Below are 43,140 nucleotides of genomic sequence, written 5' to 3'. Positions count from 1 at the left end.
GGCCCGGCCCCCCACCAGTCGGCCCCCCGCCAGTACAACTCGTTGTGCAGACACCGCCCGGCCCGGGACGTCGCCCAGTTCGACACCTCGTACCACTCGAACCCCGCCCCCGCCAGCACCTCGTCCGCGATCAGATACCGGTCCGCGTGGACGTCGTCGTCCGTCATCGGAACCTCACCCCGCCGGATCCGCCGCGCCAGCTGCGTCCCTTCCTCGACGATCAACGCGTACGCCGACACATGATCCGGCCCGGCGCCCAGAGCCGCCTCCAACGACGCCCGCCAGTCATCGTCCGACTCCCCGGGCGTGCCGTAGATCAGATCCAGGTTCACGTGCTCGAAGCCCGCCGCACGGGCCTCCGCGACGCACGCCTCGGGACGCCCCGGCGTATGCGTACGGTCGAGCACCTTCAGCACATGCTGCCGGGCACTCTGCATCCCGAACGAGATCCGGTTGAAGCCCCCGGCCCGCAGCGCGGCCAGATACGACGGATCCACCGACTCCGGATTCGCCTCCGTGGTGATCTCCGCGTCCTCCGCGAGCCCGAACTCCTCCCGGATCGCCCCCAGCATCCGTACGAGGTCATCGGCGGCCAGCAGAGTCGGCGTACCTCCACCGACGAAGACCGTGCGCACCGGACGCGGGTCGTCGCCCAGAACCTTGCGAGCCAGCCGCACCTCGTCGATCAGGGTCGACGCATAGTTGTCGCGGGAGGCGAGCACGCCCCCGCTCCCCCGCAGCTCGGTCGCGGTGTACGTGTTGAAGTCGCAGTAGCCGCAGCGCGTCGCGCAGTACGGCACGTGCAGATAGAACCCGAGGGGGCGGGCGGCGGCGCCCGCCAGGGCGTGCGCGGGCAGCGTCCCGTCGTCGGGGACGGGCTCACCGTCGGGAAGTGCGGAAGGCATGCCTTCCATTGTCCAGCACCGTCGCGACTCCCCGGGCCCCTGCCTACTCGGCCTGCAGTACCAGCAGCGCCAGATCGTCCTCCGGCGGCTTCGGCCCGAATTCGTGCACCAGTCGCCGGATCCGCTCCGCGATCAGCTCGGCGCTCAAACCCGCGCAGCCGCTGAGGACAGTGGCGAGCCCCTCGGAGTCGTCGAACTGCCGGGCCCCGCTGCGCCGCTCCGTCACCCCGTCCGTGACGCACAGGAGGCTGTCGCCGGGGCGCAGCTCGAAGCTCCCGTAGGTGTACGTGGCGTCCTCGAAGACGCCGAGCAGCGTCTGCGGCTGGGCCACCTCGGTGAGCACCGTGCCGCAGGGTTCCAGGACCAGCGGCAGCGGATGGCCGGCGGAGGCGATGGTGCAGTGCACACCGCCGTCGTGGGGGACCAGCTCGCCGTAGAGCAGGGAGAGGAACCGGTTCTGCGGGCCCTCGTCGGCGAGGCCGGGAGCGCCGGCCGCCACCAGGGAGCGGGCGGCGGCGTCCGCGGCCTCGGTCGCGTCGTCGAGGAGCAGCTGGTTGAGGCGGTCGAGTACGTCGGGGACCTCGTAGCCCTCGCGGGCGAGCAGCCGCAGCCAGGGGCGGGCGAGGCCGATGACGACGGCGGCCTCGGGTCCCTTGCCCTGGACGTCGCCGAGCGCGAAGCACCAGCGTCCGTCCCCGGCCGGGAAGAGGTCGTAGAAGTCACCGCTCGGCCCGCCCTTGTCGCACGGCTCGTAGACGAGGGCGCTGCGTACGCCCGGTATCTCGGCGACCGCGCCGGGCAGCAGGCCACGCTGCAGTACGCGGCTGATGGTGGCCTGGCGCGCGTACTGCCGGGCCGCCCCGATGGCGAGCGAGACCCGGCGGCTGAGGTCCTCGACGAGCCCGGTGATCTCGTCGGGGAAGCGGACGAGCCCGGCCCGTCCGATGACGAGCGTGCCGAGCGGCCGGCCGCCCGCGATCAGCCGGTACCCGAGTGCCGTCCCGCTGTCGGCGCGCCCGCCGAGCGCTTCGCCGGGCCAGGGCACGGGGACGGGTCCTGAGCCCGCCGAGTCGGGCACGCGCGGTGGGTCCTTCTCCAGGAGCAGGCGCAGCTCCTCGATGCGGTTCTCGCTGCCGTGCCAGACGCGGGCGAGCCGTGGCCCGCCGATCAGGCCACCGTCGAGCCGGCCCGGGGTCTCGTCCTCGAGCCACACCGCGCACCAGTCGGCGAGCCGCGGCACGAGCAGCTGCGCGGTGAGCGCGGCGACCAGGTCCTCGTCGAGCTGCCCGGCCAGCAGGTCGGAGGCTTCGGCGAGGAAGCAGAGGGCGCCGCGGTTGAGCCATTCCCGGTCGTGCAGCGGTACGCCGCGCCGGGGCGCGGGGGTGAGGATCTCGGCGGCCCGCACCCCGCGCAGCAGGGCGTGTTCACCGGCGTACGCCTCTGGCTCGGCCGTCTCCTCGACGGGTGCGACCCCGGCGACGGGCAGCCGGGCCCACACGATCTTGGTGCCGGTGCGGTAGGTGATGCCCCAGGACTCGGCGAGCGCGGAGACGAGCCGCAGACCGCGCCCGTACTCGGCGCTGTCGTGCGGCCGCTCGACACCGTCGCCGCGCACCACGCGCGCGGGGTGGTGGTCGGCGACCTCGATGACGAGCACACCGGCGGCTCCGGCATCGCTTTCGGCCTCCTCGGCGAACTCGGCGCTTTCGGCGAGCTTCGCGGGCTCGGCGAACACGGCGAACTCGGCGAGCCCGGCGTTCTCCGCGAACTCACCGTCCTCGGCGGGCTCGAGGCGTGTCCGGAGTTCTACGTCCGTGCCGGCGTGGACGACCGCGTTGGTGACGAGTTCGCTGACCACGACCACGGCCTCGTCGACCAGCTGGTCGGTGATGAACTCGACGCCGGGCAGGGCGAGTTCGGTCCACTCGGCGAGCGCGGTGCGGACGAAACGGCGGGCGGCTCCCGGCGCGAGAGGGTTGCCCGGCAGCGACGTACGCGCGGTCGGGCGCGGGCGCTCAGGTGTATCAGGAGCGCGGGACATGAACTCCCGTCGCGTTGGTGTGGCCCCCACTGTGCGGCTCCCTGAGCAGTTGGACGATTAGGCCTCAGGCGACATCGACAGAGTGACAGACTGGCCCGGCCCATAAGCGCCGAGTTACCGAAGTGGGCCCGCATGAGTGAGAACAGTGCTACGCAAGTGCTCGAAGACGGACAGATACGGGCATCAGATCTGCGTCCTCTGCTCGCCGCCATGACCGCTGCCCGGGACGGTGACTTCACGAAGGTGCCGGAGTCGGGGCAGGGGCTGGTGGCCGAGCTCAACGCCGTGTTCAACCAGATCATGGGCCGGGACGCGCACTTCAACTCCGAGGTGCAGCGCGTCCGCCGGGAGCTGGTGCGCCACGGCCGCCTTGACGAGCGGCTCTCCGCGAGCCCCGGTCAGGGCCAGTGGACGACCAGGGTCGACGACGTCAACCAGCTGCTCGACGCGTTGGTGGCCCCCGCCGCGAACGCGACACGCGTGCTGGACGCGGTGGCCGGCGGCGATCTGACGCAACGGGTCGACCTGCATGACGGGAACCGTCAACTCCGGGGCGACCTCCGCCGGTTGGGGCGAGCCGTCAACAAGATGGTCGATCAGCTGTCCCTGTTCACCGGAGAGGTGACCCGCGTCGCCCGCGAGGTCGGCACCGAGGGGCGGCTGGGCGGCCGGGCCAAAGTGACGGGCCTCTCGGGGAGTTGGCGGGATGTGACCGAGGCCGTCAACACGATGGCGTCCCGGCTGACGGCGCAGGTGCGGGACATCGCCCTGGTGACGACGGCGGTCGCCCGCGGCGATCTGACCCGCTCGGTGACGGTCGAGGCGACGGGCGAACTGCTCGAACTCAAGCTGACCGTGAACACGATGGTCGACCAGCTCTCCGCCTTCGCCGACGAGGTCACCCGCGTGGCCCGCGAGGTCGGCACCGAGGGCCAACTGGGCGGTCGCGCGCAGGTCCGCGGGGTGTCCGGGGTCTGGAAAGACCTCACCGACAACGTCAACTTCATGGCGTCCAACCTGACCAGTCAGGTCCGAAATATCGCCCAAGTCACCACGGCCGTGGCCAACGGCGACCTCAGCCAGAAGATCACGGTCGACGCACAGGGCGAGATCCTCGAACTCAAGTCGACCATCAACACGATGGTCGACCAGCTCTCCGCCTTCGCCGACGAGGTCACCCGCGTGGCCCGCGAGGTCGGCACCGAGGGCAACCTCGGAGGTCGCGCCCAGGTCCGCGGCGTATCGGGCGTCTGGAAAGACCTCACCGACAACGTCAACTTCATGGCCGACAACCTGACTTCACAGGTACGGAACATCGCCCTCGTCTCGACCGCCGTCGCCCAGGGCGACCTCGGCAAGAAGATCACGGTGGAGGCGAAGGGCGAGATCCTGGAGCTGAAGTCGACGATCAACACGATGGTCGACCAGCTCTCCGCCTTCGCGGATGAGGTGACCCGCGTGGCCCGCGAAGTCGGCACCGAGGGCAACCTGGGAGGTCAGGCCCAGGTCCGTGGCGTATCCGGGGTATGGAAGGACCTCACCGACAACGTCAACTTCATGGCGCTCAACCTGACTTCACAAGTGCGGAACATCGCCCAGGTGACCACCGCCGTCGCGAACGGCGACCTGTCCAAGAAGATCACCGTCGACGCCCGCGGCGAGATCCTCGAACTCAAGGACACCGTCAACACGATGGTGGAGCAGCTGCGCGCCTTCGCCGACGAGGTGACCCGGGTGGCCCGCGAGGTCGGCACGGACGGGCGGCTCGGCGGGCGTGCGCAGGTCCTCGGCGTCTCGGGCGTGTGGCGGGACCTGACCGACAACGTCAACTACATGGCGGACAACCTGACTTCGCAGGTACGGAACATCGCCCAGGTCGCCACCGCCGTGGCCCAGGGCGACCTCTCCAAGAAGATCGACGTGGACGCGCGCGGCGAGATCCTGGAGCTGAAGACCACGATCAACACGATGGTGGACACCCTGTCGTCGTTCTCGTCCGAGGTGACACGGGTGGCCCGCGAGGTGGGCTCGGAGGGCCAACTCGGCGGTCAGGCAAGGGTCGAGGGCGTGTACGGCACCTGGAAGCGCCTGACGACGAACGTGAACGAACTCGCCTCCAACCTGACCACCCAGGTCCGCGCGATCGCCGAGGTGGCGTCCGCGGTGGCCCAGGGCGACATGTCCCGCGCCATCACCGTGGAGACGCAGGGCGAGGTCACCGAGCTGAAAGACAACATCAACCTGATGGTGGCCAACCTCCGCGAGACGACCCGCGCGAAGGACTGGCTGGAGTCGAACCTCGCCCGGCTCGCCGCGCTGATGCAGGGTCACCGCGACCTGATGGAGGTCGCCGACCTGCTCCTGCGCGAGCTGACGCCGCTGGTGAACGCGCAGTACGGCGCGTTCTATCTGGCCGACCCCGACGAGGACAGCACGGCGCTGCGAACGGCAGTGCCGGGCAAGGGACTTGCCTTCATCGCCGGGTACGGCGCGGCGCAGGGCGCGACCGTGGAGACCGGCGGGCTCCCGGTGCACGGCCTTGTGGCGCAGGCGGCCCGCGAGAAGAAGCGGATCCTCGTCGAGGAGGCCCCGCCGGACTACATCAAGATCAACAGCGGTCTTGGTGAAGCGTCCCCGTCCAGCGTCGTCATCATCCCGATCCTCTTCGAGGACAAGCTCCTCGGCGTGATCGAACTGGCGTCCTTCTCCCGCTTCTCCGACGTCCACCTGGCGTTCTTCGACCAGTTCGTGAACACCATCGCCGTCGCGATCAACACCATCATCGCCAACTCCCGTACGGAGTCCCTGCTCGGCCAGTCCCAACGCCTTGCCACCCAGCTCCAGGAACGCTCCGACGAACTCCAGCGCCAGCAGGCCGAGTTGCAGCGCTCGAACGCCGAACTGGAGGAGAAGGCCGCACTCCTGGCGACGTCCTCGCAGTACAAGTCGGAGTTCCTGGCGAACATGTCGCACGAGCTGCGCACCCCGCTGAACTCGCTGCTGATCCTCGCCCGCCTGCTCTCCGACAACCAGGACGGCCATCTCTCCGACCAGGAAGTGCAGTTCGCGTCCACGATCCACCGCTCGGGCTCGGACCTGCTCCAGCTGATCAACGACATCCTCGACCTGTCGAAGATCGAGGCCGGCCGGATGGACGTACGCCCGAAGAAGCTGCCGCTGATCAAGCTGCTCGACTACGTCCACGCCACGTTCCGGCCGCTCACTCTGGACCGAGGGCTCGCCTTCGAGGTGGCGGTCGGCGAGGGCGTACCGCGCGAGATGTACTCGGACGAGCAGCGCCTCCAGCAGATCCTGCGCAATCTGCTGTCCAACGCGATCAAGTTCACCGCGAACGGCCGGGTCGAACTGCGCGTCAACCGCGTCAAGGACCCCGAGCACCGCTACACGCGCGGCGGCGACCACGACGAGGTGATCGCCTTCGCGGTCTCCGACACCGGCATCGGCATAGCGCCGGAGAAACTCCCGGTGATCTTCGAGGCGTTCCAGCAGGCCGACGGCACCACCAACCGCAAATACGGCGGCACGGGCCTCGGCCTGTCCATCAGCCGCGAGATCGCCGGACTGCTCGGCGGCCGCATCATCGCCGAGAGCCAGCCGGGCAAGGGCTCCACCTTCACGCTGTACGTCCCTGTCGCCAGCCCCGGCCACGCGGCGACCGGGCCCGTACCCGAGGAGCGCCCGGCGCCCGTACCCGAGCAGATGTCCACCACGGATGCCCGTGAGTCCACCGAGCCGTACACCGTCCACGACCCGGACGACACCTGGCCCACGCCCACCAAGCTGGAGGCGTGGAAGGCGGGCCGGGCGGGTCAACTGCTGCCGGGACGCCGGGTGTTGATCGTGGACGACGACATCCGCAACGTCTTCGCCCTCACCCATGTCCTGGGCCGGGTCGGGATGCCCGTGCTGTACGCGGAGAACGGCCGCGAGGGCATCGAGACGCTGGAGCGAAACCCCGACGTCGAACTGGTTCTGATGGACATCATGATGCCGGAGATGGACGGTTACGAGACCATCGCCGCCATCCGCCGCACCCCGCGCTGGGCCGGCCTTCCCATCGTCGCCCTCACCGCAAAGGCGATGCCGGGCGACCGCGAGGAGTCCATCGCCCGCGGCGCCAACGACTACGTACCCAAGCCGGTGGACGTCGATCAACTGCTGACCGTCGTCTGCGCCCTCCTGGACCCGGCCGGACAAGACGACGGACAAGACGACGATGCGGAGGCGGAGGGACGCGGCGAGGAGCCGGAAACCGTCGGCCCCACCCCCGTCCCGTCGCCGAACGACTGAGGCAGGCAGACCAACACCATGAGTACTGAGGCATCGACCGACGAGCGCGCGAACATACTCCTCGTGGACGACATGGAGGACAACCTGATCGCACTGGAAGCGGTCCTGGGCTCCCTCAACGAGCCGCTGGTACGGGCCCGTTCGGGCGAGGACGCGATGAAGGCGCTGCTGCGGCAGCGGTTCGCCGTAGTGCTGCTCGACATCCGCATGCCGGGCATGGACGGCTTCGAGACCGCCGCGAACATCAAGCGCCTCGACCAGACCAAGGACGTCCCCATCATCTTCCTGACGGGCACGGACGCCGACTCGGGCTACGCCTTCCGCGGCTACGCCACCGGCGCCGCCGACTACCTCACCAAGCCCTTCGACCCCTGGGTCCTACGAGCCAAGGTCACGGTCTTCCTGGACCTCCACCGCAAGAACCGCCAACTGGAACGAATGCTTGCGGAGCAGCGGACACATGGCGCACAAGTGAACTCGCGGTTGGACGCTCTGGAGAAGCAACTGGCGGAGGCTTCCCCGGACTTGGCGGAGTTGCGCGCGCAGGTCAGAGACCTACGGGCACTGGTAACGGGACACCGCGCCCCGTAAGGGGCGCGGGGCTGTATCAAATGTGCGGCTCCGCCGCGATGGGGGTCCCCCCGCTCGAGCGGAGCCGAGAGTGGGGGAGCGACCAGCGGCCCCTTTAGGGGCGCGGGGAACAGCCGAACCGCAATTCCCCACGCCTCCTGGAGGAAACGCCCGCTGGAACCGCCTACGCCTCGCGAGAGCCCTCGTACATCTCCTCGATCAGCCCCTTGTACTCCCGCTCGACAACCGGCCGCTTCAACTTCAGACTCGGCGTCAGCTCGCCGTGCTCAATGTCGAGGTCCCGCGGCAGAAGCCGGAACTTCTTGATGGTCTGCCACCGCTGAAGCCCTTCGTTGAGCTGCTTGACGTACCCGTCGATGAGCTCGACCGTCGCGGGTGCGGCGACGACCTCGGCGTACGACTTGCCCTCCATGCCGTTCTCCTTGGCCCAGCCCAGGATGGACGGCTCGTCGAGTGCGATGAGCGCGGTGCAGAAGTTCCGGTCGGCGCCGTGCACGAGGATGTTGGACACGTACGGGCACACCGCCTTGAACTGGCCCTCGACCTCGGCCGGCGCGATGTACTTTCCGCCGGAGGTCTTGATGAGGTCCTTCTTGCGGTCGGTGATCTTCAGATAGCCGTCGGGGGACAGCTCGCCGATGTCACCGGTGTGGAACCAGCCGTCGGGCTCCAGGACCTCGGCGGTCTTGTCGGGCAGCTTGTGGTAGCCCTCCATGATCCCGGGCCCGCGCAGCAGGATCTCGCCGTCGTCCGCGATACGCACCTCGCAGCCGGGCAGCGGCTTGCCCACGGTGCCCGTGCGGTACGCCTCCCCCGGGTTCACGAAAGACGCGGCGGACGACTCGGTCAGTCCGTAGCCCTCCAGGATGTGCACGCCGGCGCCGGCGAAGAAGTAGCCGATGTCGGGCGCGAGTGCGGCCGATCCGGAGACGCAGGCGCGCAGGTTGCCGCCGAAGGCCTCGCGGAGCTTGGAGTAGACGAGCGCGTCCGCGATCTTGTGCTTGGCGCCGAGGCCGAAGGGCACGGAGGCCGTACCGGTCCTGCGGAAGTTGTCCTGGCTGACCTTCGCGTACTCGCGCGCGACCTCCGCCGCCCACTGGAAGATCTTGTACTTGGCGCCGCCACCGGCGCGGGCCTTGGCCGCGACGCCGTTGTAGACCTTCTCGAAGATGCGGGGCACGGCCGCCATGTACGTCGGCTTCACCACCGGCAGATTCTCGATGATCTTGTCCACCCGGCCGTCGACGGCGGTGACGTGCCCGACGTCGATCTGCCCGGACGTGAGCACCTTGCCGAAGACGTGCGCGAGCGGCAGCCACAGGTACTGCACGTCCTCGGCGCTGATCAGGCCGGTCGCGGAGGTCGCCTTCGCCATGTACGACCAGTTGTCGTGCGGCAGCCGTACGCCCTTGGGGCGGCCGGTAGTGCCGGAGGTGTAGATCAGCGTGGCGAGCTGGTCGGAGGTGATCGCGCCGACCTTGTCCTTGACGAGGTCGGGGTTCTTCTCCAGGACGGCGGCGCCGCGCTTCTCCAGCTCGGCGAGGGTGAGTACCCAGTCACCCTCGTCCTGGGAGGAGTCCACGCCGGTGCCGTCGATGACGACGACATGGGTCAGTTCGGGGAGTTCGGCCCGCTTCTCGCGCGCCTTGGCGAGCTGTGCGGCGTCCTCCGCGATCAGGACCTTGCTCTCGGAGTCGGAGAGGATGAACGCCGATTCCTCGGCGTTGGTCTGCGGGTAGACGGTCGTCGTCGCCGCGCCCGCGCACAGGATGCCGAGGTCGGCGAGGATCCAATCGACCCGGGTGGCGGAGGAGAGCGCGACGCGCTGCTCGGGCTGGACGCCCAGTTCGATCAGGCCCGCGGCGATGGCGAAGACCCGCTCGGCGGCCTGCGCCCAGGTCAGCGACTTCCAGTCGTCCGGGCCTTCGCCCGACGCGGGGGGTACGGGGTAACGGTAGGCCTCGGCGTCCGGTGTGGCCGCCACGCGCTCCAGGAAGAGGGCCGCCACGGACGGCGGACGGTTCTCGATCAGGGTTTGTGTGTCGCTCACGACATCCTCCGGGCCCGCGACAGTGTGCGGCTGGCTCTTTGCGGCTGTTGTGTCACTCGCGGCCGCTGTTTAACTCGCGAGTAACCATCGAGTGGTGATCAGAGTAGAGCGCGACTCGCCAGTGCGTAAGGGGCGGCGAGCTGTCACTTCCTACGAGACTCCTACGCTGAGCGACCCTACGCATAGCATGGGGGTCCCCCCGCTCGAGCGAAGCCGAGAGTGGGGGAGGGCCCGTCGCGCGGAAAACGCGACGAGCCCGCATTCTTCCCCAGTTTCCAGGGGTAACAGTGGTCGGCTTACCCGGAACGACGCCTCCTACTTCTTGCCCCTGCCGGAGGTCGCGCTCTCGTCGCTGGACAGCACCGCGATGAAGGCCTCTTGCGGAACCTCCACAGAGCCCACCATCTTCATCCGCTTCTTGCCTTCCTTCTGCTTCTCCAGCAGCTTCCGCTTACGGGAGATGTCACCGCCGTAGCACTTGGCGAGGACGTCCTTGCGGATGGCGCGGATGGTCTCGCGGGCGATGACCCGGGAGCCGATGGCCGCCTGGACGGGCACCTCGAAGGCCTGCCGCGGGATGAGCTCGCGCAGCTTGGCGACCAGCCGCACGCCATATGCGTACGCCTGGTCCTTGTGGGTGATCGCGGAGAACGCGTCCACCTTGTCGCCGTGCAGCAGGATGTCGACCTTGACGAGTGAGCTGCTCTGCTCGCCCGTGGGCTCGTAGTCGAGCGAGGCGTATCCGCGGGTCTTGGACTTCAGCTGGTCGAAGAAGTCGAAGACGATCTCCGCGAGCGGCAGCGTGTAGCGGATCTCGACGCGGTCCTCGGAGAGGTAGTCCATGCCGAGCATGGTGCCGCGGCGGGTCTGGCACAGCTCCATGATCGAGCCGATGAACTCGCTCGGGGCGAGAATCGTGGCGCGTACGACCGGCTCGTACACCTCACTGATCTTCCCCTCGGGGAATTCGCTCGGGTTCGTCACCGTGTGCTCGACGCCGTCCTCCATGATCACGCGGTAGACCACGTTCGGCGCGGTGGCGATCAGGTCGAGCCCGAACTCGCGCTCCAGCCGCTCCCGGATCACATCCAGGTGCAGCAGCCCGAGGAAGCCGACGCGGAAACCGAAGCCGAGGGCGGCGGAGGTCTCCGGCTCGTAGACCAGCGCGGCGTCGTTGAGCTGGAGCTTGTCGAGGGCGTCGCGCAGCTCGGGGTAGTCGGAGCCGTCGAGGGGATAGAGGCCGGAGAACACCATCGGCTTGGGTTCCTTGTACCCGCCGAGGGCTTCGACGGCGCCCTTGTGCAGGCTGGTGATCGTGTCACCGACCTTGGACTGCCGGACGTCCTTCACACCGGTGATGATGTAGCCGACCTCGCCGACGCCGAGCCCGTCGGCGGAGAGCATCTCGGGCGAGTTCGTCCCGATCTCCAGCAGTTCGTGCGTGGCGCCGGTGGACATCATCCGGATCCGCTCGCGCTTGTTGAGCTGCCCGTCGATGACTCGCACGTACGTCACGACGCCGCGGTAGGAGTCGTACACCGAGTCGAAGATCATGGCGCGCGCCGGGGCGTCCTTGACGCCCACGGGGGCGGGAACCTGGGCGACGACCTTGTCGAGCAGTGCCTCGACGCCGAGTCCGGTCTTGGCGGAGACCTTGAGGACATCGCCGGGGTCGCATCCGATGAGGTGGGCGAGCTCCTCGGCGAACTTCTCGGGCTGCGCGGCGGGCAGATCGATCTTGTTCAGTACGGGGATGATCGTGAGGTCATTCTCCATCGCCAGGTAGAGGTTGGCGAGGGTCTGGGCCTCGATGCCCTGAGCGGCGTCGACGAGCAGGATCGTCCCCTCACACGCGGCGAGCGACCGGGACACCTCGTACGTGAAGTCCACGTGCCCCGGAGTGTCGATCATGTTGAGGATGTGGGTGTTCCCCGGGTCCTCGGTCGGAGCCCAGGGCAGCCGGACCGCCTGGGACTTGATCGTGATGCCGCGCTCGCGCTCGATGTCCATACGGTCGAGGTACTGAGCGCGCATCTGCCGCTGCTCGACCACACCGGTCAGCTGGAGCATCCGGTCGGCGAGCGTGGACTTGCCGTGGTCGATGTGCGCGATGATGCAGAAATTGCGGATCAGAGCCGGGTCGGTACGGCTCGGCTTCGGCACATTGTTAGGGGTCGCGGGCACGCAGGGTCCTGATTCTTGAGATATCCGCAGGGGTCAGCGGCTCGGGTTCGGATCGATACGTAGGTTCCATGGTCCCACGGGCGGGGACCGGCCACGGGTTTGGGCCGGTAGGACTACGGCTGCTAGTCTGAGCAGCTGTGTCTCATGCACTTTGGGGTGCCCCTTGAAGGGCTCTCTGCGGAGCCCTCCTGGGAGACACAGACGGTCCTACCGGGCTACCGGTGGGCCACTCGAAGATCAATCACCGGCGTGTGAGGCTGGCCCTCGCGCGCCTGAACCTGAAAAGGCTCATTCGTGGCGAACATCAAGTCCCAGATGAAGCGGATCAAGACCAACGAGAAGGCGCGGCTGCGCAACAAGGCCGTGAAGTCCTCGCTGAAGACCGCGATCCGCAAGGCCCGTGAGGCCGCTGCCGCGGGTGACGTCGAGAAGGCCACCGAGCTGCAGCGCGCTGCCGCGCGTCAGCTCGACAAGGCCGCCTCGAAGGGCGTCATCCACAAGAACCAGGCCGCCAACAAGAAGTCGGCGCTTGCTTCCCAGGTCGCTTCCCTCAAGGGCTGAACCTGTACCGGGTGACTCGGCTCCGCCGAGGGCCCACTTGATTCGATCGCCGGAAGGACCCTGAGCGGGCCCTCTCTCTTCCGCTCCCGACCGGCACCCCGACTCGTACGCGGCCTGCGTTCGCCACGCGGGTACGAGTCTTCAGCTTGAACCGAAGGCCCCGCATACCGCCCTTCCCCAGGGCGGAGGCGGGGCCTTCGGCATGGCGCCTCAGCGCCCCTTACGGGGCCCGCCCGCCCCTAACCCCGTCGGGACCGCGCCGCCCGGGCGATCGCAACGACCGCCTTCTCGAGGGCGTACTCGGGATCGTCGCCCCCGCCCTTGACGCCCGCGTCCGCTTCCGCCACCGCCCGGAGGGCGGCCGCGACGCCGTCCGGAGTCCAGCCCCTCATCTGCTGTCGCACCCGGTCGATCTTCCACGGCGGCATCCCGAGCTCACGAGCCAGGTCGGCCGGGCGCCCCCCACGCGCGGAGGACAGCTTGCCGATGGCCCGCACACCTTGCGCCAGCGCGCTGGTGATCAGCACCGGCGCGACCCCCGTCGACAAGGACCACCGCAGCGCCTCCAACGCCTCCGCCGCCCGCCCCTCGACGGCCCGGTCGGCGACGGTGAAGCTGGAGGCCTCGGCTCGCCCGGTGTAGTACCGCCCGACCACCGCATCGTCGATCGTCCCCTCGACATCCGCGACCAGCTGCGTCACGGCGGACGCCAACTCCCGCAGATCACTGCCGATCGCGTCGACGAGGGCCTGGCAGGCCTCGGGCGTGGCCGACCGCCCGAGCGTACGGAACTCACCGCGCACGAAGGCCAACCGGTCCGCCGGCTTGGTCATCTTGGGACAGGCGACCTCCCGCGCTCCCGCCTTCCGCGCGGCATCGAGCAGCCCTTTGCCCTTGGCCCCGCCGGCATGCAGCAACACCAGCGTGATCTCTTCGGCGGGCGCACCGAAATACGCCTTCACGTCCTTGATCGTGTCCGCCGACAGATCCTGCGCACCCCGCACGACCACGACCTTCCGCTCGGCGAAGAGCGAAGGACTCGTCAGCTCGGCAAGCGTCCCCGGCTGCAACTGGTCCGACGTGAGGTCCCGTACATCCGTGTCCGGATCGGTGGCGCGGGCTGCGGTCACCACCTCCCGCACGGCACGGTCGAGCAGCAGATCCTCCTGCCCCACGGCGATCGTGACGGGGGCGAGCACCTCTGCCGGGTCTGCGGTTTCAGTCTTCCTGGCCATCGCGCTCAAGCATCCCACGCACCACTGACAACGACCCTCGGCCGAGGGCCCGGCATCTCGGCCACGCGGCTACGGCTCCTCCCGCCAGCCGTCCCACTCGCCGGCGAACTCGTCCAACTCCCCGGCGTCCAGCCGTGCGTCGGCGTCCCTCAGGACCACCAGCCACTGCGCGTCTTCGGCATCGTCCTCACCGGCCAGGGCATCCCGTACGAGCCGCGGCTCCTCGTCGTCGATCCCGAACCGCTCCCCGAGCGCCTCCAACGCCTCCTCGGCGGCATCGCGATCGGGCAGCACCAGCACATGTCTCACATCGCTCACCCGGACATTTTCCGGTACGCGCCGAGCACCTCAGCTCTTGGGGACGACCTGTACGTCCAGGTCGATCTGGATGCTGGGCCCGACCACAGCGATGCCCCGGGCGAGCATCGTCTGCCAGCTCACCGTGAAGTCGTCGCGCCGCAGCTCGGTGGTGGCCCGGCACGCCGCCCGCACCTCGCCCTCCATGCCGTTGCCGATCCCGAGGTACTCGGTGTCGAGCGTGACGGTACGCGTCACGCCGTGCAGCGACAGCGCCCCGGTGACCGCCCAGCGGTTGCCGCCCTTGTGCACAAAGCGGTCGCTGTAGAACTCCAGCGTGGGGAAACGGTCGACGTCAAGGAAGTCCGCCGATCGCAGGTGGTCGTCGCGCATCTTCACATTGGTGTCGATGGAGGAGGCGTCGATCACCACGTGCATCGCCGTGTGCTCCACCGGGTCGGCGACGCGTATCACCCCGGCGAAGGTGTTGAACCGGCCATGAACCCGCGCCAGTCCGATGTGTCGCGCGGTGAACGCGATCGACGAATGCGTCGGCTCGATCTCCCAGTCCCCCCGCTCGGGCAGCGCGGGGGGCTGAGCGACCCGAAGCGCCATATCGCCGAGCGAGGTCACCGAGTTCTCCCGCACCGTGGCGCTCTCCCGGATCGGGGTGAACCCCTCCGCCGATACCCCGAGCCGGTACTCCCCCGCGGGAACCGTCGCCATGAACGACCCGAAGGGATCCACGCCCCCGCCGACCACTCTGCGCCCCCTGACGTCGCTGACCGTGAACTCGGCATGCGACACCGGCTGGTTGACCGGATCCAGCACCCGGCAGCTGAGCATCCCGGCACCCGTCGGCATCGGCAGGCCAGCGCGGAGACCCGCACCCGTTCCTTGCACTCGGTTCTTACGGCTTCCCAGCCACCGGCCGACCATCTACGACACACCTCGCGCAATATGAAACAAGACAAGATTCGTTGGCGATGCATTCGACCACTGGTGCGGCTTTCGAGGCAAGACTCGACCACATCGCGGGAATCCAGCAAGTGTGCTGGATATTGACACGATCAGCCCGAGTTGGCCGTTCCGCTTATGTTTCTTCCTTCAGGAATCCGCTCTCCCTACCGCCGGAACGCGCTCCAGCACGATTCCGAATCGTTCCCGGTACACCTCCAGCACCTCCTCGTCCGTGGCCAGATCCGATCCCACTTTCGTCCCGTCGGCGGCCGTGATCGTGAGCTTCCGTCCGCTGAGCGTGATCCGGCCACCGTCGTCGGTGAGTCGTGAACAGACGAGGGACCTCGTGAAGTGCGACACCGGCGAGGTGCTGTGCCACCATGCACCGCTCACGCAGTCCTCGAGCACCCGTGGCCGTAGCTCCAGCCGGTACTGAGGTGTGCCGTCCCGCAGAACGTCCAGGTCCAGGGCCAGGTCCCCAGAGCCCGCGGCGCCTCCTCGCACTCCGGCCGGATCCGCCCCTGCCTCTACCAGCCGGAACGTGCCGCCCGGATCCACCTGTTCGCCCCGCTCCCCGAAGGCCAGCGGATAGTGGCTGTTCGCCCCGAATCCGACATCGACCAGCCAGTCACCCCCGTCCGACGTCCCCACCCGCAGCGCGAGATGGTCGAAGGGAATGCCCAGCCGCCCCTCCTCCCCGTACACCCGTGCCGCGAGGAGCGTCACCTCGAAGCCCAGTTCCGCGAGCAGCGCCCCGAACGCCCCGTTCAGTTCGTAACAGAAACCGCCCCGCCGGGCTCCCACCAGCTTGTCCAGGAGCCGTTTCTCCTCCAGCAAGATCTCCTCTCCCAGATGGATCGACAGGTTCTCGAACGGCACGGTCAGCAGATGCCGCAGGTGCAGTTCCCGGAGAGCATCAGCGGTGGGCAGCGCGGGCCGCTCGGCCCCGATCCGCCGGAGATAGGCGTCTGCCTGTACGGATTCCATGCCTCCAGTGTCCCGGACGCCGGTCTCCGGGACCTGGCGTGCCGGTGTCCGGGAGCGGGGTTCCGGGACCTGGCCTCCCGGTATCCGGGAGGCGGACTCCGGGCTGGCCTCCCGGCCCTCGGCTCCGGCACTCGGCTCCTTGCTTCTTGCTCCTGGACGCCAGGCTCCAGAGGCTTCAGGCTCCCGCCACCCACAGGCGGTCCCCCTCTCCGGCGACGGCCATCGCCCCGTGCTCTTCCGTACTCAGTACCGTGGCGCCCCCGGCACGCAGTGCCGCCACCGTGCTCGGGGCCGGGTGCCCATACGGGTTGTCCGCGCCGGCTGAGATGAGCGCGAGGCGTGGCGCTGCCCGGCGTATGAGCTCGGGGTCCTGGTAGGCCGACCCATGATGGGCGACCTTGAGCACGTCCACGCCACCCAGTGCTGCGCCGGCCGGGGATCTCAACAGGGCCTGCTGGGCGGGCGGTTCGAGGTCGCCGAGCAGAAGCAGGGTCAGCCCGGCCGACCGTACGAACAGGGCGACGCTCGCGTCGTTCGGGCCCTCGGGAGTCGGGGCCGGGCGGGGCGGCGGCCACAGCACCCGCCAGTCGAGCGCGCCCGTACGCCGCCGCTCTCCCGCTACCGCACGGGTCACCGGGATACGCCGGGCCGCCGCCTGCCGGTGCACGAACTCCGCCTGGTCCAGCGGCTCTTCGAAGTCCGTCGTCTCGATCGCGCCCACCGAACGGCCGCGCAGCACACCCGGCAGCCCCGCGACATGGTCCGCGTGGAAGTGGGTGAGCACGACGAGGGGGATCCGGGTGATGCCTAGCGTGCGCAGGCACCGGTCGACGAGCACCGGATCGGGTCCCGCGTCGACCACCACACCGGCACCGTCCCCGGCCGCGAGCACCATCGCGTCGCCCTGTCCCACGTCGCACATCACGAACCGCCAGCCAGGTGGCGGCCACCCCGTGATCACCCGCGTGAGGGGCGTCGGCTGCACCAGTACCAGCAGGAGCAGCAGACCGCAGGCACCGCTCAGCCAGGGGTGCCACAGGAGCCTCCGGCCGACGAGTACGAGCACCACGGTTACGCAGGCGAGCAGCAGCGCGCCTGCCCAACTGTCCGGCCAGTCCACGCCCGCGCCGGGCACGGCGGCTCCGGTGCGGGCGATGTCCGCGATCCAGCCCGCGGGCCAACTCGCGCACCACGCCAGCGCCTTGGCGACCGGCATCGCCCATAAGGCCGTGGCCAGCGTCATGAAGCCCAGTACCGTGGCGGGCGCGACCGCGAACTCCGCGAGCAGATTGCACGGCACCGCCACCAGGCTCACCCGAGCCGAGAGGACGACGACAACGGGCGCGCACACGGCCTGCGCCGCGCCCGCCGCGGCCAACGCCTCGGCGAGCCGCGGCGGGACCCGCCGCCTCTGGAGCGCGACGCTCCACCTCGGGGCCAGGGTGAGCAGGGCACCGGTCGCGAGTACGGAGAGCAGGAAGCCGTAACTCCGGGACAGCCAGGGGTCGTACAGCACCAGGAGCAGAACCGCCGTGGCCAGTGCCGGAATCAGCGACCTGCGGCGGCCGGTGGCGATGGCCAGCAGCGCGATCGAACCGCAGGCCGCGGCCCGCAGCACACTCGGGTCCGGCCGGCACACGATGACGAAGCCGAGCGAGAGCGTGCCACCGAGTACGGCGGTCGCCCGCAGCGGGATGCCGAGTCTGAGGGCGAGGCCTCGGCGCTCGGCGCGCTGCGCAAGGCCCGGCGGTCCGATGAGCAGGGCGAGCAAGATCGTGAAGTTGGCGCCGCTGACGGCCAGCAGGTGAGTGAGATCAGTCGCCTTGAACGCCTCGTCCAGCTCCGGCGGGATCCGCGAGGTGTCCCCCACCACCAGTCCCGGCAGCAAGGCCCGCGCATCGGGCTCCAGCTCCTCGGTCGCCGCACGAAGCCCGGCGCGCAACTCCCCGGCGAACCGCTGCGCCCCCGACGGCTCCCCCACCACCCGCGGCGGCCCACTGCCCTGCACCCGCAACACGGCCGCGACCCGACCACCGTCCGCCAACTCGGGCACGACCCGCGCCGCCACGTGCACCTTCGTTGAGGGCAGGAGGGAGAGCCAGGGCGAGCGCTGCGTCTTCCCGGACGGGGCACCGGATTCCGATCCGGCTGCGGGGCTGCCGTGGGAGTCGGATGCGACTGCGGGACTGTCACCGGAGTCCGACCCGTCCGTGGCACCGTCGCCGGAGTCCGACCCCACCGTCACGATCACCAGGACCGGTGTCCGCGTCGCCGTCACCGTCCCGTCCGGCTGCTCGATGCGGCGGACCTCGGCGTTGAGCAGGACGGCGGTCGGGGCGGCGTGGGCTCCCCTGATCCGAGGTCGGGTGAGCCGAGGGTCCGAGGTGACCTCCACCTCGGCGGTCACCTCGGCGTACTGGCGTGCCAAGTCCGGGACGGGGCCACGGCGCAGGTCCGCCCCGTGCAGCCCGCCGGAGGCAGCCGCTGCCGCCACGCAGAGCAGCACAGCGGCGACGGAGGCCTTCGGCCAGGTACGCCACAGGAGGCGGCGCCGCGCGCGGCTGGGCTCCGGAGCGGCGCGGTTGCGCTCCGGCTCGCTGCGGTTGCGGCCCAGATCGCCGTGACGGCGTTCCGGCTCGGCCTGGCTGCGGCCCGATTCGCCGTGACTGCGTTCCGGATCAGCGCGGTTGCGGCCCGGATCGACTCGGTTGCGGCCCAAGTCGCCCCTGCCCCGGTCCGGCCCACCCCTGCCGCCATCCGATCCGCCGCTCCCGCAGCCTGGTTCACCGTGGCTGCGGTCCGGCTCGGCAGGCCTGCGGCCCGACCCGCCGTGACTGCGTTCCGATTCGTCGCGCACGCGGCCCGCCTCGCTACGGTCGCGGTGCGACACGAAACGCTCGCGGTTTCGGCCGGTGACCAGCAACCCTCCCGCCACGACCAGGCAGACGGCCACCACCCCGATGGTCCAGCCCGGTGACGCGCCCAGCGTCAGTGCCGCCGTAGCCCATGCCGCCAGTGCGGGCGGCACCAACCGCAGGTCGGTGGGCCCTTCTTGGCGAGGACGCGAGGAACCGAGCGGCTTCCCAGAGGTGGCGTGCACGGCCGGGCGGTCGCGCACGCCAGAGTTGGGCGCGCCGGGGCCGGGCTCGGCAGGGCCTGGCACCCCGGAGCCGCGCACACCGGGGCCGCGAACGGCGGGGCCGGCCACGGCGGAGCTGGACGCATGATCCTCCGGCCCGTTCATGGTCGTACGAGATTCTGCAGATCGGCGAAACGACGATCACCGATTCCGTTCACTTCCCGGAGTTCGTCGACCGAGCGGAAACCGCCGTGCTGCGTGCGATAGTCGATGATGTGCTGGGCCAGCACGGGGCCGACGCCCGGCAAGGTGTCGAGTTGCTCCAGTGTTGCCGTGTTGAGGGCGACCGGAGCGGCCGGAGCGGCGGCGGCTCCTCCGGGACCGGCAGCGCCTGCGGCACCAGCGCCGCCGCTGCCTCCGGCGGCGCCCGCTCCCATCCCGGCGGGAGGAGCCCCGACCACCACCTGCTCACCGTCCACCAGGAGCCGGGCGCGGTTCAGCCCCACGGTGTCCGTGCCTGGGCGCACTCCTCCGGCGGCCCGCAGCGCGTCGGCGACCCGGGAGCCGGCCGGCAGCCGGTGAATACCCGGTTCGCGCACCTTGCCGATGACGTCCACCACGACCGCCGCGCCCGCCGCGCCGACAGGGTCCCGTGCGGCTGTCGAGGATCCGGGTGCCACCGCCGCTTCCTCATACGGAGCCGGAGCCGAGGGTCCCGCCCGTACCACTTCCGGTGGACGCACCGGCTGGGTACGGCCCGACCAGAAGTGGTGACCGGCGAAGACGGCGGCCACCACCAGGAGCACCGAGAGCGCGATCACGCTCTTCCGCTCCAGCCCGCATCTCGACTGGAGCCACAACGGCATCCGCTCCCGCACGGCAAGCCCAACCCGCTCCCGCCACACGGTTTCAGACCTGGCCGCGGCTTCCGCCCCGGCCGCGTTGCCGCCCGTCTCGGCGCCGCGTGTCCCCACCACGTCGCCGCCAACTACACGGTCACGAGGGGGCACACGCGTCCTCGGGCCACCGTCGGGCGGCCAGTCCCCCAACCCTCGCCGCTCTCCTGCCCGTTCGGCGAAGATCGCCTCCGCACGCAGGCGGAGCGCCTCCGCCGAGGCCTGGTGGCGGCGGGCCCTGCCTCGGTAAGGGCGGCGGCGGTTCCGGATGCGGCCGTCGGAAACGGGGCCGCGGCCCGGGCCACTGGTTGCGGTCGTTGTCCGTGAAGGTGATCGAAGTGCCATGCGACGAGAATCAGGCACGACGGCACTCTCGCGATGATCTTGCTCAATTCCCGTGGATTACCACCCAGTTGTGGATAACTCCGTCACCCACACGAGGAGCCTGACAGGGCGCCCGACAGAGCGTCTGCTGGAGCACCCGCCGGGGCGCTCACGCACGCAGCACACGACTTCCCCACAGAAACCACACATCTTGCGAGATACATCACAGTGGGAAACCTCACCAACTCCCGTGAAAACTCACCGAGGTGAGACCACAGCACCCAACAACCCCGGCCCCGTATGTGCCCCGATGGCCGCCCCGACCTCGCTCACATGCAGATCGGCCAGGCCCGGCACCCGGGCCCGCAACCGCTCCGCCAGCGCCGACGCCCGTTCGTGCGCAGCGAGATGGTGGACCGCGATGTCAACCTGTGCGCTCCCGGCCCGGCCGGCCACGATCTCCTCGAGGCGGGCGATCGCCTTCGAAGCGGTGCGCACCTTCTCCAGCAGTTCGATCCGGCCGCCGTCGAGCTCCAGCAGTGGTTTCACGGCCAGCGCGGATCCGAACAGGGCCTGCGCCGCCCCGATCCGGCCGCCCCGGCGCAGGTAGTCGAGCGTGTCGACGTAGAAGTACGCGGACGTGCCGGCGGCCCGCTTCTCCGCCGCGGTCACCGCCTCGTCGATCGTGCCGTCCGCCTCCGCGGACTCGGCCGCGGCCAGGGCGCAGAAGCCGAGAGCCATGGCGACCATGCCGGTGTCCACGACCCGTACGGGTACCGGGGCCTCGCGCGAGGCGAGGACCGCCGCGTCGTACGTGCCCGAGAGCTCGGCGGACAGATGCAGCGAGACGATGCCGGTGGCGCCCGACTCGGCCACCTTGCGATAGGTCTCGGCGAAGACCGCGGGGCTGGGCCGGGACGTGGTGACGGGGCGTCGCTTCTGCAGTGCCTGGGCCAGCGAGCGGGCCGAGATCTCGGTGCCCTCTTCGAGCGCCTGGTCGCCGAGCACCACGGTCAGGGGCACCGCGGTGATGCCGTGGCGCTCCATCGTCCGCGGCGGCAGGTAGGCCGTTGAATCGGTGACGATAGCGACATGGCGGGACATGAGCTGGAGATTACCCGCAGGAACGCCCGGGCGGCAGCCCGGCAGATCGCGCCTGCCGCTGCCGAATCGGCCGGATCCCGCCGCGTTCCGGGATCAAGTCGTGCTCTCCGGGCGGGGCTTCTTCTCCCAGGGGTAGGTGGGCCGCGCTGCCGGCGGGGTGATGGCGGGCCGGGTGGGCGTGCGCTCCTTCTCGGCAGTGGGCTCCTTCGCGGCGGGGGGCGTGGGCTCCTCCTCGGCGGTGCGCGAGGGAGCCGTGTCCGGCCAGGTCTGCTGGTCCCCCGGGGCGGCGGGTGCCTCCGGCCACGGGGGCGGCGGCTGAGTCGGCGCCGGCTCCTTGGTCCAGTGCCGCAGCGCGCCCGCCTCCATGTCGATCTGCTGGCTCAGTGAGTCCAGGTCATCGCCCGCGAACCGCCGGGCCCGGTCACGCGCCGCCCACCGCAGGGCGTCGGCCGACTTCGTGATCTGCTCCGTGCGCTCCCGCAGCTGAGGCAGCTGCTCGACGAGGCGGGCTCTGTTCGGCTCGCGCTCCAGTCGCTTCATGTCGGCGTCCAGTTCGTGGCCGTGCGCGCTGAGTCGCTGGAAGAGGGCCAGGGACTCCTTCAGCGACTCGTCCTCGGACACGCCCGCGTGCAGGGCGTCCTGGGTGGCGCGCATCGACGTGCGCAAGGAGAGCCGCAGTTGGGCCAGCTCGCCGAACGCTCCCGGCTGCGCGAGGGTCTTCGCCTTGAGTGTGGAGTCCTCGACCGTGCGGCGGGCCTGCGCGACGGTGCGGTCCACTCCGCGCTTGGCGGCACCGACCACCTTGACCGTCGCATACGCCCCGAGGACCACGAACAACACGAAGATCAGCGCCACGATTACTGCCACGGCTTCCACGACGTCGTTCCTCTCGGGTCCTGCTTCTCGGTCTTCTGGGTCGTCTCGGTCTTTTAGATCTGCTCGATCCTGTTCCAGTGCCCGCCGACTCTTCCACGGTAAACGGAAAAGGCAGGCCGGAGGTTCCAGCGGAACCCCCAACCTGCCCGTAGGGGACTACCCCGACCCGCGTTACGCGGGAACGATGTTCACCAGCTTCGGCGCCCGCACGATCACCTTGCGGATCCCCGCGCCGTCCAGCGCCGCCACGACCTTGTCGTCCCCCAGGGCCGCCTTCTCCAGCTCCTCGTCGGAGATCGACGGGGACACCTCCAGGCGCGCCTTGACCTTGCCCTTGACCTGCACGACACAGGTCACGGTCTCGTCCACGACGTACGCCGGGTCGGCGACGGGGAAGTCCTGGTGGACGACCGAGTCGGTGTACCCCAGCTTGCGCCACAGCTCCTCGGCGATGTGCGGGGCCAGCGGCGCGACCAGCAGCACCAGGGGCTCGGCGACCGTGCGGGGCACCGGGCCCCCCGCCTTGGTCAGGTGGTTGTTCAGCTCGGTGACCTTGGCGATGGCGGTGTTGAAGCGCAGGCCTTCCAGGTCCTGGCGTACGCCGTCGATGGCCTTGTGCAGGGCGCGCAGCGTGTCCTCGTCGGGCTCGCTGTCCACGACCGTCACGGCGCCGGTGGCCTCGTCCACGACGTTGCGCCACAGCCGCTGCAGCAGCCGGAACTGGCCCACCACCGCGCGCGTGTCCCACGGCCGCGACACATCCAGGGGGCCCATCGCCATCTCGTACAGGCGCAGCGTGTCCGCCCCGTACTCGTCACAGATCTCGTCCGGAGTGACCGCGTTCTTCAGGGACTTGCCCATCTTGCCCAGCAGCTTGGTGACCTTCTCGCCCTGGTAGTAGAACGCGCCGTCGCGCTCCTCCACCTCGGCGGCGGGCACCGCGATGCCTCGGCTGTCGCGGTACACGAAGGCCTGGATCATGCCCTGGTTGTACAGCTTGTGGAACGGCTCGACCGACGAGACGTGCCCCAGGTCGTACAGGACCTTGGACCAGAAGCGCGCGTACAGCAGGTGCAGCACGGCGTGTTCCTGGCCGCCCACGTACAGGTCGACGCCGCCGTGCGGCATGCCTTCGCGCGGGCCCATCCAGTACTGCTCGACGGCCGGGTCGACCAGTTGCTCGGAGTTGTGCGGGTCCAGGTAGCGCAGCTCGTACCAGCAGGAACCGGCCCAGTTGGGCATGGTGTTGGTCTCACGGCGGTACGTGCGCGGGCCGCGGCCGTCGCCCAGGTCCAGGGTGACGTTCACCCAGTCCTCGTTGCGCGACAGCGGGGTCTCCGGCACGGTGTTCGCGTCGTCCGGGTCGAAGGTGCGCGGCGAGTAGTCCTCGACCTCCGGCAGCTCCAGGGGCAGCATCGACTCGGGCAGCGGGTGGGCGATGCCTTCCTCGTCGTAGACGATCGGGAAGGGCTCGCCCCAGTAGCGTTGGCGGCTGAACAGCCAGTCGCGCAGGCGGAAGTTGACGGTGCCCTCGCCGATGCCCTTGCTCTCCAGCCACTCGGTGATACGGGCTTTGGCGTCGGCGACGCCCAGGCCGTCCAGGGAGATGTCTTCACCGGAGGAGTTCACGATCTTCGCGTCGTACGAGACGAACGCGTCGTCCCAGGTCGACGGGTCCGTGCCCCGGTCGTCGTTGGGCTCGACCACGCAGCGGATCGGCAGCTCGAAGGCGCGCGCGAAGGCGAAGTCCCGTGTGTCGTGCGCCGGGACGGCCATGATCGCGCCGGTGCCGTAGCCCATCAGTACGTAGTCGGCGATGAAGACCGGGATCTGCTCGCCGTTGACCGGGTTAGTGGCGTACGCGCCCATGAAGACGCCGGTCTTGTCCTTGGCCTCGGCCTGCCGCTCGACATCCGACTTCGAGGCGGCCTGCGCGCGGTAGGCGGCGACGGCTTCGGCGGGGGTCGCGTGGCCGCCGGTCCACACCTGGTGCGTGCCCTCAGGCCATTCCTGGGGCGTGAACTTCTCGACCAGCGGATGCTCAGGCGCCAGCACCATGTAGGTCGCGCCGAACAGGGTGTCCTGGCGCGTGGTGAAGATGGTGATGTTCTCGCCGTCGATCGGGAAGTCGACGCGGGCACCCTCGGAACGGCCGATCCAGTTGCGCTGCTGCAGCTTGATGGCCTCGGGCCAGTCCAGCCCCTCCAGGTCGTCCAGCAGCCGGTCGGCGTACGCGGTGATGCGCATGTTCCACTGGCGCAGCTTGGCCTTGAAGACGGGGAAGTTGCCGCGCTCGGAGCGGCCGTCCGCGGTCACCTCCTCGTTCGCCAGTACGGTGCCCAGGCCGGGGCACCAGTTGACGGGCGCGTCGGAGGCGTACGCCAGGCGGAAGCCGCTCAGGACGTCGGCGCGCTCGGCGGCGCTCAGGTCATGCCACGCCCGCCCGCCGGGAACGGCCTTCTCGCCGCTCTCGAACCGGGCGGTCAGCTCGGCGATCGGGCGGGCCTGCTTCGCCTCGTCGTCATACCAGGAGTTGAAGATCTGCAGGAAGATCCACTGGGTCCACTGGTAGTAGTCCGGGTCGATCGTCGCGAACGACCGGCGCTTGTCGTGGCCCAGGCCCAGCCGGCGCAGCTGGGACTTCATGTTGGCGATGGCGGCCTCGGTGGTGATCCGGGGGTGCTCGCCGGTGGCCACGGCATGCTGCTCGGCGGGCAGGCCGAAGGCGTCGAAGCCCAGGGTGTGCAGGACGTTGTGGCCGGTCATCCGCTGATAGCGGGCGAAGACGTCGGTGGCGATGTAGCCCAGCGGGTGGCCGACGTGCAGGCCCGTTCCGGAGGGGTACGGGAACATGTCCATGATGAACTTCTTGGGCCGGGCGACCAGTTCGGGGTCACCCGCCAGGTCGCCCTTGGGGTTCGGTGCCGCGTACGTACCCTCGGCGTCCCAGAAGTCCTGCCAGCGTGCCTCGATCTCGGCCGCGGTAGTGGCCGTGTAGCGGTGCGGCGCGGCATCCACCGACATGCCAGTGGCAGCGGGGTTCGTCTCGCTCATGATCCTCAAAGCTCCATCGATCGTCTCTGCCAGCGTTCGGAAATGAAAAAGCCCCTCGCACAGGAGGGGACGCCGCGCTGATTCCGGCCACGGAATCGTCGATGGCCGGGACTGGTCAGCGCGGCTCGCTAAGCAGAAGGCGTACGGCACGCATGGCGTCAGGGTACAGCAGCCGTCGAGTGGGCCGCGACGGAGATTTCAGGGGCACATGACACGGCGTGCCACACTCTTGTTGCGGCACCAAAAGCTGAACAAAGGTCAAGGGTTACTCCGCGTAAGGGAATCTAAGGGACATCGCAACTCCCTCACGACCCTTTGATAACAGCGCAATAACTCAAACCTCGTACCCCTCGGTATGTACTCGGCCTAGAGTGCGGCAGCGGGACCGCTTCCCCGAACTGTTTGGGAGACACCCCCCATGAACACTCGACGCAGTAACAGCCCGGTTCCCCGACCGGGCTGCTCAGCCCGCGGTGGGATCACCGCGGGCGCGTTGTCGCTCATACCCTTCGTCGTGATGTTGGGAGGTATGTCGTGACCTCAGACAGCCAGCCCTTGGCGGCGGACTGCCCAGGGTGCGACCTGAACAGCACGGTGGACGACGCGTTCGCGGAGTTCCTCAACTTCGGTACAGGCGTCCTGTCCCTCGTCTGCCTCAGCGCCTCTGTGATCTGGGGACTCGTCGCCCAGGACAGGATCTTCCTTGACGCCCGCCAGCGGATGCTGGCGCAGGCGGTGCACCGGATCACCGCGGTCGCCGCAGTCGTGTTCATGTTGGTGCACATCGGGACCAAGCTGGCGCTGGCCCACACCTCGTGGATCGCCGCGATCATCCCGTTCGGACTCGTCGGCTCGAACGACGAGATGCTGGGCCGGGCCATCTTCATCGGCCTGGGCACCCTGGCCAGCCTGATGATGATCTTCGTGGCCGTGACCGGCATCCTGCGCAATCGCTTCGCGACCTCGGCACCCGTCGCCTCCCGCTGGCGCATGATGCACAGCCTGGCCTACCCGGCCTGGTGCTTCGCGCTGGTCCACGGCCTGTTCACCGGCCGCGAGGCGAAGCCGGTCTTCACGATCCTGTACTGCCTGAGCCTCGCGGCGGTCGGCGGGGCGCTGGCCCTGCGGGCATCTCCGCCGCCGTTCCGGCGCAAGGTCGCCCAGCGCCTCCGGGAAATGATCGGCAACAACAACGGCGCGCTACGCGCGGAGCCCCCGGGACGTCGTACCGCCGCCGAGTCCCGGCTGCAGGGCGCCGGTTCACGTCCGGGCTTCCCGGAGGGGAAGGTGCCCAGGCAGCGGACGGGTTCCCCGTCGAGCGCCTCGCTGTACGACACCGGCCAGCGCGCCGCCCTCACGGACACGGGGGCAGGCGCCTCGCTGTACGACACCGGCCAGCGCGCCGCGTTCACGGACACCGGGTCCAACCCGCTCACCGACACCGGCGGCTTCTCGGCCGCCTACCGGGCCGTGTCCAACACCGGCAGCATCCCGCGCATCCAGGCCCCCATCGGCCAGCCCGACCCGACCCAGCGCATGCAGGGCCTCCCGACGGACATGCAGCCCACGGAGGTGCTCCCGCCCGTCGACGACAACGCCCCCCGCTGGCCGGCCCCGTCCCCGCAGCTGTACGAGGCCCCGCCGCCCCCCTCCGAGGCGCCGGCCCCGTACAACAGCCCGTTCTACGACACGGGCAACATGCCCTACGTGACTCCCGACACCCCCTCGCCGTACGGATCCAATGATTTCTACGACACCGGTGAGTCGAACGACCCCCTTGGTACGTACAACACGAATGACACGTACGACAGCGGTCCCGCCACTGAAACGCTGCCCGGTGCGTTCGACGCACCCAGCTCCGGCGAACCCTGGAACGCGCCTTCCGGAGGCTCTTGGTGAACGCCGCTCTGCCTGATGTCCCCGAGGTCCGTGTGGTCGGACTTCCCCAGCTCACCTCGGGTTTCGACCTGGTCGAAAGACTCGACCTGGACATGCACCTCAAGGTGCACGGTCCGCTCGAGCCGATGGGCGGAGAACAGCTCGCGCAGCTCGCCGAGCGGATATCCCTGAAGGGCCGCGGCGGCGCGGGCTTCCCCTTCCACAAGAAGCTGCGGTCGGTCGCCGAGTCGGCGATCAAGCGCGGCGTGCGGCCCGTGGTCGTCGTCAACGGCAGTGAGGACGAGCCGGCCTGCCGCAAGGACACGGTGCTGATCAATCGCGCTCCGCACCTCATCCTGGACGGCGCCCTGCTGGTCGCGGAGGCACTCGGTGCCCGCACCCTCGTGGTCGGTGTGACCCGGGAGTCCACCCAGAAGTCCATGGAGGCCGCGCTCGCCGAGCGGGGCCTGAACAACCGGCGCGGCTCGGTCCTCCGGGCCCGTGTGCAGCGCAACCCGGTGCGCATGGTGACCGGCGCCGCCGCATCGCTGATCCGCTCCATCGACGGCGGGCCGGCGATCCCGCCCGGCCGCAAGATCAGCGCCTCGCAGAGCGGCGTCGGCGGCGCCCCCACACTGCTGTCCAACGCCGAGACGTTCGCGCAGCTGGCGATCGCCGCCCGCATCGGCTCCGAGCGCTACGGCAACACCGGCCTGTACGACGAGCCCGGCACCGTCATGGTCACCGTCTCCGGCGCCGTCGCCCGCCCCATGGTGATCGAGATGCCCACCGGTGTGCCGCTGCGGTACGTCCTCCAGCTCGCCGGCGCCCCGCCGGTCCCGCAGGGCGTGCTGACCGGCGGCTACCACGGCAAGTGGATCGACGCGGCCACGGTCAACGAGGCGGTCGTCTCGCGTGACTCCCTTGCGGCGGTGGGCGGTTCGCTCGGCGCGGGCGCGATTCTCCCGATCAGCCAGGAGACCTGCCCACTGGGCGAGTCGCTGCGCGTGGCGCAGTGGCTGGCCGAGGAGAGCGCGGGACAGTGCGGTCCCTGCTATCTCGGTCTGCCCGCCGCGGCCCGCGGCATGGAGGACATCCTCAACGGCGGCGGCCCCGCCGCCCTGGAAGCGGTCAAGCAGGTCGCCCATGCGGTGAAGCGGCGCGGTGCGTGCTCGCACCCGGACGGCTCCGCGATGTTCCTCGAGTCGACCCTCAAGGCGTTCACCGACGACCTGGCCGCGCACGTCCTCGGCAACGGCTGCGGCAGGCCCGTGGAGGGCGTACTGCCGCTCTTCGATGTCGGCGGCGTCCCCACCGGTATCCCGGGCGGCCAGGGGCAGTTGGAGTCCGGCCCCAGCCGCCAGAAGATCCACGTCGACTGGACGCTGTGCCGAGGGCACGGCCTGTGCGCCGACATCCTCCCGGAGGTCTTCGAGCTGGGCGCCGACGGGTTCCCGACCGTCGCCCAGGCGCAGGTGCCGCGCTACGCCGAGCAGAAGGCCATGCGCGCCGTACGCCGCTGCCCGGCGCTCGCGCTGCGCATCGAGGAGGACAACTCCGGGGGCCCGGCCCGCAACAACCTGCCCGTCCTGTCGCAGCGCGGCCAGGGACGCGGTCGCCGCGCGCTCGGCAGCGGCCGCTGAACGCGACGTAACGACGACGCGCGAGGCAGTACATACAGAAGGCGGGCCATCCGATCGGATGGCCCGCCTTCTGTATGACTCTTCATCTGCTGTGGAGCTAAGGAGATTTGAACTCCTGACCCCCTGCATGCCATGCAGGTGCTCTACCAACTGAGCTATAGCCCCTTGCGTGTCCTGCGTGTCCGTCCGGTTGACCCGGCGGCGACGCCAACATTACACGGTCCTCCCGGTGCACCACCAAATCGTTTACGGGGGCCCCGGGTCAGGACGTGGCGAACGAATAGAAGCGTTTGAGCGTGCAGTGTTCGTCGAGGAGCCGGCCGTAGATCGGCTCGCCCTCCAGCTCGCGGTACGTCTCGATCGGGTCGCCTTTTATGATCAGCGCCCGCGCGCATTCCTCGCACCAGTACTGGTAGTCGTGGTTGACCGGTTCCATGTCGCGGACGATGGGCGTACCACTGCCGCACCAATCGCATTTCCGCCTGTGTGCACCCATCGCTCAGCTCCAACTGTGGCCGCAGGCCGTGCACACGTAGGAGATCCCGCCGTTGTCGCCGAGAACCTGGGCGACGTGGGCCGATCCGCAGGAAGGGCAGCCGAGGCGGGTGATCCGGTCGCGTATCACCTCAGCCTCGAGGCGGTCGTCGACCTCCCCGAGGATGCTCGCAGGCATCGCCAACTCCCTCCCGTCGGGCCGCGCCCCCTTCCGGCCGTTTGATTCTGCCACGGCCGGACCAATACGGTCAGCGACGCCTGCGTACCAGTCCGGACACGGCGGCCGCGACACCTGTCACAGCCAGCGCGAACGTACAACGAGGGGCGCCTCCCAAGAGGTATACGCCTCCCGGGCCCAAGTGACTCAAGCGATTCAAGAAGAGTGTGCCGACCAGCACGAAAAATCCCGCTCCCCCTGTGGGGAACGGGATCCTCACGCCGTAGCGCCTGTGTGGAGCTAAGGAGATTTGAACTCCTGACCCCCTGCATGCCATGCAGGTGCTCTACCAACTGAGCTATAGCCCCTTGTGTCCTCCCGCCCGGCGGGGCGAACAAGAGGAACTTTAGCGTCTCTGATCGGCTTAGGGAAACTGAGTGTTGCTCAGCAGCTTGAGCCAATCGCCTGCGTGCCCTGGCGCCGGGCGACCGAAGTCGCCAGCCCGCGTGACACGTCCCTCCGGACGCTGGTCGGCCAGGCCGCAAGGCCAAGCCGAGGAGGGTGCCCGACGTCGCCTGGGCGCCGGGCGTGCGCGTCACACTCTGCCACAGGATCACTACGTTTCGCTAATCCGATTGGTGAGCCTCGTACACCGTCAGTCGTCGTCTCCCAGGACCGGCTCCGGCAGCGTGCCCGCGTTGTGTTCCAGCAGGCGCCAGCCGCGGGCGCCCTCGCCCAGGACGGACCAGCAGCAGTTGGAGAGGCCGCCGAGGCTTTCCCAGTGGTGGGAGTCCAGGCCGAGGAGGCGGCCGATGGTGGTGCGGATGGTGCCGCCGTGGCTGACCACCACGAGCGTGCCGTCGTCGGGGAGCTTCTCGACGTGCCGGAGCACCACGGGAGCGGCGCGGTCGGCGACCTCGGTCTCCAGTTCGCCACCGCCACGGCGCACCGGCTGACCGCGCTTCCACGCCGCGTACTCGTCGCCGTAGCGCGCGATTATCTCCTCGTGCGTCAGGCCCTGCCAGACGCCCGCGTACGTCTCGCGCAGGCCCTCGTCGTGGGTCACGTCGAGGGTGGTGAGGGCGGCCAGCTCGGCGGCCGTGTCGGCGGCTCGCTTCAGGTCCGAGGCGACGATCGCGTCGGGCCTGAGCGAGGCGAGCAGCCGGGCGGCGCGGCGGGCCTGATCGAGGCCGGCCTCGGTGAGCTCGACGTCGGTCGTGCCCTGGAAGCGGCGCTCCACGTTCCACGAGGTCTGCCCGTGGCGCCACAGGATGACACGGCGGCCCCGGCCGGCCTTGCCGGTCTCGGACAGCGGCCTGCCGTCCGAGGCCCCCGTTCCCGCGCTCAACGCAGCTCACCGCCCAGTCCGGCGTCCTGAGCCTCCTGCAGCTTGGCGTGCTCGGCGGCCTTGCCGCGGGTGGCCTTGGCCTCGGCGGGCAGGTCGAGCTCCGGGCAGTCCTTCCAGAGCCGCTCCAGGGCGTAGAAGACGCGCTCCTCGCTGTGCTGGACGTGCACCACGATGTCGACGTAGTCGAGCAGCACCCAGCGGGCCTCGCGGTCGCCCTCGCGGCGCACCGGCTTGGCGTCGAGTTCCTTGTTCAGCCGCTCCTCGATCTCGTCGACGATCGACTTGACCTGGCGGTCGTTGGGCGCGGAGGCCAGCAGGAAGGCGTCCGTGATCGACAGCACGTCGCTGACGTCGTACGCGATGATGTCGTGCGCGAGCTTGTCGGCGGCCGCCTGCGCGGCGGTGTTGATGAGCTCGAGAGAGCGGTCAGTGGCGGTCACTACCAAGGCTTTCCGTCGGCGGTCAGTTGTCCCCAAGGGGTTACCCCAAGGGTCTCACGGACCGCCGACACCACCCACGCCGTTACCTGTCCGGCGGATCAGGCCCTAGCCCGCCGAGCCGCCCACCTCGTAGTCCTGGCCGAGGACCACCGACACATCCGCGTTCGAGGCGCCCTTGGCCTTCTTCACGGAACTGGTCGGCAGGCCCAGGGTCTTGGCGACCTCCACGGCGTCCGCCTTCTTCGCGGCGTCGGCGTACGTGATCCGGGACGCCGTCTGGGCGGCATCGGTGCCGGCGTCCACGAAGGCGTAGCCGCCGTTCAGCAGGACGACGCGGGCCTGCTCGGTGGCGTCCTTCTTGCCGGTGGCGTTCCTGATGCCGACCTGGACGGCCGCGTCCTTCTCGGGGCTCTTCGCGGCCCCGCCGAGTACGTCCTTGACCACGCTGTCGCTCGCCTTCGTGCTCAGCCTGCCGTCCGACTGGACCGGCAGCAGCACGGACTTGTAGTCGCCGCCCTTGGCGTGGTCCGCGAGCTTGGCGAGGAAGGTGCCCAGGTCCTTGTCGGTCAAGGGGGGCTCGATGATCTGCGCGAGCGTCTGCACGGTGGTCGTCGCGGCCTGCGGATCCGACGACACCTTGCGCAGCACGCCCTGCATGACCTGCCCGAACCGCTCCAGCTGCGCGTTCTGCGCCTCCCCGGAGCCACGGTAGGTGGCGTACGCGACGGCCATCTTTCCGCTGAGCGTCTGGCCCTCGCCCTTGTTGACCAGGGGCGCCTCGCCCTTCCGCTTGGCGTCCGGGTCCGGCACCTTCGCGTTGGTGTCGATGTCGATGCTGCCGACGAGGTCGACGAGGTTGCTGAGGTAGGGGGTGTCGAGGCGCCAGGTGCCCTCGATGTCCGTGCCGAGCACGGTGTCGATCGCCTCACGCGTCCCGGAGGTGCCGTCGTCGTCCACGGACTTGGCGAGCGTGGTCGTAGTGCCGTTGTCGTCCGACACGGCAAGGGAGTTGGGGACCAGGACGGTGGTGCCCTGCTTGGTGGTGGTGTTGTTGACGAGCAGCGCCGTCGCGGTGCCGCCGCCCTTGGTGTTGTGCAAGTGGACGACGATCACGTCGCGGTTCTGGGCGCCCGCGGCCGTCGCGGTGCCGGTCTTCGCGTCCGACGACGTGCCGGGCAGCTTCCCCGCGTACCAGAGGTAGCCGACACCGCCCACCGCGACCAGGGCGAACACCACGACCAGGGCGACGACGCGACCACGGGCCCGGCGGCGGGCCTCCTCGCGCCGTTCGGTGCGGTTCTCGGTGAACTTCAGCCAGTCGATGACGTCTTCGGAGTCGTCGGTCGGCTCCTCGACGAAGGTGAACTGCTCGGTGCGGTAGTCGCGGTCGTCCCGCTGCCCGTCCGCCGGTTCCTCGGCCTCCGTCCGCTCGGCGGGCGGCCCCGCCTGCTGGGGGATGTAGGCGGTCTGCTCGGCGACGCGGGGCTGCTGGCCGCTGCCCGCGGCTTGCCCGTAGGGGTCGTACGAGTTTGGAGGGGCCGGAGCGGGCGCCTGAGCAGTCGCGCCGTAGGGGTCGTACGAGCCCTGCGAGCCGTATGACCCGTACGAGGCGCCGGGCTGCTGATGGCCGTTGCCGGTGTCGTACGACGGCGTCTGCTGCTGACCGTTCGCGTACGGGTCGTACCCGTAACCCTGCTGCCCCTGTTGTTGCGCACCGTAGGCGTCGTACCCCTGCGGCGTCTGGGACGGCGGTGGCACCTGCCGGTACACCGGCTGCCCGAAATCGTCGTAGCCGACGAGCTCGTAACTCACATCACCTTGGTAACTCTGGTCGCCCCCGTACCCAGCGTCGTATCGGTCGTTCACCGGTGCCCCTCTCGGTTCACTCGCCTCACTCGCCGCGGTACAGCTCACGCTTGTCGATGTAGCGCACCACACCGTCCGGCACCAGATACCAGACCGGGTCACCCTTGGCGACGCGGGCTCGGCAGTCCGTGGACGAGATGGCGAGCGCGGGGACCTCGACGAGCGAGACACCGCCCTCCGGGAGGCCCGGATCGGTCAGCGCGTGGCCGGGCCGGGTGACCCCGATGAAGTGCGCGAGGGAGAACAGCTCTTCGGCATCGCGCCAGGTGAGGATCTGGGAGAGCGCGTCGGCGCCGGTGATGAAGAAGAGGTCCGTATCGGGATTGAGCGCCCGCAGATCGCGCAGGGTGTCCGTGGTGTACGTCGGGCCGCCGCGGTCGATGTCGATACGGCTCACCGAGAACTGCGGGTTCTCGGCGGTCGCGATGACCGTCATCAGATAGCGGTCCTCGGCCGGGGAGACCTTGCGGTCGGTCTTCTGCCACGGCTGCCCGGTCGGCACGAACACGACCTCGTCCAGGTGGAACTGCGCGGCCACCTCACTGGCCGCGACGAGGTGGCCGTGGTGGATCGGGTCGAACGTTCCGCCCATGACGCCGAGGCGGCGCTTGCCCGGGTTCGACGGGCCGGAGGCCGGGCTGTTCTCCCGGCCCGTCAACCGACCGCTCGGCATGTCCTGCTCTCCCATGCGTGCAGACCCTACCGGCCCGGTCCCTGAGCCCCGCCCCGCGGACGTCAGCGGTCCCGGTTGAAGCGGGTGGTGATCCACAGCAGCAGAAGGAGGACGAAGAGCGCGCCGCCGCCGGTCAGGTAGGCGCTGAGGCTCTCGTGGTTGCCGCTGTGCTCTCCGCCCTCGGCGGCGAGGGAGGCCAACTGGGCAGCGGTGCTGTGGAAGCTCATCTTCGGCAGGACCTATCCGGTGTGGGCGGGATCGGGATACAGACGTAGGGCCATCGTAAGCGGGCGCCGCCAACCGGATCACGCCGACTCCGTCACGCCCGCTCTCCGCCGCGTGCATCACGCCGCTTCAGCCGTTTGCCGGGAATGCCGCTCTCATGCGTTGCCGGGAACTTCGTGCGGGGCTCAGTCGTCCCGCTTGTAGCCACGCAGCAGGAACCAGGCAACCAAAACGCAGCCGACGACCATCACTATCAACACGACACGGAGCAGAATTCCCGGTCCCTGCTGTTGCGCGGCGCTCGCTGCTTCGGCGAGCCAGGCTTGGGGGTGGTGCTCCATGACGTGCGACTCCTTCGCTGTACTGCACGTCCACGGTATATCCGCCTAGGCTGTACCCCGCCTTGGGGGCACAGGAGGCAACCAGACGCATGGGGGACCACATGCCAGAAGAAAGCCACGAGAACGTACCGAGCAGGCAGCGCAGGCGCTTCGAGGGGATCTCCTCCCGGGCGTACGAGCACCCCGCGGACCGCTCGGCCCTGGTCGCCCTGCGCAAGCTCAGCGGCTTCGACACGGTGTTCAAGGCGCTCAGCGGACTGCTCCCGGAGCGCAGCCTGAGGCTGCTGTTCCTGTCCGATTCCGTACGGGTCTCGGACGCCCAGTTCGCGCACCTGAACGACATGCTGCGGGACGCCTGTTACATCCTGGACCTGGAGAAGGTCCCACCGATGTACGTGAGCCAGAACCCCCAGCCGAACGCGATGTGCATCGGCATGGACGAGCCGATCATCGTCGTCACCACCGGACTGGTCGAGCTGCTCGACGAGGAGGAGATGCGGGCGGTCGTCGGCCACGAGGTCGGCCACGCGCTGTCCGGCCACTCGGTGTACCGCACCATCCTGCTGTTCCTCACGAGCCTCGCGCTGAAGGTGGCCTGGATCCCGCTCGGCAACCTCGCGATCATGGCGATCGTGACGGCTCTGCGCGAGTGGTTCCGCAAGTCGGAGCTGTCCTCGGACCGCGCGGGCCTCCTGGTCGGCCAGGATCTGCAGGCCTCGATGCGCGGCCTGATGAAGATCGCGGGCGGCAACCACCTGCACGAGATGAACGTGGACGCGTTCCTCGCCCAGGCCGAGGAGTACGAGGCCGGGGGCGACCTCCGCGACTCCGTGCTCAAGATCCTGAACGTCCTGCCCCGCTCCCACCCCTTCACCACGGTGCGCGCCGCCGAGCTGAAGAAGTGGGCCGAGTCCCGCGACTACCAGCGGATCATGGACGGCCACTACCCGCGCCGCGACGAGGACGGCGACACCAAGGTCACGGACTCCTTCCGCGAGTCGGCCTCCGCCTACGCCACCCACGTGCGCAGCTCCAAGGACCCGCTGATGAAGCTGGTCACGGACATCGCGGGCGGCGCGGGCGACATCGGCGGCCGGGTCCGGCGCGGCTTCGGCGGCTTCGCGAGCGGCTCCAGCACAAGCTCCCCCAAGGACCGGCCGCAGGACGACCGCCCCGACGACGAGAGCCCCAACGGCACCGCCTGATCAGCACGAAGAAGCCCGACGACTACACCCTGGGCTGGGCGACTACACCCGGGGCTGGGCACTGGCCGACAGCGACCCGCACAGCGCCGTGGCACCGCCCGTCGCGTACGGGTCGGTGCCGGCCGGTCCGCCCGCCTTGGCCGTCTGCCCCGCGAGCAGCGGGCGCAGACGGCTCGTCGTGTCCTCGGCGCAGGCGAGCGGCCCTGCCTGGACGTACGAGCCCACCAGCTCTGCCTGGTGCATCCGCAGATCATCGCGGTCGAACCGGAAATGCAGCTCGCGCCGCACGGTGAACAGCGAGGCCTTGGCACCGTCCTCCGAGCCCGTCGGCCGCAGCGCGTAGACGAAGGTGTGGTCGGCCGTCACCTCAAGGGTGTCGGCATCGGTCTCGGCTGCCTGCAGCGTGCCCTGCACCCGGATCTGGGAGTCGGCCAGCTGAGCGTGGGAAGGGTCGAAGCGGACCAGCCAGCCGGTGGGCGCGTGCCGCCCGTCCGGGGCCGGACGGTCGAAGCTCTGGTCGAACTGGTCGAGCTGCTGTGGATCGAGCAGGAGCCGTACGGGCCGGGTGGCGCCGCCGGTGAGCACGTCCGGGTCGAGCGCCGACTCGACGAGGTAGTCCTTCGCCGTGGTGAGCGCGGTGACGACCTGGCTGTCCGAGAAATGGGCGGTGCGCCGGGAGGCGGGCATCGTGATCCCGTCGGCGCCGATACGGAACTGATCGGCCGGACTGCGCGCGTACAGCAGCCCGGTGTCCGCGGCGCCCGGCACCGCGCCCTGCGGCGCGAGGGGTATGACCGTCATCCGCAGCGGCTCGGGCGGCTTCGCGGCGGGCGCCTGATACGGGTGCCGTACGCCCATGTAGATCGCCGTGCCGAAGGCGACGGCGATCAGCAGAACGAGGATCAGCACCTGCCGGGACAGACCACGACGCAGCGGCGGGCGGCGGCGCACGGCCGGGGCGTGATCGGCGATCCGTTCCTGAGCGGAGAACTCCTGGAGACGGGCAGCTCGGACGAACGACTCGTCGAAGACGACGGATCGGTACTCTTCCTCACCGCCACCGGAAGCACCGTCGGGTGTCCCCTCCGGTGGGTCTCCTAGCCCGCCCATACTTTCAGAGTAGGTCTCAGGAACCTCACGTAAACGCCGCCGTACGCGACAAGTTCAAGGCGTACGCGGTTCCGCCGGGACGGGTGGCTGGGAGTAGTCGGCGGAGGCCGAAGGGCGCGTTCCGCTGCCCTGTTCGACGCCTGTCGTGGCGGGCGGCGGTACCTCTGGCTGGCGGCCCGAGGAGCCGCCGCGGTAGACCGCCGTGAAGGCGAGGGCGACCATGCCGACGCCCATCACGACGGCGAGTATCCAGGCGACGGGGCGGTGCCAGCGGGTCTGTTTTCCGTACGACCCGGAGTGACCGTAGCGACCGTCGAAGTACTCGCGGTCGTCGAGATCGTCCAGGTCCGGATCATGGCCGAAATCATGGCGGCCGTCGGGTCCGTAGTCGTCGTAGCGCTCATCGTCACCGCGTGGGCCCCGGGTGCGCCCCCGCCGCGCCTCGGCCTCGGAGGCCTCCGCGCGGGCCTGCGCGGCGGCGAGGAGGCGTTCGACGGCGGTTGGCTCATGGACCGTGGCCGCCCGTACGAAGGACTCGTCGAAGACCACGGAGGCGAACTCTTCGTCCGAGCCTCCGCGGTCGCGGTCGTCGTCGGGCTCCCAGCCGTCAGGAAACGGCGTGCCCCCCACGTCCTCCGGCACGGAACCAGAGTAGACCTGGGGGTTCAATTTGGGCAGACGGTACGGAAATTCATCCACCTGGCGAGACAGCTTCTTCGGGGGCCTGCTCAGCGCCGGATGTGCCCGTCGCCCGTGACGATGTACTTCGTACTCGTCAGCTCCGGCAGCCCCATCGGGCCCCGAGCATGCAGCTTCTGCGTGGAGATGCCGATCTCGGCGCCGAAGCCGAACTGGCCGCCGTCCGTGAAGCGCGTCGACGCGTTCACGGCGACTGTCGTGGAATCGACCAGCTGGGTGAAGCGGCGGGCGGCCGGCTGGGAGGTGGTGACGATGGCCTCGGTGTGGCCGGAGCTCCACAGCCGGATGTGCGCCACGGCCTTGTCGAGCGAATCGACGACGGCGGCGGCGATGTCGTACGAGAGGTACTCGGTGTCCCAGTCGTCGGTGGTGGCCTCGACGACGGTGGCCTTGGAGCCCTTGGCGTACGCCAGCACCCGCTCGTCGGCGTGCACGGTGACCCCGGCCTCGGCGAGAGCGTCCAGGGCGCGCGGCAGGAACTCGGCGGCGATGTCCTGGTGCACGAGGAGCGTCTCGGCGGCGTTGCACACGCTCGGCCGCTGCGCCTTGGAGTTGATCAGGATCTCGATCGCCATGTCGAGGTCGGCGTGCGCGTCCACGTACACATGGCAGTTTCCGGTGCCGGTCTCGATGACCGGGACGGTGGACTCCTGCACGACGGTACGGATCAAGGAGGCGCCGCCGCGCGGGATGAGTACGTCGACGAGGCCGCGGGCGCGCATCAACTCCCGTACGGATTCGCGGCTTTCACCCGGTACGAGCTGTACGGCGTCGGCGGGCAGCCCCGAGCCGCCGACGGCGTCGCGCAGGACGCGGACGAGGGCGGTGTTGGACTCGAACGCGGAGGACGAGCCGCGCAGCAGGACCGCATTGCCGGACTTCAGGCAGAGTGCGGCGGCGTCGACCGTGACGTTCGGGCGGGCTTCGTAGATGATCCCGACGACGCCGAGGGGGACACGGACCTGGCGCAGGTCGATGCCGTTCGGCAGCGTGGAGCCGCGGACGACCTCGCCGACCGGGTCGGGCAGCGCCACCACGTCGCGTACGTCGGAGGCGATGGCGCGGATCCGCTCGGGCGTGAGCGTCAGCCGGTCGATGATGGACTCGCTGGTGCCGGCCTCGCGGGCACGCTCGACATCCTTGGCGTTGGCCTCGACGATTTCGCTCGTACGGACCTCCAGGGCGTCCGCGATCGCGAGCAGCGCGTCGTCCTTCTCGGCCCGCGGCAGCGGAGCGAGGTCGGCGGCGGCGGCCTTGGCCCGGTAGGCGGCCTGGGTGACCGGGGACATCGAGTCGTACGGCGAAAGCGTGGTCATGAAGGGAAGCCTAATGCTCGCCGCAGGGGCGTCCAGCGCTTGTTCCAGAACCCGAGACAGGGCCGAAAACGCCCCCCTGGAACTCCCCCCTAGAACGGGTGGACGCCTACGGGGGTGGCCGGCTGCGGGCCGTAGCCCTCGGCGATGCGCTGGTGGTAGGTCTCGCGGTCGATGACCTCCAGGCCGACGATCTCCCAGGGCGGGAGTTTCGAGGTCTGGCGGTGCTCGCCCCACAGGCGCAGCGCGACGGCCGCGGCGTCGTGCAGGTCGCGGGCCTCTTCCCAGTAGCGGATCTCCGCGTGGTCGCCGGCGTACCGGCTGGTCAGCAGAAAGGGATGATCGTGGGCGAGCTGCTCGAGCGATCGCCGGACGTCGTTCAGCGGGGCCTCGTCGCCCGAGACGCTCAGCGTGACGTGCCACAGCCGCGGCAGGTCCTTCGGTTCCTCACCCTGGTACGTGTCTCCGGCCGCGACGCTGGTGAGGGTCCGCTCCTCACCGGCCGCGCGGGAGGTGCCACCACCGCGGGACGCCGCCCCGGGGCGTACTCGTCTCACGACGGCCTCCTTTACGCAGTGGGTTCGCAATGGGTTATGGATTACTGCAGCGCGGAATCTCGAGGGCTCCTTGAATCAAAGTTGAGCAGGCGGGACGGCTTCGTGGGGCGGTTTTACCGAACGTAGCCCTGCGGAGGCTGTCCCTTTCGGCCGTTTACGCGTGCAGCAGGACCAGATCGTCCCTGTGTACGACCTCGCGTTCGTACGCGGGACCCAGCTCGCGGGCCAGCTCACGGGTGGAGCGGCCGAGCAGCTGCGGTATCTCCTTGGCGTCGAAGTTGACCAGCCCGCGCGCCACCGCCCGGCCCGTGGCGTCGCGCAGCTCCACGGGATCGCCCGCCGCGAACTCGCCCTCGACCGCCGCGATACCCGCGGGCAGCAGCGACTTACGGCCCTCGACGACCGCACGCACGGCCCCGTCGTCCAGCGTGAGCGCACCCTGCGGGGTGGACGCATGCTGGAGCCACAGCAGCCGGTCGGCGGAGCGGCGCCCTGTGGCGTGGAAGTGCGTACCGGTGTCCCGGCCCGCGAGGGCGTCGGCAGCGTGCACGGCGGAGGTGAGGACGACCGGGATACCGGCCGCCGCCGCGATCCGGGCCGCCTCGACCTTGGTGACCATGCCGCCGGTGCCGACGCCGGCCCGGCCCGCGCTGCCGATCTCGACGTGCGCGAGGTCCGCCGGAGTGCGTACCTCCGCGATCCGCGACGTACCCGGCCTGGTGGGGTCGCCGTCGTAAACGCCGTCCACGTCGGAGAGGAGGACCAGCAGATCGGCGCGTACGAGATGGGCCACCAGGGCAGCGAGCCGGTCGTTGTCGCCGAAGCGGATCTCGTCCGTGGCGACCGTGTCGTTCTCGTTGACGACCGGCAGGGCACCCATGGCCAGGAGCTTGTCGAGGGTGCGCTGGGCGTTGCGGTGGTGGGCGCGGCGGCTCATGTCGTCGCTGGTGAGCAGGACCTGGCCGACGCGGACGCCGTAGCGCGCGAAGGAGGCGTTGTAGCGGGCGACGAGCAGACCCTGCCCGACGCTGGCGGCGGCCTGCTGGCGGGCCAGGTCCTTGGGGCGGCGGCGCAGACCCAGCGGGGCCAGGCCGGCGGCGATGGCACCCGAGGAGACCAGGATGATCTCCTTCTCTCCTCCACTGCGCCCCTTCGCCAGTACGTCCACCAGGGCATCCACCCGGTCCGCGTCGAGGCCTCCGGACGCGGTGGTCAGAGACGAGGAACCCACCTTGACGACGACCCTGCGGGCGTCCGCGACCCCGTGCCTGGTGTGTGCCTGTCCTGCCGTCGCCTGCCCTGCCGCTGACACGCTCATCCCCAATGTTCTGACCAGCCCCGTCCGTGCAATCTACGTGATTACGGGCAGGGGGCGCCGCCGCATTCCGAGGGGCGGACGTGCGGCCGGTGCACAGGGAGCCGACGCCGCGTCCGTGACGTACGCCCCAGAAGTTCACCGCGGTTTCATCCGATATCCAGCGATAGCTCCTTGGGAAGATTGCTTGGCGGGCCGCCCAAGTCATACGGTCAGGGATCGGCCTCGTAGTGTTCGGTCGACCGAACCCGCTGCCCCCTCATCCGTCGTAACCCTCCGCAGGAGCCCAGCCCGTGCCTTCCGCAGGCCTCTCCCCCCGCCGCACCACGCAGCTTGCCGCGCTGCTGTCGATGTTCGCGCTCTTCACGGCCCAGATCGTCTCCGCACTGCTGCCGAACGTCCCGGTGTTCATCGCCGTGAGCGCGGCGGGCCTCGCCCTCGACGTCTATCTGCAGTATCGCGACCCCGGTCTGCTCGCGCTGCTGGGCAAGGTCCGCTTTGATGCGACGGTCCGTCAGTTGCTGCGCGACATGCTGGTCCTGGTGGGGCTCCTGCGGATCGACGGCATCGACGCGGGCAGCGAGCAGGCACCGCTCCTGGTCGCCGTGTGCGTCTTCTACGCCCTGCACTTCGCCTGCCAGGCCGCCGCGGTCCTGGTCCGCCGCACCCGTACGCTGCCGATCGTCACCCGCAACATCGACGCGTCCGCCCTGCGCCTGAACGCCGCGCCGCCGCGCATCCTGGCCCGCCGTCAGGGCCACCGGCTGCTCACCTTCTCCATTCCTACGACGGCCGGCCTCCTGCTCACGGCGGCCACCAAGGACGGGTACTGGGGCGCCATCGGTGTCACCGTCGCTCTGGCGATGATCGGCGGCGGCACGGCGTACCTCGCCACCTGGCTGCTCCCCAAGAAGCGCGCCAAGAGCGAGCAGCAGGTCATGAACTGGCTGGACAAGTGGCTGGCCGACTACCGGCCGACGGTCGGCATGTACTTCTCCGGCGGTACGACCTCCGCGTACCAGGCGAACATGTGGCTCTCCACGCTCTCCTCGATCGACGCCAGGCCGCTCCTCGTGCTGCGTGAGCGGTTCATGGTGCAGAAGATCGACGCGACGGACGTGCCGATCATCTGCTTCCCGAAGGTGTCGACGATGTTCTCGCTGGAGAACTCGACGCTGAAGATGATGCTGCACCCGGCCAACGCCGCGAAGACCTCGCAGGTGCTGCGCATCCCCACCATCAAGCACGCGTTCATCAACCACGGCGAGAGCGACAAGCTGTCCTCCTGCAACCCGTACGCGAAGGCGTACGACGAGGTGTGGGTGGCCGGGCCCGCGGCCCGCGAGCGGTACGCGCTGGCGGAGGTCGGCGTCGAGGACAAGGACATCGTGGAGGTGGGCCGCCCGCAGCTCGCGCCGATCCGGCCGTACGCGGGCCCGCCGACCGGTCCGTACACGACCGTGCTGTACGCGCCCACGTGGGAGGGCTGGGACGGGAACCCCGGCAACACCTCGGTGATCCTGGCCGGCGAGAACATCGTGCGGCAGCTGCTCGCGGACGACGGTGTACGGCTCCTCTACAAGCCGCACCCGTTGACCGGTTCCGTCGATCCGCGTGCGGGGGCGGCGAACGAGCGCATCATGGCGATGATCCGCGAGGCCAACACCAAGCGGTCGGGTTCCCGGCCGGATGCGGAGGCCGCGGCCGAACTGGTGCGACGGACGGCCGAGTTGGACCAGCTGACGAAGACGTCCTTCCGTCCGGGTGCGGACGAAATGGAGCGCATGCTGATCCAGGGGACGCCGCGCGGTGACCGTGAGGCGGCGATCGCCGAGGCCACGCTGGCCTGGGAAAAGGCGTACTGGGCGTCGTTCCCGGAGTGGGAGCACCAGATCATCACGGACGCGCGGCCCGCGATCTTCGCCTGCTTCAACCAGGCGGACCTGTTGATCAGCGATGTGTCGTCGGTTGTGTCCGACTGGCTCTCGAGCGAGAAGCCGTACGCGGTCGCCAACACGTCCGGGATACGCGAGGCGGACTTCCGCACGGGCTTCCCCACGGTGTCCGCGGGCGTCATCCTCACGCCCTCGGCCGGCGGCGTCCCCGCCCTGCTGGAGTCGGTACGCCACCCGGAGAAGGACCTCTTCACGGCGGCCCGCGCCGAACTCAAGGAGCACCTGCTGGGGCCCTCGGACCCGCCGTCGCTGGCGCGCTTCAACGCCGCGATCGCCGCGTTGTGTGCGGCGGCCGACGAGCGCCGCGTCCGCATGGAGTCGCGGCTGTCGTCGGAGGTTCCGTCGCCACGCGAGGAGGCGGCCGAGGAGACGGCGCAGGATCCGCATGAGGCGGAGGAAACTGCCGTCGGCTGAGAAGCCAGGTGCGGGTGGGGGTGGGGCGGGGCTTCTTTCCCCGCCCCACCC

The 43,140-nt window shown here is 69.7% G+C and carries 33 protein-coding genes and 2 tRNA genes; 7 read left to right on the top strand and 28 right to left on the bottom strand.

The window, feature by feature from the left end:
• Together hemW and G6048_RS22325 are read right to left on the bottom strand one after the other, a co-directional pair.
• A partial coding sequence (hemW, locus tag G6048_RS22330) for a radical SAM family heme chaperone HemW (protein WP_206341965.1) occupies window positions 1–905 on the bottom strand: 905 nt, incomplete at its 3' end.
• 43 nt (window positions 906–948) lie between these two features.
• Window positions 949–2,946, bottom strand: coding sequence for a SpoIIE family protein phosphatase (locus tag G6048_RS22325; RefSeq protein WP_165341359.1), 1,998 nt, complete (start codon window positions 2,944–2,946; stop codon window positions 949–951).
• Between the two features lie 210 nt (window positions 2,947–3,156).
• On the opposite strand from G6048_RS22325, the gene G6048_RS22320 reads away from it, so the two are divergent.
• Both G6048_RS22320 and G6048_RS22315 read left to right on the top strand, forming a co-directional pair.
• Entirely contained in the window at window positions 3,157–7,257 is a 4,101-nt protein-coding gene (locus G6048_RS22320) for a HAMP domain-containing protein (RefSeq protein ID WP_235990178.1), read from the top strand.
• Window positions 7,258–7,275: 18 nt separating this feature from the next.
• Window positions 7,276–7,848, top strand: coding sequence for a response regulator (locus G6048_RS22315; RefSeq protein ID WP_165341358.1), 573 nt, complete (start codon window positions 7,276–7,278; stop codon window positions 7,846–7,848).
• Between the two features lie 163 nt (window positions 7,849–8,011).
• Here the strand turns inward: G6048_RS22315 and G6048_RS22310 are convergent, their stop codons facing one another.
• Both G6048_RS22310 and lepA read right to left on the bottom strand, forming a co-directional pair.
• A complete protein-coding gene (locus G6048_RS22310) occupies window positions 8,012–9,898 on the bottom strand; it encodes an AMP-dependent synthetase/ligase (protein ID WP_165341357.1) in 1,887 nt (628 codons plus the stop codon).
• Window positions 9,899–10,213: 315 nt separating this feature from the next.
• Complete coding sequence (gene lepA, locus G6048_RS22305) at window positions 10,214–12,082, bottom strand: translation elongation factor 4 (protein WP_165341356.1); 1,869 nt, start codon at window positions 12,080–12,082, stop codon at window positions 10,214–10,216.
• 294 nt (window positions 12,083–12,376) lie between these two features.
• On the opposite strand from lepA, the gene rpsT reads away from it, so the two are divergent.
• The gene (gene rpsT / locus G6048_RS22300; RefSeq protein ID WP_165341355.1) at window positions 12,377–12,643 is read left to right on the top strand and encodes a 30S ribosomal protein S20; all 267 of its coding nucleotides are present in this window, start codon (window positions 12,377–12,379) and stop codon (window positions 12,641–12,643) included.
• Window positions 12,644–12,882: 239 nt separating this feature from the next.
• Here the strand turns inward: rpsT and holA are convergent, their stop codons facing one another.
• The 9 genes from holA to leuS all read right to left on the bottom strand — a co-directional run bounded on the left by holA (window position 12,883) and on the right by leuS (window position 25,455).
• Window positions 12,883–13,878, bottom strand: a complete 996-nt coding sequence (gene holA / locus G6048_RS22295) for a DNA polymerase III subunit delta (protein WP_165341354.1) — start codon at window positions 13,876–13,878, stop codon at window positions 12,883–12,885.
• A gap of 69 nt (window positions 13,879–13,947) precedes the next feature.
• On the bottom strand, window positions 13,948–14,196 hold the full coding sequence (locus G6048_RS22290; RefSeq protein ID WP_165341353.1) for a hypothetical protein: 249 nt from the start codon (window positions 14,194–14,196) through the stop codon (window positions 13,948–13,950).
• Between the two features lie 30 nt (window positions 14,197–14,226).
• Entirely contained in the window at window positions 14,227–15,114 is an 888-nt protein-coding gene (locus G6048_RS22285; protein ID WP_165341352.1) for a YceI family protein, read from the bottom strand.
• 168 nt (window positions 15,115–15,282) lie between these two features.
• Window positions 15,283–16,122 (bottom strand): arylamine N-acetyltransferase family protein, encoded by an 840-nt coding sequence (locus G6048_RS22280; RefSeq protein WP_165341351.1) that lies wholly within the window; start codon window positions 16,120–16,122, stop codon window positions 15,283–15,285.
• Window positions 16,123–16,297: 175 nt separating this feature from the next.
• Window positions 16,298–19,366, bottom strand: coding sequence for a ComEC/Rec2 family competence protein (locus G6048_RS22275; RefSeq protein ID WP_235990177.1), 3,069 nt, complete (start codon window positions 19,364–19,366; stop codon window positions 16,298–16,300).
• Window positions 19,363–20,442 carry a ComEA family DNA-binding protein gene (locus tag G6048_RS22270; protein WP_206341963.1) on the bottom strand — a complete coding sequence of 360 codons (1,080 nt, stop codon included), beginning with the start codon at window positions 20,440–20,442 and terminating at the stop codon, window positions 19,363–19,365. The genes G6048_RS22275 and G6048_RS22270 overlap by 4 nt, the downstream gene beginning before the upstream one ends.
• Before the next feature lie 237 nt (window positions 20,443–20,679).
• Window positions 20,680–21,525 carry a DegV family protein gene (locus tag G6048_RS22265; protein WP_165341349.1) on the bottom strand — a complete coding sequence of 282 codons (846 nt, stop codon included), beginning with the start codon at window positions 21,523–21,525 and terminating at the stop codon, window positions 20,680–20,682.
• Between the two features lie 93 nt (window positions 21,526–21,618).
• A complete protein-coding gene (locus G6048_RS22260; protein ID WP_165341348.1) occupies window positions 21,619–22,401 on the bottom strand; it encodes a hypothetical protein in 783 nt (260 codons plus the stop codon).
• A 171-nt stretch (window positions 22,402–22,572) separates the two neighbouring features.
• Window positions 22,573–25,455 (bottom strand): leucine--tRNA ligase, encoded by a 2,883-nt coding sequence (leuS, locus tag G6048_RS22255; RefSeq protein WP_165341347.1) that lies wholly within the window; start codon window positions 25,453–25,455, stop codon window positions 22,573–22,575.
• Window positions 25,456–25,989: 534 nt separating this feature from the next.
• On the opposite strand from leuS, the gene G6048_RS22250 reads away from it, so the two are divergent.
• Window positions 25,990–27,354, top strand: coding sequence for a cytochrome b/b6 domain-containing protein (locus G6048_RS22250; RefSeq protein ID WP_408056154.1), 1,365 nt, complete (start codon window positions 25,990–25,992; stop codon window positions 27,352–27,354).
• Entirely contained in the window at window positions 27,351–28,976 is a 1,626-nt protein-coding gene (locus G6048_RS22245; protein ID WP_165341346.1) for an NADH-ubiquinone oxidoreductase-F iron-sulfur binding region domain-containing protein, read from the top strand. Before G6048_RS22250 ends, G6048_RS22245 begins: the two co-directional genes overlap by 4 nt.
• A gap of 92 nt (window positions 28,977–29,068) precedes the next feature.
• Here G6048_RS22245 and G6048_RS22240 read toward each other — a convergent pair.
• From G6048_RS22240 to G6048_RS22195, 10 genes are all read right to left on the bottom strand, one after another.
• Window positions 29,069–29,141: transfer RNA gene (locus G6048_RS22240), tRNA-Ala, on the bottom strand.
• A 97-nt stretch (window positions 29,142–29,238) separates the two neighbouring features.
• Entirely contained in the window at window positions 29,239–29,472 is a 234-nt protein-coding gene (locus tag G6048_RS22235; protein ID WP_165341345.1) for a hypothetical protein, read from the bottom strand.
• 3 nt (window positions 29,473–29,475) lie between these two features.
• Window positions 29,476–29,649 (bottom strand): IS1 family transposase, encoded by a 174-nt coding sequence (locus tag G6048_RS22230; protein WP_165341344.1) that lies wholly within the window; start codon window positions 29,647–29,649, stop codon window positions 29,476–29,478.
• 274 nt (window positions 29,650–29,923) lie between these two features.
• A tRNA-Ala gene (locus tag G6048_RS22225) sits at window positions 29,924–29,996 on the bottom strand.
• Between the two features lie 287 nt (window positions 29,997–30,283).
• Complete coding sequence (locus G6048_RS22220; RefSeq protein ID WP_235990175.1) at window positions 30,284–30,976, bottom strand: histidine phosphatase family protein; 693 nt, start codon at window positions 30,974–30,976, stop codon at window positions 30,284–30,286.
• A complete protein-coding gene (gene rsfS / locus G6048_RS22215) occupies window positions 30,973–31,416 on the bottom strand; it encodes a ribosome silencing factor (RefSeq protein ID WP_165341343.1) in 444 nt (147 codons plus the stop codon). Before rsfS ends, G6048_RS22220 begins: the two co-directional genes overlap by 4 nt.
• Window positions 31,417–31,521: 105 nt before the next feature.
• Window positions 31,522–33,282, bottom strand: coding sequence for an LCP family protein (locus G6048_RS22210; protein ID WP_165341342.1), 1,761 nt, complete (start codon window positions 33,280–33,282; stop codon window positions 31,522–31,524).
• 25 nt (window positions 33,283–33,307) lie between these two features.
• The gene (gene nadD, locus G6048_RS22205) at window positions 33,308–33,970 is read right to left on the bottom strand and encodes a nicotinate-nucleotide adenylyltransferase (RefSeq protein WP_165341341.1); all 663 of its coding nucleotides are present in this window, start codon (window positions 33,968–33,970) and stop codon (window positions 33,308–33,310) included.
• A gap of 47 nt (window positions 33,971–34,017) precedes the next feature.
• A complete protein-coding gene (locus tag G6048_RS22200) occupies window positions 34,018–34,182 on the bottom strand; it encodes a hypothetical protein (RefSeq protein ID WP_165341340.1) in 165 nt (54 codons plus the stop codon).
• A 183-nt stretch (window positions 34,183–34,365) separates the two neighbouring features.
• Window positions 34,366–34,521 (bottom strand): hypothetical protein, encoded by a 156-nt coding sequence (locus G6048_RS22195; RefSeq protein ID WP_165341339.1) that lies wholly within the window; start codon window positions 34,519–34,521, stop codon window positions 34,366–34,368.
• Between the two features lie 101 nt (window positions 34,522–34,622).
• On the opposite strand from G6048_RS22195, the gene G6048_RS22190 reads away from it, so the two are divergent.
• The gene (locus G6048_RS22190; protein WP_235990172.1) at window positions 34,623–35,726 is read left to right on the top strand and encodes a M48 family metallopeptidase; all 1,104 of its coding nucleotides are present in this window, start codon (window positions 34,623–34,625) and stop codon (window positions 35,724–35,726) included.
• 42 nt (window positions 35,727–35,768) lie between these two features.
• Here the strand turns inward: G6048_RS22190 and G6048_RS22185 are convergent, their stop codons facing one another.
• The 5 genes from G6048_RS22185 to proB form a co-directional block, all read right to left on the bottom strand.
• A complete protein-coding gene (locus G6048_RS22185; protein ID WP_165341337.1) occupies window positions 35,769–36,836 on the bottom strand; it encodes an SCO2583 family membrane protein in 1,068 nt (355 codons plus the stop codon).
• 54 nt (window positions 36,837–36,890) lie between these two features.
• Window positions 36,891–37,478 carry an SCO2584 family spore wall biosynthesis protein gene (locus G6048_RS22180; RefSeq protein ID WP_165341336.1) on the bottom strand — a complete coding sequence of 196 codons (588 nt, stop codon included), beginning with the start codon at window positions 37,476–37,478 and terminating at the stop codon, window positions 36,891–36,893.
• 86 nt (window positions 37,479–37,564) lie between these two features.
• Window positions 37,565–38,851 (bottom strand): glutamate-5-semialdehyde dehydrogenase, encoded by a 1,287-nt coding sequence (locus tag G6048_RS22175; protein ID WP_165341335.1) that lies wholly within the window; start codon window positions 38,849–38,851, stop codon window positions 37,565–37,567.
• An 89-nt stretch (window positions 38,852–38,940) separates the two neighbouring features.
• Window positions 38,941–39,405, bottom strand: a complete 465-nt coding sequence (locus tag G6048_RS22170) for a hypothetical protein (RefSeq protein ID WP_165341334.1) — start codon at window positions 39,403–39,405, stop codon at window positions 38,941–38,943.
• A 154-nt stretch (window positions 39,406–39,559) separates the two neighbouring features.
• The gene (proB, locus tag G6048_RS22165) at window positions 39,560–40,723 is read right to left on the bottom strand and encodes a glutamate 5-kinase (RefSeq protein WP_165341333.1); all 1,164 of its coding nucleotides are present in this window, start codon (window positions 40,721–40,723) and stop codon (window positions 39,560–39,562) included.
• A gap of 290 nt (window positions 40,724–41,013) precedes the next feature.
• Between proB and G6048_RS22160 the strand changes: the two genes are divergently transcribed.
• Complete coding sequence (locus G6048_RS22160; RefSeq protein WP_165341332.1) at window positions 41,014–43,089, top strand: hypothetical protein; 2,076 nt, start codon at window positions 41,014–41,016, stop codon at window positions 43,087–43,089.
• Window positions 43,090–43,140: the final 51 nt, after the last annotated feature.

It is taken from the genome of Streptomyces ureilyticus (assembly GCF_011045025.1).
Lineage (GTDB): Bacteria > Actinomycetota > Actinomycetes > Streptomycetales > Streptomycetaceae > Streptomyces > Streptomyces ureilyticus.
This window is presented reverse-complemented; position numbering and strand designations above follow the sequence as displayed.

Coding starts and splice junctions, on each gene's coding strand:
- G6048_RS22325 (WP_165341359.1), bottom strand. CDS start 2,946: ATGTCCCGCGCTCCTGATACACCTGAGCGCCCGCGCCCGACCGCGCGT.
- G6048_RS22320 (WP_235990178.1), top strand. CDS start 3,157: ATGACCGCTGCCCGGGACGGTGACTTCACGAAGGTGCCGGAGTCGGGG.
- G6048_RS22315 (WP_165341358.1), top strand. CDS start 7,276: ATGAGTACTGAGGCATCGACCGACGAGCGCGCGAACATACTCCTCGTG.
- holA (WP_165341354.1), bottom strand. CDS start 13,878: ATGGCCAGGAAGACTGAAACCGCAGACCCGGCAGAGGTGCTCGCCCCC.
- G6048_RS22285 (WP_165341352.1), bottom strand. CDS start 15,114: ATGGTCGGCCGGTGGCTGGGAAGCCGTAAGAACCGAGTGCAAGGAACG.
- G6048_RS22280 (WP_165341351.1), bottom strand. CDS start 16,122: ATGGAATCCGTACAGGCAGACGCCTATCTCCGGCGGATCGGGGCCGAG.
- G6048_RS22275 (WP_235990177.1), bottom strand. CDS start 19,366: ATGAACGGGCCGGAGGATCATGCGTCCAGCTCCGCCGTGGCCGGCCCC.
- G6048_RS22270 (WP_206341963.1), bottom strand. CDS start 20,442: ATGGCACTTCGATCACCTTCACGGACAACGACCGCAACCAGTGGCCCG.
- G6048_RS22265 (WP_165341349.1), bottom strand. CDS start 21,525: ATGTCCCGCCATGTCGCTATCGTCACCGATTCAACGGCCTACCTGCCG.
- leuS (WP_165341347.1), bottom strand. CDS start 25,455: ATGAGCGAGACGAACCCCGCTGCCACTGGCATGTCGGTGGATGCCGCG.
- G6048_RS22235 (WP_165341345.1), bottom strand. CDS start 29,472: ATGGGTGCACACAGGCGGAAATGCGATTGGTGCGGCAGTGGTACGCCC.
- G6048_RS22230 (WP_165341344.1), bottom strand. CDS start 29,649: ATGCCTGCGAGCATCCTCGGGGAGGTCGACGACCGCCTCGAGGCTGAG.
- nadD (WP_165341341.1), bottom strand. CDS start 33,970: ATGGGAGAGCAGGACATGCCGAGCGGTCGGTTGACGGGCCGGGAGAAC.
- G6048_RS22200 (WP_165341340.1), bottom strand. CDS start 34,182: ATGAGCTTCCACAGCACCGCTGCCCAGTTGGCCTCCCTCGCCGCCGAG.
- G6048_RS22195 (WP_165341339.1), bottom strand. CDS start 34,521: ATGGAGCACCACCCCCAAGCCTGGCTCGCCGAAGCAGCGAGCGCCGCG.
- G6048_RS22190 (WP_235990172.1), top strand. CDS start 34,623: ATGCCAGAAGAAAGCCACGAGAACGTACCGAGCAGGCAGCGCAGGCGC.
- G6048_RS22185 (WP_165341337.1), bottom strand. CDS start 36,836: ATGGGCGGGCTAGGAGACCCACCGGAGGGGACACCCGACGGTGCTTCC.
- G6048_RS22175 (WP_165341335.1), bottom strand. CDS start 38,851: ATGACCACGCTTTCGCCGTACGACTCGATGTCCCCGGTCACCCAGGCC.
- proB (WP_165341333.1), bottom strand. CDS start 40,723: ATGAGCGTGTCAGCGGCAGGGCAGGCGACGGCAGGACAGGCACACACC.